Annotated in this window: 52 protein-coding genes; 36 read left to right on the top strand and 16 right to left on the bottom strand. The window is 70.9% G+C overall.

Annotated elements, in window-relative coordinates; translation table 11 throughout:
• Positions 1 to 791 (top strand): peptidoglycan -binding protein (locus GXW71_RS26605; protein WP_211855730.1); only part of this gene is annotated, 791 nt, incomplete at its 5' end.
• A gap of 37 nt (positions 792 to 828) precedes the next feature.
• Here the strand turns inward: GXW71_RS26605 and GXW71_RS26600 are convergent.
• Complete coding sequence (locus GXW71_RS26600) at positions 829 to 1,323, bottom strand: hypothetical protein (protein WP_211855729.1); 495 nt, start codon at positions 1,321 to 1,323, stop codon at positions 829 to 831.
• Positions 1,324 to 1,624: 301 nt separating this feature from the next.
• On the opposite strand from GXW71_RS26600, the gene upp reads away from it, so the two are divergent.
• The 4 genes from upp (at position 1,625) to GXW71_RS26585 (ending at position 3,906) form a co-directional block, all read left to right on the top strand.
• Positions 1,625 to 2,278, top strand: a complete 654-nt coding sequence (gene upp, locus GXW71_RS26595; protein ID WP_246526915.1) for a uracil phosphoribosyltransferase — start codon at positions 1,625 to 1,627, stop codon at positions 2,276 to 2,278.
• Between the two features lie 80 nt (positions 2,279 to 2,358).
• Positions 2,359 to 2,709, top strand: coding sequence for a cupin domain-containing protein (locus GXW71_RS26590; protein ID WP_211855728.1), 351 nt, complete (start codon positions 2,359 to 2,361; stop codon positions 2,707 to 2,709).
• Positions 2,710 to 2,864: 155 nt separating this feature from the next.
• Positions 2,865 to 2,993 (top strand): hypothetical protein, encoded by a 129-nt coding sequence (locus tag GXW71_RS35280; RefSeq protein WP_281417421.1) that lies wholly within the window; start codon positions 2,865 to 2,867, stop codon positions 2,991 to 2,993.
• Positions 2,983 to 3,906 carry an alpha/beta fold hydrolase gene (locus GXW71_RS26585; protein WP_211855727.1) on the top strand — a complete coding sequence of 308 codons (924 nt, stop codon included), beginning with the start codon at positions 2,983 to 2,985 and terminating at the stop codon, positions 3,904 to 3,906. Before GXW71_RS35280 ends, GXW71_RS26585 begins: the two co-directional genes overlap by 11 nt.
• 12 nt (positions 3,907 to 3,918) lie before the next feature.
• Here GXW71_RS26585 and GXW71_RS26580 read toward each other — a convergent pair whose 3' ends face one another.
• Positions 3,919 to 5,124: a methyltransferase domain-containing protein gene (locus tag GXW71_RS26580; protein WP_246526914.1), complete on the bottom strand. Its 1,206-nt coding sequence runs from the start codon at positions 5,122 to 5,124 to the stop codon at positions 3,919 to 3,921.
• Positions 5,125 to 5,134: 10 nt separating this feature from the next.
• Positions 5,135 to 6,805 (bottom strand): formate--tetrahydrofolate ligase, encoded by a 1,671-nt coding sequence (locus GXW71_RS26575; protein WP_211855726.1) that lies wholly within the window; start codon positions 6,803 to 6,805, stop codon positions 5,135 to 5,137.
• A gap of 187 nt (positions 6,806 to 6,992) precedes the next feature.
• On the opposite strand from GXW71_RS26575, the gene GXW71_RS26570 reads away from it, so the two are divergent.
• Positions 6,993 to 7,976, top strand: coding sequence for a Bug family tripartite tricarboxylate transporter substrate binding protein (locus GXW71_RS26570; protein ID WP_246526913.1), 984 nt, complete (start codon positions 6,993 to 6,995; stop codon positions 7,974 to 7,976).
• A 33-nt stretch (positions 7,977 to 8,009) separates the two neighbouring features.
• Here the strand turns inward: GXW71_RS26570 and GXW71_RS26565 are convergent, their stop codons facing one another.
• Both GXW71_RS26565 and GXW71_RS26560 read right to left on the bottom strand, forming a co-directional pair.
• The gene (locus GXW71_RS26565; protein ID WP_211855725.1) at positions 8,010 to 9,125 is read right to left on the bottom strand and encodes a 2-aminoethylphosphonate--pyruvate transaminase; all 1,116 of its coding nucleotides are present in this window, start codon (positions 9,123 to 9,125) and stop codon (positions 8,010 to 8,012) included.
• A gap of 66 nt (positions 9,126 to 9,191) precedes the next feature.
• Positions 9,192 to 9,812, bottom strand: coding sequence for a DUF1194 domain-containing protein (locus GXW71_RS26560; RefSeq protein ID WP_211855724.1), 621 nt, complete (start codon positions 9,810 to 9,812; stop codon positions 9,192 to 9,194).
• Between the two features lie 73 nt (positions 9,813 to 9,885).
• Here GXW71_RS26560 and GXW71_RS26555 point away from each other — a divergent pair, with 73 nt between their 5' ends.
• The 4 genes from GXW71_RS26555 to GXW71_RS26540 all read left to right on the top strand — a co-directional run bounded on the left by GXW71_RS26555 (position 9,886) and on the right by GXW71_RS26540 (position 13,101).
• Positions 9,886 to 11,067, top strand: a complete 1,182-nt coding sequence (locus GXW71_RS26555; RefSeq protein WP_211855723.1) for an amidase — start codon at positions 9,886 to 9,888, stop codon at positions 11,065 to 11,067.
• A 9-nt stretch (positions 11,068 to 11,076) separates the two neighbouring features.
• Positions 11,077 to 11,598, top strand: a complete 522-nt coding sequence (locus tag GXW71_RS26550; RefSeq protein ID WP_211855722.1) for a GNAT family N-acetyltransferase — start codon at positions 11,077 to 11,079, stop codon at positions 11,596 to 11,598.
• On the top strand, positions 11,595 to 11,741 hold the full coding sequence (locus GXW71_RS26545; RefSeq protein ID WP_211855721.1) for a hypothetical protein: 147 nt from the start codon (positions 11,595 to 11,597) through the stop codon (positions 11,739 to 11,741). The genes GXW71_RS26550 and GXW71_RS26545 overlap by 4 nt, the downstream gene beginning before the upstream one ends.
• 109 nt (positions 11,742 to 11,850) lie before the next feature.
• Entirely contained in the window at positions 11,851 to 13,101 is a 1,251-nt protein-coding gene (locus GXW71_RS26540; RefSeq protein ID WP_211855720.1) for a serine hydrolase domain-containing protein, read from the top strand.
• Positions 13,102 to 13,212: 111 nt separating this feature from the next.
• Here GXW71_RS26540 and GXW71_RS26535 read toward each other — a convergent pair whose 3' ends face one another.
• Positions 13,213 to 13,599, bottom strand: coding sequence for a hypothetical protein (locus GXW71_RS26535; RefSeq protein WP_211855719.1), 387 nt, complete (start codon positions 13,597 to 13,599; stop codon positions 13,213 to 13,215).
• 118 nt (positions 13,600 to 13,717) lie between these two features.
• The gene (locus GXW71_RS26530) at positions 13,718 to 14,047 is read right to left on the bottom strand and encodes a hypothetical protein (protein ID WP_246526912.1); all 330 of its coding nucleotides are present in this window, start codon (positions 14,045 to 14,047) and stop codon (positions 13,718 to 13,720) included.
• 32 nt (positions 14,048 to 14,079) lie between these two features.
• Here GXW71_RS26530 and GXW71_RS26525 point away from each other — a divergent pair, with 32 nt between their 5' ends.
• From GXW71_RS26525 to GXW71_RS26505, 5 genes are all read left to right on the top strand, one after another.
• A complete protein-coding gene (locus tag GXW71_RS26525) occupies positions 14,080 to 15,009 on the top strand; it encodes an ArsR/SmtB family transcription factor (RefSeq protein WP_211855718.1) in 930 nt (309 codons plus the stop codon).
• 12 nt (positions 15,010 to 15,021) lie between these two features.
• Positions 15,022 to 18,516 carry a methionine synthase gene (gene metH / locus GXW71_RS26520; RefSeq protein ID WP_211855717.1) on the top strand — a complete coding sequence of 1,165 codons (3,495 nt, stop codon included), beginning with the start codon at positions 15,022 to 15,024 and terminating at the stop codon, positions 18,514 to 18,516.
• 173 nt (positions 18,517 to 18,689) lie between these two features.
• Entirely contained in the window at positions 18,690 to 19,181 is a 492-nt protein-coding gene (locus GXW71_RS26515; RefSeq protein WP_211855716.1) for an anthrone oxygenase family protein, read from the top strand.
• Complete coding sequence (locus GXW71_RS26510; protein ID WP_211855715.1) at positions 19,178 to 20,062, top strand: cation diffusion facilitator family transporter; 885 nt, start codon at positions 19,178 to 19,180, stop codon at positions 20,060 to 20,062. Before GXW71_RS26515 ends, GXW71_RS26510 begins: the two co-directional genes overlap by 4 nt.
• 27 nt (positions 20,063 to 20,089) lie before the next feature.
• On the top strand, positions 20,090 to 20,650 hold the full coding sequence (locus tag GXW71_RS26505; protein WP_211855714.1) for a cob(I)yrinic acid a,c-diamide adenosyltransferase: 561 nt from the start codon (positions 20,090 to 20,092) through the stop codon (positions 20,648 to 20,650).
• A 12-nt stretch (positions 20,651 to 20,662) separates the two neighbouring features.
• Here the strand turns inward: GXW71_RS26505 and GXW71_RS26500 are convergent, their stop codons facing one another.
• Complete coding sequence (locus tag GXW71_RS26500) at positions 20,663 to 21,502, bottom strand: amidohydrolase family protein (protein WP_211855713.1); 840 nt, start codon at positions 21,500 to 21,502, stop codon at positions 20,663 to 20,665.
• 84 nt (positions 21,503 to 21,586) lie between these two features.
• Here GXW71_RS26500 and GXW71_RS26495 point away from each other — a divergent pair, with 84 nt between their 5' ends.
• The gene (locus GXW71_RS26495) at positions 21,587 to 22,546 is read left to right on the top strand and encodes a tripartite tricarboxylate transporter substrate binding protein (RefSeq protein ID WP_211855712.1); all 960 of its coding nucleotides are present in this window, start codon (positions 21,587 to 21,589) and stop codon (positions 22,544 to 22,546) included.
• 204 nt (positions 22,547 to 22,750) lie between these two features.
• Here the strand turns inward: GXW71_RS26495 and GXW71_RS26490 are convergent, their stop codons facing one another.
• Entirely contained in the window at positions 22,751 to 23,182 is a 432-nt protein-coding gene (locus GXW71_RS26490; RefSeq protein ID WP_211855711.1) for a CBS domain-containing protein, read from the bottom strand.
• A 178-nt stretch (positions 23,183 to 23,360) separates the two neighbouring features.
• The gene (locus GXW71_RS26485; RefSeq protein WP_211855710.1) at positions 23,361 to 25,142 is read right to left on the bottom strand and encodes a glucan ABC transporter ATP-binding protein/ permease; all 1,782 of its coding nucleotides are present in this window, start codon (positions 25,140 to 25,142) and stop codon (positions 23,361 to 23,363) included.
• A gap of 139 nt (positions 25,143 to 25,281) precedes the next feature.
• Between GXW71_RS26485 and GXW71_RS26480 the strand changes: the two genes are divergently transcribed.
• From GXW71_RS26480 to GXW71_RS26470, 3 genes are read left to right on the top strand one after another with little or no spacing between them, the layout of a single operon-like run.
• A complete protein-coding gene (locus tag GXW71_RS26480; RefSeq protein ID WP_211855709.1) occupies positions 25,282 to 26,274 on the top strand; it encodes a Bug family tripartite tricarboxylate transporter substrate binding protein in 993 nt (330 codons plus the stop codon).
• Between the two features lie 4 nt (positions 26,275 to 26,278).
• A complete protein-coding gene (locus GXW71_RS26475) occupies positions 26,279 to 27,268 on the top strand; it encodes a Bug family tripartite tricarboxylate transporter substrate binding protein (RefSeq protein WP_211855708.1) in 990 nt (329 codons plus the stop codon).
• 57 nt (positions 27,269 to 27,325) lie between these two features.
• Entirely contained in the window at positions 27,326 to 28,294 is a 969-nt protein-coding gene (locus tag GXW71_RS26470; protein WP_211855707.1) for a Bug family tripartite tricarboxylate transporter substrate binding protein, read from the top strand.
• A gap of 36 nt (positions 28,295 to 28,330) precedes the next feature.
• Here GXW71_RS26470 and ypfJ read toward each other — a convergent pair whose 3' ends face one another.
• Complete coding sequence (ypfJ, locus tag GXW71_RS26465; RefSeq protein WP_211855706.1) at positions 28,331 to 29,188, bottom strand: KPN_02809 family neutral zinc metallopeptidase; 858 nt, start codon at positions 29,186 to 29,188, stop codon at positions 28,331 to 28,333.
• Between the two features lie 11 nt (positions 29,189 to 29,199).
• Entirely contained in the window at positions 29,200 to 29,931 is a 732-nt protein-coding gene (locus tag GXW71_RS26460; protein WP_211855705.1) for an aspartate/glutamate racemase family protein, read from the bottom strand.
• A 116-nt stretch (positions 29,932 to 30,047) separates the two neighbouring features.
• Here GXW71_RS26460 and GXW71_RS26455 point away from each other — a divergent pair, with 116 nt between their 5' ends.
• The 8 genes from GXW71_RS26455 (at position 30,048) to GXW71_RS26420 (ending at position 38,157) form a co-directional block, all read left to right on the top strand.
• Positions 30,048 to 31,190: a M20/M25/M40 family metallo-hydrolase gene (locus GXW71_RS26455; protein ID WP_211855704.1), complete on the top strand. Its 1,143-nt coding sequence runs from the start codon at positions 30,048 to 30,050 to the stop codon at positions 31,188 to 31,190.
• A 10-nt stretch (positions 31,191 to 31,200) separates the two neighbouring features.
• The gene (locus GXW71_RS26450; protein ID WP_367617377.1) at positions 31,201 to 32,088 is read left to right on the top strand and encodes a DMT family transporter; all 888 of its coding nucleotides are present in this window, start codon (positions 31,201 to 31,203) and stop codon (positions 32,086 to 32,088) included.
• The gene (locus tag GXW71_RS26445) at positions 32,085 to 33,482 is read left to right on the top strand and encodes an L-lactate permease (RefSeq protein ID WP_211855703.1); all 1,398 of its coding nucleotides are present in this window, start codon (positions 32,085 to 32,087) and stop codon (positions 33,480 to 33,482) included. The genes GXW71_RS26450 and GXW71_RS26445 overlap by 4 nt, the downstream gene beginning before the upstream one ends.
• A 54-nt stretch (positions 33,483 to 33,536) precedes the next feature.
• Complete coding sequence (locus tag GXW71_RS26440; RefSeq protein ID WP_211855702.1) at positions 33,537 to 34,517, top strand: Bug family tripartite tricarboxylate transporter substrate binding protein; 981 nt, start codon at positions 33,537 to 33,539, stop codon at positions 34,515 to 34,517.
• 25 nt (positions 34,518 to 34,542) lie between these two features.
• Positions 34,543 to 35,517 carry a TRAP transporter substrate-binding protein DctP gene (dctP, locus tag GXW71_RS26435; protein ID WP_211855701.1) on the top strand — a complete coding sequence of 325 codons (975 nt, stop codon included), beginning with the start codon at positions 34,543 to 34,545 and terminating at the stop codon, positions 35,515 to 35,517.
• A 3-nt stretch (positions 35,518 to 35,520) separates the two neighbouring features.
• On the top strand, positions 35,521 to 36,084 hold the full coding sequence (locus tag GXW71_RS26430) for a TRAP transporter small permease (protein ID WP_211855700.1): 564 nt from the start codon (positions 35,521 to 35,523) through the stop codon (positions 36,082 to 36,084).
• Positions 36,081 to 37,358 carry a TRAP transporter large permease gene (locus GXW71_RS26425; RefSeq protein ID WP_211855699.1) on the top strand — a complete coding sequence of 426 codons (1,278 nt, stop codon included), beginning with the start codon at positions 36,081 to 36,083 and terminating at the stop codon, positions 37,356 to 37,358. The genes GXW71_RS26430 and GXW71_RS26425 overlap by 4 nt, the downstream gene beginning before the upstream one ends.
• Before the next feature lie 94 nt (positions 37,359 to 37,452).
• Positions 37,453 to 38,157: a DNA-3-methyladenine glycosylase family protein gene (locus tag GXW71_RS26420; RefSeq protein ID WP_211855698.1), complete on the top strand. Its 705-nt coding sequence runs from the start codon at positions 37,453 to 37,455 to the stop codon at positions 38,155 to 38,157.
• 14 nt (positions 38,158 to 38,171) lie between these two features.
• Here the strand turns inward: GXW71_RS26420 and GXW71_RS26415 are convergent, their stop codons facing one another.
• The 4 genes from GXW71_RS26415 to GXW71_RS26400 form a co-directional block, all read right to left on the bottom strand.
• Positions 38,172 to 38,720 carry a demethoxyubiquinone hydroxylase family protein gene (locus GXW71_RS26415; RefSeq protein WP_211855697.1) on the bottom strand — a complete coding sequence of 183 codons (549 nt, stop codon included), beginning with the start codon at positions 38,718 to 38,720 and terminating at the stop codon, positions 38,172 to 38,174.
• 29 nt (positions 38,721 to 38,749) lie between these two features.
• Positions 38,750 to 39,451 (bottom strand): YopT-type cysteine protease domain-containing protein, encoded by a 702-nt coding sequence (locus tag GXW71_RS26410; RefSeq protein ID WP_211855696.1) that lies wholly within the window; start codon positions 39,449 to 39,451, stop codon positions 38,750 to 38,752.
• Positions 39,452 to 39,540: 89 nt separating this feature from the next.
• Positions 39,541 to 40,485, bottom strand: coding sequence for a 2-hydroxyacid dehydrogenase (locus GXW71_RS26405; RefSeq protein ID WP_211855695.1), 945 nt, complete (start codon positions 40,483 to 40,485; stop codon positions 39,541 to 39,543).
• A gap of 228 nt (positions 40,486 to 40,713) precedes the next feature.
• Positions 40,714 to 41,472 (bottom strand): IclR family transcriptional regulator, encoded by a 759-nt coding sequence (locus tag GXW71_RS26400; RefSeq protein ID WP_211855694.1) that lies wholly within the window; start codon positions 41,470 to 41,472, stop codon positions 40,714 to 40,716.
• Between the two features lie 133 nt (positions 41,473 to 41,605).
• Here GXW71_RS26400 and GXW71_RS26395 point away from each other — a divergent pair, with 133 nt between their 5' ends.
• The 9 genes from GXW71_RS26395 (at position 41,606) to GXW71_RS26355 (ending at position 49,967) form a co-directional block, all read left to right on the top strand.
• Entirely contained in the window at positions 41,606 to 42,589 is a 984-nt protein-coding gene (locus GXW71_RS26395; RefSeq protein ID WP_211855693.1) for a Bug family tripartite tricarboxylate transporter substrate binding protein, read from the top strand.
• A gap of 19 nt (positions 42,590 to 42,608) precedes the next feature.
• Positions 42,609 to 43,568, top strand: coding sequence for a hydroxymethylglutaryl-CoA lyase (locus tag GXW71_RS26390; protein ID WP_211855692.1), 960 nt, complete (start codon positions 42,609 to 42,611; stop codon positions 43,566 to 43,568).
• A gap of 28 nt (positions 43,569 to 43,596) precedes the next feature.
• Positions 43,597 to 44,730 carry a CaiB/BaiF CoA transferase family protein gene (locus GXW71_RS26385; protein ID WP_211855691.1) on the top strand — a complete coding sequence of 378 codons (1,134 nt, stop codon included), beginning with the start codon at positions 43,597 to 43,599 and terminating at the stop codon, positions 44,728 to 44,730.
• 34 nt (positions 44,731 to 44,764) lie between these two features.
• Entirely contained in the window at positions 44,765 to 45,733 is a 969-nt protein-coding gene (locus GXW71_RS26380) for a Bug family tripartite tricarboxylate transporter substrate binding protein (protein ID WP_211855690.1), read from the top strand.
• Positions 45,734 to 45,841: 108 nt separating this feature from the next.
• Positions 45,842 to 46,813 carry a Bug family tripartite tricarboxylate transporter substrate binding protein gene (locus GXW71_RS26375; protein WP_211855689.1) on the top strand — a complete coding sequence of 324 codons (972 nt, stop codon included), beginning with the start codon at positions 45,842 to 45,844 and terminating at the stop codon, positions 46,811 to 46,813.
• A gap of 47 nt (positions 46,814 to 46,860) precedes the next feature.
• A complete protein-coding gene (locus GXW71_RS26370) occupies positions 46,861 to 47,214 on the top strand; it encodes a CidA/LrgA family protein (RefSeq protein ID WP_211855688.1) in 354 nt (117 codons plus the stop codon).
• Complete coding sequence (locus GXW71_RS26365) at positions 47,214 to 47,942, top strand: LrgB family protein (protein ID WP_211855687.1); 729 nt, start codon at positions 47,214 to 47,216, stop codon at positions 47,940 to 47,942. Before GXW71_RS26370 ends, GXW71_RS26365 begins: the two co-directional genes overlap by 1 nt.
• A gap of 27 nt (positions 47,943 to 47,969) precedes the next feature.
• Positions 47,970 to 48,500, top strand: coding sequence for a gamma carbonic anhydrase family protein (locus GXW71_RS26360; protein WP_211855686.1), 531 nt, complete (start codon positions 47,970 to 47,972; stop codon positions 48,498 to 48,500).
• Between the two features lie 93 nt (positions 48,501 to 48,593).
• Positions 48,594 to 49,967 (top strand): esterase-like activity of phytase family protein, encoded by a 1,374-nt coding sequence (locus GXW71_RS26355; RefSeq protein ID WP_211855685.1) that lies wholly within the window; start codon positions 48,594 to 48,596, stop codon positions 49,965 to 49,967.
• Positions 49,968 to 50,086 lie beyond the last annotated feature (119 nt).

Raw genomic sequence — 50,086 nt, 5'->3', positions numbered from 1 at the left:
AACGCACCGCGGCGCAGAGCGCCGAACAGGGCCAGGCCGCGGTCGCCCAGGCGACCGAGGCCGACCAGCGCCGCCGCGCCGCCGAGCAGGCGGCCGAGGAAGCCCGCCGCACCGCCGCGCAGCGCACGGAGGAAGCGCAGCAATATGCGCGGCTTTCGGAAAGCGCCCGCGCCCAGGCGGCGCTGCTGTCACGCGACCTCACCGCGCTCCGCGCCGAGCTCTCCCGCCTCGCCGCCGCGCTGGAAGCGGCGGAAGCCGCCGGGCGCGGCAAGGATGCGCAGATCGCGCTTCTCGGCCAGCGGCTGAACGCGGCGCTGGCGGCGCGCGTCGAGGAGTTGCAGCGCTACCGCTCCGACTTCTTCGGGCGCCTCCGCGACGTGCTCGGCGACCGGCCGGAGATCCGCGTCGTCGGCGACCGCTTCGTGTTCCAGAGCGAGGTGCTCTTCCCCACCGCCTCGGCCGAGCTGACGCCGAGCGGTGAGCGGCAGATCCGCGAGCTCGCGCGCGTGCTGCAGCAGATCACCGCGCAGATCCCGCGCGACCTCGCCTGGGTGCTGCGCATCGATGGCCATGCGGACCGCAACCCGATCCGCAGCGCCCGCTTCGCCAGCAACTGGGAGCTGTCGGCCGCGCGGGCGATTGCGGTCGCGCAGCTCCTGATCGCCGAAGGGCTGCCGCCCAACCGCGTCGCCGCCGCCGCCTTCGGCGACACCCAGCCGCTCGACACCGCCGAGACGCCCGACGCCTTCGCCCGCAACCGCCGCATCGAGCTGCGTCTGACGGACCGCTGACCGCCGCCGGCGATCACGCGCCCCCGGCCCCCCTCGTTTACTCGTGGCCGCGGATATTGACGACGGCCGTCGATCCGATCTGGGCGAAGGACACCTCGGCCCTGCCGGGGTTCCAGGATGCCATGGTGCCGAAGTCATGCCTGTCCAGGCTGGCCGGCGTGCCGAAGCGCGCCGACAGGGCATCCAGGAGCCCGGCTGGTTCGGCTGTCGAGTAGGCGCAGGCCCTGTGTCCGCCGGGGCCGTGCGCCGTCCAGAACGACACCGCGTCGGCGCCGCGATCGGCGCCCCGCTGCCAGCCCACCACCTGCACCGGGCTGCCAACGTGGGACACGAAGCCGGCCCGCCATTCCTCGAGCCGCGCGGCATTCATGCGCGGCCAGCCGAGCCGATCGCCTGTCGCCGCCGCCTCGGTGACCGTCGGCGACCTGCAGATATCCAGCAACTGGTCGATCGTGAGCGCGGGCGGCATGGCTACCGCCAATCCGGCGGCAAGAAACATGTTGATGGCAACGCCAACCAAAAGCTTGCGCATGTACCGGGCTTCCCGCCGCAAAAGGTTCCCCCACCTTCGCCCGAACGCCCGGCCCGGCCCAGACGGTGCGGCCCCTCGCCATGCCAGGCCCCGCATCAAATATCCGTCCGAACGCCCGAAGCCTTCGCCAAACCTCCCCGCGGCCGCAGGCTGCCCCTGGCTTCTGCGGAGCGAGGCGAAGCCGATGCTCCGGGGCCGCGAAGGCGGCCCCGCGCGCGACCCGCAGCCGCCGCCAGAGCCTCCCCCCCAGCGCGGAAGCCAAGCGCGCGGATGCGCGCGCCGGCGCTTGAGGACCTTGAACATGCCCACGATCAAGGTGCAGGAATCAATCATGACCTTCTCCGTCTGCGACCACGCGCTGCTCCGCCACCGCATGGCGGTGCTGCGCGACCGCGCCACGCCGTCCGACACCTTCCGCGAAACCCTCGCCGCGATCGGCGCCATCCTCGCGAGCGAGACGCTCCGGGACCTGCCGGAGACCACCGCCGAGGTTGCGACCCCGCTCGAGGTCATGGCGCATCCCGTGCTCGCCGGCCCGGCGCCGGCGCTGGTCGCGGTGCTGCGCGCCGGGCTCGGCCTGCTCGAAGGCGCGCGCCGCGTGCTGCCGGAAGCGCCGATCGGCCATATCGGCCTGGTCCGCGACGAGACCACGCTGCAGCCGAGCGGCTACATGGCGCGCCTGCCGCCCGATATCGCGGCCCGCGGCGCCCTGCTGCTCGACCCCATGCTCGCGACCGGCGGCTCCGCGATCGCGGCCGCCGCCCAGCTCAAGGCTGCGGGCACGACGCGGATCCGCTTCCTCTGCGTGGTCGCCGCGCCCGAGGGGGTCGCGAACTTCGCCGCGGCGCATCCGGACATCCCCGTGCTCGCCGCCGCGCTCGACCGCCAGCTCGACGCCCGCGGCTTCATCCTGCCCGGGCTCGGCGATGCCGGGGATCGCTGCTTCGGGACCTGATCGCCAGCCACGGCCGGCAACCGCACCCGCCGCCTGGCGTTCGGCCTTTGTCGACAGGGCTTGACCAGGGAGGATCAGCCATGGCGGACAAGACAGTCGTCAAGGTGGATGCCACGCATGCGCCCAAGGGGCCGGAGGGGCAGCACTACCTCGCCGCCGGCCGCAGCCTGTCGATGCGTCTTTGGAAGAACGAGGCGCCCGATGCGGCCAAGCCGCCGGTCCGGCGCGACTATGAGACGGTCGGCTTCGTCATCGCGGGCCGCGCCGAGCTCAGCATCGAAGGTCAGATGATCCGGCTGGAGCCGGGCGAATCCTGGATTGTGCCGAGGGGTGCCGAGCACAGCTACCGCATCCTCGAGGCCTTCACCGCGGTCGAGGCGACGCATCCGCCGGCGGAGGTCCATGGCCGGGACCACCCGCCCGCGGCGTGACCGGGGCGGGCTGACTGCAGCTCGGCCCAGGCGATCGTCGGCCGCCGCGGGCGACGGCCGCGTTCCACACGTCTCCGCGCGCCTGCCGCATGCCGGCAAACCACGCGGTCGCCGCGCGTTCCGAACTGACGCACGACACGGACCGGAGCTTGCCCATGACCGGATCGAAGCAGCCGTTGACCGATGTCCTCGAGCGCCACGTCTTCCAGCCCGTGCTGCGGGCGAAGCCCGAGGGTGTTCCGCCCGCCGCCGACCGGCTCGGCGTCCGCGGCGATGGCGATTAGCGGCCCCTCCGGGACGGTGAAGCTCCGTCACGTCGATACACGGGACCTTCGCATCGCCTATGAGGAGGCCGGCCATCCCGATGGCCGGACCGTGGTGCTGGTGCATGGCTGGCCGGATGACGTGCGTTGCTGGGACGGTGTGGTTCCCGGCCTCGCCGCGGATGGCTGCCGCCTGCTGCTGCCCTTCCTGCGCGGCTGCGGAGAGACGCGGTTCCATGCCGCGGCCACCTTGCGCAGCGGCGCCATCGCGGCACTTGGCCAGGACCTCGCCGATTTCCTCGCGGCGCTTGATCTGCGCGACGCCATCATCGCCGGGCATGACTGGGGTGCGCGCGCCGGCTATGTCGTCGGCGCCCTCTTCCCGGAGCGCCTGAGCGGCCTGGTCGCGATGTCCGCCGGCTATGCCACCGCGCATCCGGTGAAGCACATGTCCTACGATCTGGCGAAGGCCTATTGGTACGAATGGCTGGTCGCCACCGGCCAGGGCCGCGAAGCGATGGAGCAGGATCGCCGCCGGCTCTGCCGCTTCCTCTGGGAAAGCTGGTCGCCGGACTGGTGGTTCAGCGAAGCGGCCTTCGAGACGACCGCGGCATCCTGGGACAACCCGGACTGGGCACCGATCAGCATCCATGCCTACCGCCAGCGCTGGAGGGATGTGCCCGGCGCCCCCGAGCACGCGGCGCTGGAAGCGCGCCTCGCCGAGGACCCGCCGATCACCGTCCCGACGCTGATGCTGCACGGCGCCAAGGACCGGGACAATTTCCCCGCCACATCCGCCGGCAAGGAACGGTTCTTCACGCGCGACTACGAGCGAAGGGTGATCGAGGGCGTCGGCCACTTCCTGCCGCGCGAGGCGCCGGACGTGGTGGTGGACGCAATCCGCTGCATGCTGCGGAGGACCGCGCAGCGTTAGATGGTCCGAGATTCAGCGCCGGACCACGAAGAGCCGCCCTTCGACCGGCCCGCCCTTCTCCTGCCGCAGCACCGCGTCCCGCTCCGCGACCAGCGTCAGGCCGGCAGCGGCGAGCAGGGATCGCACATGCGCCGGCGCATGGCGGTAGCGCATGCCTTCGCCGAGGGCGAAGGGCAGGGCGTCGCCGGTCTCGATCGAGAAGCCGGCATGGCCGCCGGGGCGCAGCGCCATCCCGATCGTCGCGAAGGCAGGGGCGAGATCGCCGAGATAGTTCAGCACATCGGCCGCGACGATCAGGTCGAAGCGCGCCGGCTGGGTCGGCAACCAGGCCAGCAGGTCCGCCTCCGCCAGCGCATCGTAGATGCCGCGCGCCTTCGCCGAGGCCAGCATCCGCGGCGACAGGTCGAGCCCGGTCAGCCGCGCCGCGAAGCGCGTCAGCGGCAGGCCGGAGAGGCCGGTGCCGCAGCCGAGGTCCAGCACCTCCAGCCCGCGCGCCGCCGGCACGCCGGCTTCGTCGAGCAGCGCCGCGAGCTCACCGGGCGTCGCGTAGCCGAGGCGGCCGGTGAGCTCGGCATCGAAGCGCGGGGCGTATTGGTCGAACAGGTCGCGGACATAACCGGCCGGTGCGCGGTCGGGCGCCGGTGCTTCGCCGAGAGCGGCCAGCAGGAAGCGCGCCTGATCGGCAAGACCGGGCTGCGCACCGGAGCGGGCGAGCGCTGCGCGCGCCGCCCTGATGGCGCCGGCCGCATCGCCGGCGTCGCGGCAGGCATGGGCGATCGCGAGCTGCGGCTCCGGCGCATCCGGCGCCAGTTCCGCGGCACGGGCGAGCGGTGCCATGGCGGCGTCGGTGTCGCCCATGGTGGTCAGCGCCTGGCCGAGATTGCGCAAGGTCACGGCATCGTCGGGCCGCGTCACCAGCGCGCGGCGGAAAGCCTGCACCGCGTGCGGCAGCCGCCCCGCCTCAGCGAGCGTCGCGCCGAAATTGGCGTGGAAGATGCCGCTGTCGGGGTTCGCGGCCACCGCGCGCGCGCCGTGCTCCAGCGCCGCCGCCATGTCCCCCATCTGCCGGGCCGCGATGCCCGCCAGGTTGTGGGCATTGCCGTCCTCCGGCGCGCGCCTGAGCACCCGGGCATAGAGCGCCGCCGCATCGGCGATGCGGCCGGCGGTGTGGTGCGCCATGCCCTGGCGCAGCAGCGCGGCGAGTTCCTGGGCGGTCATTGGCGCATCCTCAGAACAACCCCTCGATCCGGCCTTCGGCATCGAGGCCGATGGTCTCGGCGGCCGGGTGCCGCGGCAGGCCGGGCATGGTCATGATGTCCCCGCAGATCGCGACCACGAAGCCAGCGCCGGCGGAAAGCCTGACGTCGCGGACCGAAAGCGTGTGGCCGCTGGGCGCGCCGAGCAGGGTCGGGTCGCTGCTAAAGGAATACTGGGTCTTGGCGATGCAGACCGGCACGCGGCCGAAACCCTGCGCCTCGAACTTCGCGAGCTTCTGCAGGACCGGCGGCGGGATCGCGACGTCGGCCGCGTGGTAGATCTCCCGCGCCACGGTGCCGATCTTGCCGGCGAGCGGCATGGCATCCGGGTAGAGCGGCTGGAAGCGTGCGGCGCCGCGTTCGATCTCCGCCCTGACAGCGCGCGCGAGGTCGAGCGCGCCGGCGGCACCGTCGCCCCAATGGGTGCAGAGAACGGCTTCCGCGCCGAGCACCCGCATCGCCGCCCGCACGGCCGCGATCTCGGCATCGGTGTCGGAGGTGAAGCGGTTCAGCGCGACGACCACCGGCAGGCCGAATTTGCGCATGTTCTCGACATGGCGGGCCAGGTTGACGACACCGCGCTCGACCGCTGCGACATCCTCGGTGCCGAGTGCGGCCTTGGCGACGCCGCCATGCAGCTTCAGCGCGCGGACGGTCGCGACCACGACCGAGACGGCCGGGGCCAGGCCGCCGATCCGCGCCTTGATGTCGCAGAACTTCTCAGCCCCGAGATCAGCGCCAAAACCCGCTTCGGTCACCACGACATCGGCGAGCGAAAGGCCGAGCCTGGTCGCGATCAGGCTGTTGCAGCCATGCGCGATATTCGCGAAGGGCCCGCCATGCACCAGCGCCGGCGAGCCTTCCAGCGTCTGCACCAGGTTGGGCGCCAGCGCATCGCGCAGCAGCGCCGCCATGGCGCCATCCGCCTTCAGGTCATGCGCGGTCACCGGCGTGCCGTCGCGGCGGTTGCCGACGATCATGCGCCCGAGCCGCGCCTGCAGGTCGGCGAGGTCGCGGGCCAGGCAGAACACCGCCATCACCTCTGATGCCACGGTGATGTCGAAGCCATCCTCGCGCGGGAAGCCGTTGGCGACGCCACCCAGGCTCGCGACCGTCGAGCGCAGCGCACGATCGTTCATGTCGATCGCCCGCCGCCAAGAGACGCGCCGCGCATCGAGCTCGTGGCCGTTGCCCCAATACAAGTGGTTATCGACCATCGCGGCCAGCAGGTTGTTGGCGCTGGTGATGGCATGGAAATCGCCGGTGAAATGGAGGTTGATGTCCTCCATCGGCGCCACCTGGGCACGGCCGCCCCCCGTCGCACCGCCCTTCACCCCGAAGCAGGGGCCGAGCGAGGGCTCCCGCAGGCAGATCATCGTCCGGGTGCCGAGCGCGTTCAGCGCATCGCCGAGCCCGATGGTCGTCGTGGTCTTGCCTTCGCCGGCGGCGGTCGGGTTGATGCCGGTGACCAGCACCAGCGCGCCCTGCTTCGCCTCGCTGCGGCCCAGCGCGAAATCCAGCGCCACCTTTGCCTTGTACCGCCCATAAGGCTCCAGCGCCGCCTCCGGGATGCCGGCGCGGCTCGCGATCTCGGCGATCGGCAGCAGCTTCGCGCGTCGGGCGATCTCGAGGTCGGTGGCCATGCGCTGCGTCTCCTGGAGCGTGCAGCCTTCGCGCTTAGACCATGATCGGTCCGAGTGGAACCGATCATGGAGCCATTTCGCTTGGTCGCGTGATTCACCCTCCTGGGCAGCACGGAGGCGGCGCAAGCGGGCTTCGCAAGGCACCAGGCGCCGCCTATCCTCCGCGCAAAGACCGGGAGAGATTTCCATGATGCTGCGCCGCACCCTGCTCGGCGGCCTCGCCGCCGCGCCGATGCTGCCCGCCCCTGCGCTTCGCGCCCAGGAAGCCGCCTGGCCGCAACGGGCCGTGACCATCCTGGTGCCCTTCGTGGCGGGCGGGCCGTCCGACATCACGGCGCGCGTCATCGCGACCCGCCTGCAGCAGGCGCTCGGCCAGCCGGTGGTGGCCGAGAACCGGCCCGGCGCGAACGGCGAGGTCGCGGCCCGGCTCGTGGTGCGCGCCGCACCCGACGGCCACACGCTGTTCGTGGGCTCGATCGGCGTCTTCGCGATCAACCAGGCGCTGCGGCCCAACCTCTCCTACGACGCGACGCGCGACTTCGCGCCGATCACCGTCGCCGTCACCACGCCGAACGTGCTGGTGGTCAACCCGAACCTAGTGCCGGCCAACGACCTCGCTGGCGTGATCGACTGGATGCAGCGGAACCGCGGCCGCGTCTCCTACTCGACCAGCGGCGTCGGATCCTCCGACCAGCTCACCATGGAGCTCTTCAAGCAGGTCACCGGGACCGATGCGACGCATGTGCCCTATGCCGGCGGCGCCGCCGCGGCGACCGACCTGATCGCCGGCAATGTGCAGATCAGCTTCCAGAACCTCGGCACCGTCGCGGGACACATCGCGGGCGGGCGCCTCAAGGCGATCATCGTCACCTCGCGCGAGCGCGCCGCCATCCTGCCCAACGTCCCGACCGGGATCGAAGCCGGGCTGCAGGATTTCGTCGTCACCTCCTGGCAGGCGATGATGGCGCCAGCCGGCATCGCGCCCGCGCTGCAGGCCCGCATCCACGCCGCGACCGCCGAAGCACTGCGCCACCCCGAAAGCCGGCAGCGGCTGGAGCAGATCGGCTTCACCATCGTCGCCAATACGCCGGCCGAATTCGCCGCCTTCCAACGCCAGGAAGTGGACCGCTGGACCCGCGTCATCCGCACCGCCGACATCCGGCCGGAGTAGGAGTGGCCTCGGGGGCTCTGCCCCCGAGGCAACCTACGCCGCTTCGCGCCGGCTGATGCCCATGGCGTCGAGGGTGGCGCCGATCGCTTCCACGGCGAATTTGATGTCGGTCGCGGTCACCGCGCCGATCGCGCCGATGCGCATGGTTGGCGCCTGGGTGTTGTGGAAGTTCGAGATCAGCACGCCGCGCGACTTCAGCGCGTCCACGAAGGCCTGCAGCGCGAAGGCGCGGTCCGCGGGCTGGTGGATGGTGACGATGACCGGGCCCTGGTGCTTGCGTTCCAGATAGGGCGTGAGGCCGAGGGAGAGGGCACCGTCGTAGAGGAGCTTCGCGTTCTCCTGGTAGCGCGCGAGGCGTGCGGCCTGGCCGCCTTCGGCGGCGTGCAGCTCGAGCGCCATCGCGAAGGCGTTCAGCGCCTGCACCGCGGGGGTGAAGCGGAAGCTGCCCCAGCTATTGCGGAGCGCATGCGTGTAGACGTCCGAGAGATCGAAGCACCAGGACCCGGCATTGCCGGCGCTGGCGACCGTGCGGTCGATGCGGGCGACGGCGAAGCCGATGCCGGGCATGCCTTCGAAGCACTTGCCGGAGGTGAAGACCATGACGTCGATCTCGGGCTGCACGCCGAGGTCGAGCGGCAGGGCGCCGAAGGCGGAGACGGCATCGAGGATCATGCGCCGGCCGGCATTGCGGACCGCGGCGCCGATCTCGGCGGGGTCGTTGATGATGCCGCTGCCGGTCTCGCTGTAGACCATCGCGACATGGCCGATCCCGGGATCGGCGGCGAGTGCGGCGGCGACCTCCTCCCCCGTCACCGGGCGGGTGTCGGGGACGGGCAGCGGCACCGGGACGCGGCCGCATTCGCGGACCAGGCGCTCCATGCGGCTGGCATAGGCGCCGTTCATCGGGATCAGGATGCGGGCGCCGGGGGCGGTGTAGGTGCGGACCGCGGCTTCGACCATGAAATGGCCGCAGCCCTGCAGCGGCAGGGTGGCGTGGGTTTCGGCGCCGCCGCCGGCGAGGTCCCGCACGCGGTCGCGGATGCCGGCATAGACCGGGCGGAAGTCGTTGTCCCAGGGGGCGATGTCCTGGCCCATCACGGCACGGAGCTCGGGCCGGGTCTGCACGGGGCCGGGAATCAGCAGCAGCATGGGGCGCGCCTATGCGGTGGTCGGGATCGCCGGGATGCCATGGCCCAGGGCAGAGGTGAAGACCTCTTAGGCGATGGGTGCACCGCTCATTTCACGCAACAACTTCCTCCGAATGGCTTCCGCGAAGGCGGCGTAGTCGGGGCAGGCCATGGCGAAGCTGCCGGGGCCGCCGATCACTTCTGTTGCGTAATGATCCAGCAACTCCGGTTCCTCGTTCACGACCGCGAGGGCGTTGATCGTGAAGCCAGCGGCGACGCCGATGTCGCGCACCGGGCCGGGCGGCCGCCCCTGGTTGTGGGCGCCGTCGCCCGAGACATCCATGACCCCGCGCGCTGCCGGCGCCGGGCAGGTGGCGAGTTGGGCGAGCCCGGCGGCCATCCCCTCCCCCAGCGCCGTGGCGCCGGCGGGCACCAGGCGCGGGCAGCTCTCGATGGCGTCCGCGATCGCGGTGGCCGACGCCGCATCCTCGAGCGCCGTCCAGGGCACGCCCAGCGCATGCGCCCCGCGCCCCGACCAGAGCAGCAGGCAGACCGCGATCGCGCCGCGCGCACCGGCGAGGGCGGCGGCCTGGATCTCCTCGTCGCGGAAGGCGGCCGCGTAGCCGCCCATCATCAGCCCGAACTCGTCGTAATCGACGGAGGAGGAGGCATCGACGGCAAGGGCCAGGGCGAGATCGACGGCGCGCATGCGGGGAGTGTCGCACAGCCGGTTGCCAGGGGCGCGGCCGCGTCGCAACGTCGTGCCAGGCAAGGAGCGAGCAATGCAGGAAGACACCGTCGGCGCCTTCGTCCCCGGCCAGCGCGCGGCGGTGGCGGGCGTCGGGCAAGGGCCACTGGCCGGCCTCTCCTTCGCGATCAAGGACCTTTACGACCTCGCGGGCTGGCCGACGACCTATGGCAGTCCGGACTGGGCGCGGACCCAGCCGGTGCCGGGGTCGACGGCGGTCGCGGTGACCGCATTGCTTCAGGCGGGGGCGGATCTGGTCGGCAAGACCAAGACCGTGGAACTCGCCTATGGCCTGACCGGCGAGAATCTCTGGCACGGCACGCCGATCAATCCGGCGGCGCCGGACCGCTTCCCCGGCGGCTCCTCCTGCGGGTCGGCCGCCGCGGTCTCGGCGCGGCTGGTGGATTTCGCGATGGGTTCGGACACCGGCGGCTCGGTGCGTATCCCCGCCAGCTATTGCGGCGTCTTCGGCATCCGCCCGACCTGGGGGGCCGTGAGCTTGGCGGGTGCCTGCCCGCTCGGCCCCTCCTTCGACGCCGCCGGCTGGTTCGCGACCAAGGCGGCCGTGCTGCGCGGTGTGGGCGAGGTGCTGCTGCCGCCGGGCAGTGAGGCGCCACTCGGGCCGCTGCTGCAGGTCAGCGAGGCCTGGACCAATGCCACGCCCCAGACCGCGGAAGCGCTGAAGCCGGCGCTGCACGCGGCGGAGGCCCTGCTCGGTCCGGCGCTGCCGGTCGGGCTGGCACCCGAGGGGCTGCATGTCTTCTACGAGAGTTTCCGCTGCGCGCAGGCCGAGGAGGCCTGGGCGACGCTCGGCGCCTGGGTCGAGGCGACGCGGCCCGAATTCGGCCCCGGCGTCGGCGAGCGCTTCGCGGCCGCCAAGGGGATGGAGCCGGCCAAGGCGGCGGCCGGCCGCGCCTTCCGCAAGCTGGCGCAGGCGCGGCTGCACGGGCTGCTCGGCGGCGGCGCGGTCGCGATCTACCCGACCTCGCCGGCCGCGGCGCCGTTGCTGACCGCGACCCAGGCGGAGCAGAACGCGGTGCGCGAGCGGACCATGGGGGTCACGGCGATCGCGGGCCTCGCGGGACTTTGTGAAGTGACCATCCCGGCCGGACGTGTCGATGGTGCGCCGGTCGGCATCTCCCTGGTCGCGGCCCCGGGGCGCGATCGCGCCCTGCTGGCGCTGGCCGAAATTCTGGCCGGCGAACTTGGCCTCTGAGGATCGTCCATGATCATCCGCGACGCGACGCAAGCCGACCTGTCGGCGATCACCGCGATCTATGCCCATCATGTCCTGCACGGCGCCGGCACCTTCGAGGAGGAGCCGCCGGACGAGGCCGACATGGCCGCGCGCATCGCGAAGGTGCAGGACGCGGGCTCCGCTTGGCTGGTGGCGGAAGGCGATGACGGCGCTGTTGCCGGCTTTGGCTATTACGCACAGTTCCGCGACCGCTCCGCCTATCGCTTCACGGCGGAGGATTCGATCTATGTGCGGGAGGATGTGCGCGGCCAGGGCGTCGGCAAGGCGCTGGTCGCGGCCCTCGTCCAGCGCGCGGAGGCGCAGGGCTTCCGGCAGATGATCGCGGTGATCGGCGACAGCGAGAACACCGGCTCGATCGGGCTGCACCTGTCGCTCGGCTTCCGGCAGGTCGGCGTGCTGCGCGCCGCCGGGCTGAAATTCGGCCGCTGGCTGGATGTGGTGCAGATGCAGCGGGCGCTGGGGCCGGGCGAGAAGGCGCTGCCGGATTGACCGCCCCGACTGCCGCGACGATGCCGGCCGGCGGCGTGGGCGGCTTCTTCGGGGCGCTCGGCGCCTTCGCCGCCCAGGCGCAGAGCTTCAAGGCGCATTTGAAGACCGCGGGCTTCAACCCGGACGACCTCGGCATCTTCTGAGGCGTCCTGCTGCGCGCGGCGGCGGAGAGAGCGCTTCCCGGCGGCGCGCCCCACGGCATAGTCTCGCCCTCACGCGGCCGCAGGGCCGCGTGAGGGAGAGAAACACGCCATGCACCGTCGCGCCCTTCTGGCCGCGGCGCCGCTGCTCGCGGCGCTCGCACTTCCGCAACCGGCCGCTTACGCACAGGAGCCGCAGCGCCCACCGCTGCCGGTCGCGCAGGCCCGCGAGGCGGGCTTCGATCCCGACCGCCTCGGCCGCATCCGCCCGGCGATCGAGCGCGAGGTGGCGGAGAACCGCCTGCCCGGCGCCGTCGTCATGGTTGCCCGCCGCGGGCGCCTCGCGCATTGGGATGCGATCGGCTTCCGCGACAAGGCCGCGAATGTGCCGATCGCGCTCGATTCCGTCTTCCGCATCTATTCGATGACGAAGCCCTTCACCTCGGTCGCGGCGATGATCCTGGTCGAGGAAGGGCGGCTGCATCTGACCGACCCGGTCGGCCGCCACCTGCCCGGCTTCGACCGGCTGCAGGTGGCGACGCCGACCGCCAACCTCGCGCTCGGCCGCGTCACCTACCAAGCCCTACCGCAGCAGCGCCAGATGACCGTCCAGGACCTGTTGCGCCACACCTCCGGCCTCACCTATCCTGAGACCACCGGCGTGCAGCCGGTGCGGGACGCGCTGGTCCAGCGCGGCTTCCTGACCGTGGGCGGCGCCGAATACGACAGCCGCGCCATGAGCCCGGCGGAATTCGTGCAACGCCTGGCGCAGGTGCCGCTGATGCACCAGCCGGGGACCACCTTTGAATACTCGCTTTCGACCGACGTGCTGGGGCGGGTGGTCGAGGCGGTCTCCGGCCAGCGGTTGGAAGCCTTCCTGGAGGAGCGGCTGTTCCGCCCGCTCGGCATGCGCGACACCGGCTTCGCGCTGCGGGAGGGGCAAGCGCCGCGGCTCGCCGCGCATCTCGGCACCGATTGGGCGCGCGACAATGCGCCGGTCGCCATGCTCGACGTCAGCCGCCCGCCTGGGAATGCTTCAGGCGGCGCCGGCGCGATCTCGACCGCCGCGGACTACCTCCGTTTCCTGCAGATGCTGGCCAATGGCGGCGTGCTGGACGGGCAGCGCATCCTCTCGCCCGCAACGGTGCGGCTGATGACGAGCGACCACCTCGCGGGCCTCAACGTGCCGGCGCCGCCGGGCGCGCTCGGGACGCCGGGCTATGGCTTCGGGCTTGGCTTCGCGGTGCGGCTCGCCGATGGCGTGGCCGGGGTGCCCGGCAATGCCGGGCAATACATGTGGGCCGGCTATGGCGGCACCTATTCTGGGTGGATCCGAAGGCGGAGCTGGTCGGCGTCTTCATGAGCCAGGCGCCGAGCGTGGAGCGGCCGATGCACCGCCGGCTGATCCAGACGCTGGTCTATGCCGCACTCGTGGATTGATGCCCCTCAGACGCGCGGTGCCGGGACTAAACACCTAACGCGTGGCACAGGCGGCGCGCAGTACGCCGCCGCCCGACAGGGCCTCGCCGATGTTGATCGCGCCGTCGAGGACGTCCGCCACGACGAGATCGCGTGCACGATGGCGCGGCAGGACTGTCAGATCGATGCCTTGGGTTCGACGGCGAAGCGCCTCGGTGCCCTGATGGCCGCGAACCCGTTCGCCGGTCCCACGGACCCGTACGCGATGAATGCCGTTATTGTCGCAGCGGAGCGTGAGCGTATCGCCGGCAGGCCAGTCGATGGCCTCGCAGAGCCACACGGTCCCGTTCGAAAAACTGCGCCGCGGCTCCGGCAGGCCGCAATCCGCCCCTGCCGAAGCCGGCAGAAGCAGGACGGCCAACGCTGCGGGCACGCTGCGCATGGGACCTTGATGTCGCGGAAAGGATCGAAATGCAAAGCAATGAGGCGAGAGCGCAGAGGCCACGCCCCTCACTAGCGGAGAATCGTCTCACCACGGGATAATGGTGGTCGGATGCGGATCAGGCGGGGAGCCGGAAACGGCTGCTGACGACGGGATCGTGATCGAGCGCCCAGCGGATCGCGTCGGCGCCGTCCGCTGTCTCCGCCCGCGCGGCGACGCTGGTAAAGCTGCGCTCGCCCTTCACCCGGGCCAGGAACAGCCGGTCGAAGGCCGGGGCCGCCGGGCTGCGCGGCAGGCAACAGGCGCAGCCGATCGCATGGCCGGATGCCGGGACCGCGAAATCCGCGCCTTCGGCGAGCAAGGCCGCCCCCTCCGGCACGGCGTCGCCGGGGGCGATCAGATGGACGGGGATGCGGGCGTCGAGGGTCCAGGCCATGGCACTGGACATAAGGATATGTTTATGTCCATATCAAGTCCACCATGGAAGAGCTTCTCACCCAGCTCCGCGCCGCGGCCGAGCCGACGCGGCTGCGGCTGCTGGCCCTTTGCGCCCGGGGCGCCTGGTGCGTCTCCGATCTGGTGGCGATCCTCGGCCAGTCCCAGCCCCGGCTGTCGCGGCATCTCAAGCTGCTGACCGAGGCCGGGCTGCTGGTCCGCACGCCGGAAGGCGCCAATGCCTGGTTCCAGGTACCGGGCGGCGCCGAGCTGGCGCGGCTGGTCCTGGCCCGGATCCCGGAAGAGGATGCGCTGCTCGCGGCCGATCGCCGTGCCGCGGCGCGCGTCGCCGCCGAGCGCGCCCGGGAGGCGTCCGAGAGCTTCCGCCGCCATGGCGCGGATTGGGACGAGCTGCGGGCGCTCGACATCCCCGCCGCCCCCGTCGAGGCGGCGCTGCTCGCTGCCCTGCCGGAGCGGCCAGGGGCGAAGCTGCTCGATATCGGTTGCGGCACCGGGCGGCTGCTGGAGCTGGTGGCGCCGCGCGTCGCCCAGGCGCTCGGCGTCGATGCCTCCCGCGACATGCTGGCGCTGGCCCGCACCCGCCTTGCCGAGAAGGGACTCGCGCATTGCGCGGTGCGCCAGGCCGACATGTACCGCCTGCCGCTGGCGGACGCGGGTTTCGACGTGGTGACCTTGCAGATGGTGCTGCACTACGCGGAGGATCCTGCCGCCGCGCTGGCCGAGGCCGCGCGGGTGCTGAAGCCCGGCGGGCACCTGCTGCTGCTCGACCTCGCGCCGCATGAGCGCGGCGAGCTGCTGACCCGCTTCGCGCATCGCTGGCCCGGCTTCGACGACGCCGAGCTGAACGGCTGGTTCGGCGCCGCCGGCCTGGTGCCGCTGCAGCCGCGCGGCCTCGGCCCGCTCCGCCTCTGGTGCGCCGAGCAGCGCGCCGATCATCACGCCCATTCCGCCTGAAAGTTGTCCCGCATGTCCCGTCCCCATCTTCTCGACGCGCTCCGCGACCAGGTGCTGCTCTGCGACGGCGGCATGGGCAGCCGCGTGCAGGCGCTTACCCTCGATGTCGAGCGCGACTACTGGGGCAAGGAGAACTGCACCGAGGTGCTGAACCTCTCCCGCCCCGACCTCGTGCGCGAGATCCATCGCGGCTACTACGAGGCCGGCGCCGACATGGTCCTGACCAACAGCTTCGGCGGCAGCCCGGTCACCCTCGGCGAGTTCGAGCTCGAGGACCGCGCCTTCGAGATCAACAAGCTGTCGGTCGAGCTGGCGCGGGAAGCGGCGGAGACATTCGCCGATGGCCGCCACCGCTGGGTGATCGGCGATATCGGCCCGGGCACCAAGCTGCCGAGCCTCGGCAACATCGCCTATGACGCGCTGGAGGCGGCGCTGGTCGAGCAATGCCGCGGCCTGATCGCCGGCGGCGCCGATGCGATCCTCACCGAGACCAATCAGGACACGCTGTTCATCAAGGCCGCGGTGAACGCCGCCAAGATCGCGCGCAAGGCGGCGAATTCCGACATTCCGATCTTCGTGCAGGTGACGGTAGAGACCACCGGCACCTTGCTGGTCGGGCCCGACATCGCGGCCGCGGCGACGGTGGTGCATGCGCTCGACGTGCCGCTGATGGGGCTCAATTGCGCGACCGGCCCGCAGGAGATGGCGGAGCATGTGCGCTGGCTATCGCAGAACTGGCCCGGCCTGCTGTCCTGCCAGCCGAATGCCGGCCTGCCGGAGCTGGTCGACGGCCACACGCATTACCCGCTCGGCGCCGAGGAACTGGCGAGCTGGATGGAGCGCTTCGTCGCCGAGGACGGGCTGAACCTGATCGGCGGCTGCTGCGGCACCTCGACCCCGCATATCCAGGCGCTGGATGCGATGCTGAGGAAGCGCGGCGGCTACCGCCCGGCGCCGGTCGCGCGGAAGCCGATCTGGGTGCCTTCGGTTTCCAGCCTCTATGGCGCGACGGGGCTGCGCCAGGAGAACAGCTACTTCTCGATCGGCGAGCGCTGCAATGCCAACGGCTCCAAGGCGTGGCGGGAACGGCAGGCCGCCGGCGACTGGGATGGCTGCGTCGCGATGGGGCGCGAGCAGGTGGGCGAAGGCTCCAACAGCCTCGACATCTGCACCGCCTTCGTCGGCCGCAACGAGCTGGTCGAGATGAGCGAGGTGATCACCCGCTTCACCAGCAGCGTGAACGCGCCGCTGGTGATCGACAGCACCGAGACGCCGATCATCGAGGCGGCGCTGAAGCTGCATGGCGGCAAGCCGATCATCAACTCGATCAATTTCGAGGAAGGCGAGAAGGCCGCGCAGGACCGCATGATCCTCGCGAAGAAATTCGGCGCCGCGGTCATCGCCCTGACCATCGACGAGGTCGGCATGGCGAAGACCGCCGAGGACAAGCTGCGCATCGCGCGCCGCCTGGTCGATTTCGCCTGCACGAAGCACGGGTTGCCGCAGAGCGACCTGATGATCGATCCGCTGACCTTCACCATCGCCACCGGCAATGAGGACGATCGCAAGCTCGGCCTCTGGACGCTGGAGGGGATCCGCATGATCCGGGAGGAATTCCCGGACATCCAGATCATCCTCGGCCTGTCCAACATCTCCTTCGGCCTGAACCCCGCGGCACGGCATGTGCTGAACAGCGTCTTCCTCGACCTCGCGGTGAAGGCCGGCATGACCGGCGCCATCGTGCATGTCAGCAAGATCAAGCCGCTGCACCAGATCCCGGAGGCGGAGGTGCGCGTCGCCGAGGACCTGATCTTCGACCGCCGCGCCGAAGGCTATGACCCGCTGCAGAAGCTGCTGGAGATCTTCTCCGGCCGCAAGGCGGCGGACAATGTCGCGAAGGTGAAGGCCGCGACCGTCGAGGGACGCCTCAAGGATCGCATCGTCGATGGCGACCGCAAGGGCCTGGGCGAGGAATTGCAGGTGGCGCTGGACCAGGGCGTGGCGCCGCTCACCATCATCAACGACGTGCTGCTCGACGGCATGAAGGTGGTGGGCGAGCTGTTCGGCGCCGGCAAGATGCAGCTCCCCTTCGTGCTGCAGAGCGCCGAGACGATGAAGGCCGCCGTCGCCTATCTGGAACCCTTCATGGAGAAGGTGGAGGGCCAGGAGAAGGGCACCATCGTGCTGGCGACCGTGAAGGGCGACGTGCACGACATCGGCAAGAACCTGGTCGACATCATCCTGACCAACAACGGCTACAAGGTCGTCAATCTCGGCATCAAGGTGCCGCTCGCCGACATGGTGACGGCGGCGAAGGAACATCGCGCGCATGCCATCGGCATGAGCGGGTTGCTGGTGAAATCGACCGTGGTGATGCGCGAAAACCTGGAGGAGATGTCCCGCCAGGGCGTCGACCTCCCGATCATGCTCGGCGGCGCCGCGCTGACGCGCAACTATGTCGAGGACGACTGCGTGAAGGCCTATGCCTCGGGCCGCGTCGCCTATGCGCGGGATGCCTTCGATGGCCTGCATCTGATGGACCGGGTGATGGGCAACGGCTTCGACGACTACCTGGCCGCGCTGCAGGCCAAGCGCGTCGGCAAGTCCAGCAACACCAAGCGCACGCTCGGCACCGCCGATCCGCGCGGCTTCGCCCCCGTGGACGTGAACTACGCGCAGACGCGGCGCCACCGGGTCGCTGCCGAAAGCCAGGTGCCGGCGCCGCCCTTCTGGGGCGCCCGCGTGATCGAGGCGGCGCCGAAGGCGATCATCCCCTTCATCAACGAGCGCAGCCTCTATCAGTTCCAATGGGGCTTCCGGAAGCAGGGCCGGTCGCTGGATGATTTCCTCGGCTGGGCGAAGCAGGAGCTGCGGCCGGTGCTGAAGCGCATGCTGGCGATCGCCGAGGCGGACAACATCCTGCGGCCGCAGGCGATCTACGGCTATTGGAAATGCGCCGGCCAGGGCAACGACCTGATCCTGTTCGAGGAGGATGGCGTCACCGAGGCGACGCGCTTCACCCTGCCCCGCCAGCCCAAGGAAGATGGCGAGTGCATCGCCGATTTCGTGCGCGACATCGCCGACGGGCCGGCGGCGCGGGACGTGATCGGGCTGCAGATCGTGACGGTCGGCCAGAAGGCGTCGGACATCGCGCGCGACTGGTTCGAGGACAACCGCTACCAGGACTACCTCTACCTGCACGGCCTCTCGGTCGAGATGGCGGAGGCGATGGCCGAATACGTCCACAAGCGCATCCGCGCCGAATGGGGCTTCGCCCAGGAGGACGATCGCGACATGGACAAGATGTTGAGCCAAGGCTACCGCGGCGGCCGCTATTCCTTCGGCTATCCCGCCTGCCCGCGGCTCGAGGACCAGGTGCCGCTGCTGCGGCTGCTGGGCGCGGAGCGGATCGGGGTCAGCATCTCGGACGAGTGGCAGCTCCATCCGGAACAGTCGACCAGCGCCATCGTGCTGCACCATCCCCGCGCGAAGTATTTTTCGGTCTGAGGCCTGTCAGGGGAAGGCCGCGGGATCCGGCGGCCTTCCCGGAATTGTGCCCCAGGCTGCATCTTGCAGCGTCCGCTCCGCAATTCTGCCGCGGCGTGTGGGACTTTCCCGCCTGACCTCTGGTCGCTAGAAGGCCCTTCGCGAACAACCACTGCGCCCGGGGGCGGATGGCGATGCTGCCGATGCTGATCGCGGCCTTTGCGCTCGGCCTGCTGGCGGCGGCGTGGAGCGCCGGCTTCTTCTGGTCCTGGTCCTTCACGGTCATGCCCGGCTTCGGCGCGGCGCCGGCTGAGGCCGCGATCGCGGCGATGCGCGCGGTCAATGCCGGCATCCGCACGCCGGGCTTCCTCTTCGTCTTCCTTGGGCCGGCGCCGCTCGCCCTGCTGGCGGGCGTGCTCGCCTTCGCCATGGGGCTGCGCACCGCGGCGCTGCTGGCCCTGCTGGCGGCCGCGATCTATGTCGCGGGCGTCCTGGTGGTGACCTTCGCGGTCAACCTGCCGCTGAATGCCGGCCTCGACGCCGTGCGTCCGGCACCGAGCGAGGCCGATGCGGTCTGGCGCGCCTATGCCGCGCCCTGGACCGCCTGGAATCACCTGCGCACCGCGGCCGCGACCGCCGCCTTCCTGGCGCTTGCCGCCGCGGCCGTGCAGGCGGCGCGCGAATGACGCCGGCAAAGCTCGCTGCCGGCAGCGTCGCCGTCGCGATCCTGGTGCTGCTGCTCAAGGCCGGCGCCTGGTGGCTCACCGGCAGCGTGGCACTCTTCGCCGATGCGCTGGAGAGCGTGGTGAACGTCGCGACCTCGATGGCGGCGCTGCTGGCGGTGCGCTTCAGCCAGATGCCGCCGGACGCGAACCACCCTTATGGCCATGCCAAGGCCGAGTATTTCTCCGCCGTGCTGGCTGGGGTGCTGATCATCGTGGCGGCGCTGCTGATCCTGAACGAGGCCTGGGGCGCGGTGCAGCGTCCCCGCGCGCCGGAGGCAAGCGCCATCGGCATTGGTGTCGCGATCGCGGCGACCGTCGCGAACGCCGCCTGGGCCGTCACGCTGCTGCGCGCCGGGCGCAGGCTGCGCAGCCCGGCCCTGATGGCGGATGGCCGGCACCTGGTCTCCGACGTGGTGACCTCCGCCGGCGTGCTGGTCGGCCTCGGTCTGGTCTTCACGACCGGGATCCTGTGGTTCGACCCGCTGATGGCGGCGCTGACCGCGCTGAACATCCTCTGGTCCGGATGGAGCGTGGTGCGGGAGAGCGTGGGCGGGCTGATGGACGAAGCCGTGCCGCAGGACCAGCTCGCGCGCATCCGCAGCATCGTCGCGACCAAGGCGGATGGCGCGATCGAGGCACATGACCTGCGCACCCGCCAGGCCGGCCGCTTCACCTTCGTCGAGTTCCACCTGGTGGTCGGTGGCGAGACCAGCGTAAACGCCGCGCATGCGATCTGCGACCGCATCGAGGCCGCGCTGAAGGCCGAGATCGGCGATGCCGTCATCACCATCCATGTCGAGCCCGAGGGCAAGGCGAAGCATCACGGCGTGGTCGTGCTGTAATCTGGTTCTGCTGCGGGGAACGGTGCGATGGTGAAGCTCGACGTGATCACGACGCGCGGCGGCGATGGCGGCGAGACCTCGCTCGGCGACGGCACCCGGCTGCGCAAGGACACACTCCGGATCGAAGCGATCGGCGCGGTGGACGAGGCCAATGCGGCGCTCGGCGTGCTGCGCCTGCATCTGGAGCAGGATGCGGCGACAGCGGCGATGGTCGCGCGGCTGCAGAACGACCTTTTCGACCTTGGCGCCGATCTCTGCATGCCGGGGATCGGCGAGGACTGCCTGCGCGTCACGGATGCGCAGTGCCTGCGGCTGGAGGCGGAGGTCGCTGCGATGAACGCGGCGATCCCGCCGCTGCGCAGCTTCGTGCTGCCCGGCGGCACCGCCAGTGCGGCGGCCGCGCATGTCGCGCGCACCGTGGCGCGACGGGCGGAGCGACGGGTGGTGACGCTTGCCGCCGCGGAACCGCTGAACCCGGCGGCGGTGCGCTACCTGAACCGCCTGTCCGACCATCTTTTCGTGCTGTCGCGGCGCCTCAACGACAATGGCGCCGCGGATGTGGTCTGGGTCCCCGGAGCGACCCGGTAGGTTGGCTCTGCCTTAGAAGCCGTAGAGCTGCGCCGGGTTGTCGACCAGGATGGCGCGGCGGGTCGCCGCGTCCGGCGTCCAGGCGCCGAGCAGATCGAGCAGCGGCGCCACCGCCGGCTTCGGCTCCGCCTCGTTCGGATGCGGCCAGTTGGAGCCCCAGACCAGGCGTTCCGGCGCGGTGGCCACCAGGGCGCGGGCGATGGCGGCGACATCGGCATAGTCGGGCGGCCCGCTGCGCGAGACGCCGTAGGGCGAGGAGAGCTTCACCCAGACGCGCCCGGTCGCCAGCAGCCGCCGCAAGGCGCGCACCGGCGGCGCGTCCGGCGGCACCGGGTCGTGGAAGCGGCCGACATGGTCGATCACCACCGGGCAAGGCAGGCCGCGGATCGCGGCCTCCCGCGCTTCCATCTCGCCGCCATCGAACTGGAGCTGCACATGCCAGCCGAGCGGCGCGACATGGGCGGCCAGTGCGTGCAGCCGCTCCCACGGCACCACGCCGCCCTTCATCAGGAAGGCCCTTGCGCCGCGGGCGCCGGCGGCGTGCAGGCGTTCCAGCTCCGCGACCGGGGTCTCCGGCGTCACCGCCACGACGGCGCGTGCCGTATCGGCGCCGAGTGCGGCGACGGCATCGAGGGTGCAGGCATTGTCGGCGCCATAGGCGGTCGGCTGCACCACCACGGTGCGGGTAAGGCCGAGCGCCGTCCGCAGCGTGCGGTAGGCATCGAGGTCATAGGCGAAGGGCACCGGCGTCGGGTTGGTCGGCGCCACGGGGTAGCGCTCCGGCGGCCCGTAGATGTGCATGTGGCAATCGGTTGCGCCGGGCGGCACGGGCAGGCGGGGCGGGATGGTCATCTGGTGTCCTCCGTCCATCCCGTGTGGCGGCTGCCGTCGCCGCCGTCTATATGCGGATACAAGAACACAAGGGAGAGAGCGGCCGTGATTGGACGCAGGAGCATCATCAACGGCGCCGCCGGCCTGGCCGGCGCGAGCCTCGCCGCGGCACCCGCGCGGGCGCAATGGCAGCCGGCGCGGCCGATCCAGATCATCGTCGGCTTCGCGCCGGGCGGCGGCGCGGATCTGGCAGCTCGGGCGATCGCGGAATCCGCGACCCCCAGCTTCCCGACCGCGCTCGTGGTGATGAACCGCCCGGGCGCCGGTGGCGCGATCGCCGCCGAATACGTGGCCGGGCTGCCGCCCGACGGGCTGAACCTGCTGGTGAACGGCGGCAGCGAGAGCATCTCGCTGCCGGTCTTCCGGGACCTGCCCTATGACCCGAAAACCTCCTTCAAGGCGATCATCCGGCTGACCCGGCAGCCGCTGCTGCTGGTCGCCAAACGGGGCGGGCGCTTCGGCGATATCCGGGCGCTGGTGGAGGCGGCGAAGCGCGCGCCGGAATCGGTCTCCCACGCCTCCTCCGGCCTCGGCTCGATCTACCACGCGGTGGTGCTGCTCTTCGCCCGCGCCGCCGGGGTGGAGTTGCTGCACGTGCCCTTCACGGGCGGCGCGCCGGGCCTGCAGGCGCTGCTCTCGGGCACTGTCGACCTGGCGGTGCTGGCACCGGAGGAGATGGCCGGGCTGGTGCAGGGCGGCGAGGTGCGGCCGCTGGCGGTTGCTTCCGCCGAGCGGCTCGGCGGCGCCTATCAGGATGTGCCGACGCTGCGCGAGATGGGCTGGGATGTCGTCGTCGAGAACATGAAGGGCCTCTCCGCGCCCGCCCGCACGCCGGATGCCGTCATCGCTTCTCTGCATGACCGTTTCCGGCAGGGCATGCGCGGGCGGGGCTGGAACACCTTCCTGGAGCGCACCGGCGCGATGGACGGCTACCTCGACGGCCCCGGCTTCCAGGCCGCGATGGACGCCGTACTGGATGCGCTGCGCGCTGCCGTGCGGCGCTGACCCTCCTCCGCCAAGGCTTCGGAGGGCGAGCCCTCCGGAGAGCCTCCCGCGGCCAAGGCCGCCACTGGTTTTCGCGGAGCGAGCGAAGCGATGCTCCGGGGCCGCACATGCGGCCCCGCGCGCGACCGACCGTTCTCGTCAGTGCGCCCTGACAGCGCGAAAGCCAAGCGCGCGGATGCGCGCGCCGGCGTCTGAGGTCAGATATCAGGCCGTCGTGACGAAGGCGCGGAGGCTTTCCGCCTCCTCCTCCACCTGGGAGATGCGGGCCTTCACGAGGTCGCCGATCGAGACCATGCCGACGAGCATGCCATCCTCCACCACCGGCAGGTGACGGATCCGGCGGTCGGTCATCTCGGCCAGCGCGTGGTTGATGGTGTCGTTCGGCCGCACCGTGTGGATGTCCGCGGTCATCAACTGGCGCGCGGTCATCGACAGCGCCACCGGCCCCTCCTTGGCCAGCGCGCGCACGATGTCACGCTCCGACAAGATGCCGAGCAACGCGCCGCCACCGTCACGTACCAGCACGGCGCCGATCCGATGCCGGGCAAGGGTCCCCGCAATCGCCACCGCATCCTCTCCCGGTCCGACCGAGACGACGCGAGAATCTTTGTGGGCCAGAATGGACGCAATGGTCATGCGGGCCTCCCAAGAGCAGATCGCCGCAGGGCGCTATCGCCCGGAGGCGCGAAGCTGCTCGCCAGACAAACTGCCCAGGCGGCTCCCGAGAACGCGCCCGGATTGCAGAAAGGTAACCTGAGCCGAGCCCCGCCGCATTTCAAGCGGCAAGAATGTTGCGTCGATCAATCGCCCAAGGTCATTCGCTCGCGGGCAATGGCACAGGCGGCGGTGTCGGCGTGAGCTGGGTGCTCACCAATTCCGCGAAAATGCCCCCCTGCCGGACCAGATCGGTGAAGGGGCCGCGTTCCGCGACCTGGCCCTGCGCGAAGACCAGGATCTCGTCCGCGTCGCGCACGGTCGACAGGCGATGGGCGATGATGAAGGTCGTCCGGCCGGCCATCAGCGCCGCCAGCGCCTTCTGCACCCGCGCCTCGGTCGCGGCGTCGAGCGCGCTGGTCGCCTCGTCCAGGATCAGCACCGGCGGGTCCTTCAGCAGCGCGCGCGCGATCGCAAGCCGTTGGCGCTGGCCGCCCGAGAGGGTGCTGCCGCGTTCCCCGATCATGGTGTCGTAGCCCTGGGGCTGGCGGAGGATGAAATCATGCGCCTCGGCCAGCCGGCAGGCGCGCTCGATCTCCTCCTGGGTCGCGTCGGGGCGGCCGACCTGCAGGTTCTCCCGGATGGTGCGGTTGAACAGCATGCTCTCCTGGAACACCACGCCGATGTTGCGCCGCAGCGATTGCAAGGTGAGGTCGCGCAGGTCATGCCCATCGAGGGTGATGCGGCCTTCGACCGGGTCCCAGAGGCGCTGCAGCAGCGCCATGGCGGTCGATTTGCCGGCGCCGGTCTGGCCGACCAGGGCGACGGTGCGGCCGGGCGGGGCCTGGAAGCTGATATCGCGCAGGATGCGCGGGCCGCCGGGATAGGCGAAGGCCACGTTCTCGAAGGCGACGGCGCCGGCGCTGCGGCCGATGTCGCGGGCATCCGGCCGCTCCGGCACCGAGCTGACCGTATCCAGCACCTGGAACAGCTCCTCGAGGCTCGGCATCTGGAACACCAGGCGGGAGACGAAGCCGACCGCCCCCTGCAGCTTGCCGATCAGCAGGGTCGCGAAACCCATGAAGGAGACGATCTCGCCGACCGTCGCCTGCCCCTGCATGTGCAGCATGGTGCCGAGCACGAAGATCAGGATGACCGTCACGGTCGAGGCCGCCTGGGTCAGCACCGCGACCACCGCCCACCAATTCAGCACCGGGAATTGGTGATCCAGCACCTGCTTCATGATGTCCCCGAACAGCCGCGCCTCCGACGCCAGGCGCGTGAAGCTCTGCACCACGACGACGTTGGACAGCGCGTCCTGGGCATTGCCTGCGAGGCGGGAATGCAGCCCCTCCACCATCTCCTGCGCGCCCTGGGTGCGGCGGATGACATAGGCCGAGAGGCTGCAGAAGACCGCCACCAGCACGATCAGCAGCAGCGCCAGCCGCCAGTTCATGGCGAGCGTCAGCGGCAGCAGCACCAGGGCCGCGATGAAGGTGGTCAGGTGTTCGCGGAAGAAGGACAGCCAGAGGCCGAACAGGTTGTCCGTGCCGACCAGCATCACCTTCATCAGCCGCCCCGACTGGGTGTCGCCGTGGAAGGAGAGCGGCAGCGCCAGCACGTGCTGGAAGTAGCGGTGCATCACCACCAGCCGGTTGCGGTGCGCCATCCGGTCCGACAGCAGGGAGACGGCGACATTGGCGCCGATCCCGGAGAGCCCGACCGAGACCCAGAGGACCAGCAGCGACAGCGCCTGCGTCCAGACCTCGGCCGGGGTCAGGCGGTTGGCCTGCGAGAGCACATCGACCACCCGGCCGAACAGCACGGGTTCCAGGAACTGGAGCCCGGCCAGCGCCAGCGCGGCGGCGGCCAGCCCGAACGCCACCGCGCGATCCGGCGCCAGCAGGCCGAGCACCCGGCCATAGAGTTTCACGAACCGCATCCTGCCTTGATCCCCGGGCTCTGCGCGCAGCCTGATTGCCAAGCCCGGCGCCGCGGCACAACCCGCCACGCGCTCGGCTTGCTTGCGGCGGGGGACGCGCCACGCCACTCTTGCTCTCAACAAAGGGAGGAATGACGCGATGACAACCACGCGACGCAGGCTGCTCGGTGCCGCCGCGGCCGCCGGGCTGGCCCGTCCGGCCCTGGCGCAGGGCGCCTGGCCGAACCGGACCATCCGGCTGGTCGTGCCCTTCACCCCGGCCGGCACCACCGACATCGCGGCCCGGATCCTGGCCGAGCGCCTGACCCATCGTCTCGGCCAGAACGTGGTGGTGGAGAACCGGCCCGGCGCCGGCGGCAACCTCGGCACCGATGTCGTCGCGAAATCCGATCCCGATGGCTACACGCTGCTGATGTGCACGATCAGCAGCAGCGCCATCAACTATTCCCTCTATGGCGCGCGCATGCCCTACAAGCCCGAGGACCTGGCGAGCATCGGGCTGCTGCTGCGGGTGCCGAACGCCATCTTCGTCGCGAATTCCCTGCCGGTGCAGACGCTGCAGGAGCTGGTGACCTATGCCAAGGCCCGGCCGGGGCAGCTCAACATCGGCTCCTCCGGCATCGGCACCTCGCTGCACATGACCGGGGAGCTGCTGAAGCTCGAGGCCGGGATCGACCTGCTCCATGTGCCCTTCCGCGGCGCCGGGCCGATGATGCAGGAGGTCATCACCGGCCGCATCGAGGTCGCGGTGGACAACCTGCCCTCCGTCATCGGCCATCTCAGGGAAGGGCGGCTGCGGCCGCTGGCGATGACCACCGCGACCCGGAGCCCCGCTTTGCCCGAGGTGCCGACGACCGCCGAGGCCGGCTTTCCGGGCGTCGAGGCGACGGCCTGGTTCGGATTGCAGGCGCCGGCGCGCCTCCCGCGCCCGATCGTCGATCGCCTGTCCACCGAGATGAACGCCGTGATCAAGGAGCCGGAGACGGCGCGGCGGCTCGCCGAGCTCGGCGGCATGACGCCGGACCTGACGCCGGATGGCGGCACCTCGCCCGAGGGCTTCGCCCGCTTCGTGGAGGGCGAGATCCGGAAATGGGGCGAGGTGGTGCGCCGCGCCAATGTCCGCGTGGAGTAGCGGCATGCGTGCGACCCGCCGCCTGATCCTCGCCGCCGGCCTGGCGGCACCGGCCATCGCGCGCGCCCAGGGCGCGGCATTCCCGACGCGCCCGATCCGCCTCGTCATCCCCTTCACCCCGGCCGGCACCACCGACCTGGTCGGCCGGGTGACGGCCGAGAAGCTCGGGCAGCGGCTCGGCGCCCAGGTGGTGGTGGAGAACCGGCCGGGCGCCGGCGGCAATGTCGCCGGCGACTTCGTGGCGCGGAGCGAGGCCGATGGCCACACGCTGATGCTGACCACGATCGGCACCGGCGCGATCAATTTCGGCCTCTACGGCGCCCGCATGCCCTACCGGCCGCAGGACCTCGTCGGCGTGGCGCTGATGATCCAGGTGCCGAACGTGCTGATGGTGGCGAACGACACCCCGGCCCGGACGCTCAGGGAGCTGATCGCGCTGGCGGCGGCGCGGCGAGGCGGGCTGAACTACGGCACCGCCGGCATCGGCACCAGCCCGCATATCTGCATCGAGCTGCTCAACATGATGACGGGCATGCAGATGCAGCACGTCCCCTATCGCGGCTCCGGCCCGATGCTGACGGAGCTGGTCGCGAACCGCGTCGATGTCGGGATGGACAATATCCCCTCCGCCCTGCCCTTCATCCGGGAGGGCCGGATCCGGGGCATCGGCGTCACCTCCAAGACCCGTTCGGCGGCGCTGCCGGACCTGCCAACCTTGGACGAGGCCGGCGCCAGCGGCTTCGAGGCGACGGCCTGGTTCGGCGTCGTCGCCCCCGCCGCCACGCCACGCCCGGTCGTGAACCGGCTGGGCGAGCTGCTGAACCAGGTGGCGCTGGAGGCCGATTTCCGCCGCCGCATGGCGGAGCTCGGCGCCGATCCGCCCGGCCTGACGCCGGATGGCGGCACCACGCCCGAGGCCTTCGATGCGTTCCTTCGCGCCGAACAGACCAAGTGGCTGGACGTGGTGCGCCGCTCCGGCGCCCGGATCGAATGAGCATTGCGGCATCCGGGATGGCGGGCTAGGCCGCCCGCAAAACAACCGGAGCCGCCAATGATCATCGCCCGCCGCGCCCTGCTGGGCGCGCTGCCGCTTCTCGCCGCGCCCGCCATCCTCAGCGCGCAGCCTGCCTGGCCGAGCCGCCCCGTGCGCCTCGTCGTGCCCTTCCAGGGCGGCGGCGCGACCGACGTCACCGCGCGTGTGTTGGCGGAGCGGCTGTCCCAGACCCTGGGACAGCCGATGATCGTCGACAACCGCGCCGGCGCCGGCGGCAATATCGGCGCGGAGCTGGTGGCGAAGTCCGATGACGGCCACACGCTGCTGATGACGACGATCGGCACCGCCAGCATCAACCAGTTCCTCTACAGCCGCATGCCCTATCGGCCGGAGGAGCTGCAGGCGGTCGCGATGGTGAACCTGGTCGCCAACGGCATCCTGGTGAACGCCTCGGTCCCCGCGAATTCCCTCCAGGAATTGGTGGCACTGGCCAAGCGCGACCCGGGCGGGCTGAGCTACGGCACGCCGGGCAACGGCACCTCCGGCCATCTCTGCGCCGAGCTGCTGAAGGTCCGCGCCGGGATCGACCTGCTGCATATCCCCTTCCGCGGCACCGGCGGCGTGATCCCGGAACTGCTGGCCGGGCGCCTGCAGGTCGCGATCGACAACCTGCCCGCCTATCTGCCCTATGTCCGCGAGGGGAAGGTGAAGCTCCTCGCCGTCACCTCCCGCGACCGTTGGTTCTCGGTGCCGGAGGCACCGACCGCGACGGAAGCCGGCGTCCAGGACTTCGAGGCAGTGGCCTGGTTCGGCGTGCAGGCGCCTTCCCGCATGCCGCGCCCGCAGGTGGAGCGCCTCTCCGCGCTGATCCTGGAAGCCTGCGCGGAGCCCGCGGTGCAGACCCGGCTCCGCGATGTCGGCAGCGAGCCGCGCCCGCTCGGCCCCGAGGCCTTCCAGCGCTTCATCGAGGCAGAGAACGCCAAGTGGCGCGAGGTGGTGCGGGTCTCCGGCGCGCGGCTCGATTGAGCGGCCTCGGGCCGGCCGAAGGCCGGCCCGTCACGATCACAGGCGATCGCCGGAGAAGGTGTCGCAGCCGGCGATGTCCCCGCCCTCGATGCCGCGCCGGAACCATCGCACGCGCTGTTCGGAGGAGCCGTGGGTGAAGCTCTCCGGCACCACGGTACCGCGCGCGCGGCGCTGCAGCCGGTCGTCGCCGACCGCGGCGGCCGCGCCCAGCGCTTCCTCCAGATCGCCGCTTTCCAGGATCTGACGCGCGTCCTGGGCGCGCCGCGCCCAGACGCCGGCCAGGCAATCGGCCTGCAGCTCGACGCGAACCTGCAGGGCGTTGCTCGCCGCCTCGCCGGCGCCCCGGCGGAGCTGCTCCACCCGGCTGAGCACCCCGATCAGGTTCTGCACATGGTGCCCGACCTCATGCGCGATGACATAGGCGGCGGCGAAATCGCCGGGCGCGCCGAGGCGGCGCTGCATGTCGGCCAGGAAGTCGAGGTCGATGTAGAGCCGCTGGTCGCCCGGGCAGTAGAAGGGCCCGACCGTCGCCTCGGCGAAGCCGCAGCCGGTCTGGGTGGCGCCGGAGAACAGCACCAGCACCGGGTCCCGGTACTGACGGCCGGCACGGGAGAATAGGTCGCGCCATACATCCTCGGTCTCCGCCAGCACGCGCGAGGCGAAGCGGCGCCCGGCATCATTGGCCGGCGGCGCGCCTTGCTGCGTCGTCTGCTGCTGCGGTGCCCCGCCGCCCTGCAGGAGCAGCGAGGGATCGACGCCGAGGAACAACGCGATCAGCAGGATCGCGACGCCGCCGAGTCCGCCCACCGCGATCCGCCCGCCGCCGCCCCCGAAACCGCCGCGGCCGCGGCGGTCATCCACATTCTCGCTCTCGCGTCCGTCGTCGAGGCGCATGGTTTCCTCCCTCAGCCGCCGAGCAGCGCGGCCAGCCTGGCATCGAGCCCCTTGGTCGCGCGTCCGGACGGTGCCGCGAAGCTGCCGGTGCGCGGCTTGGGCAGGGCCGCGCGCACCAGCATCTCCGCCATCCGGGTCGCGCAGGCAACGCCATCCAGCAGCGGCAGCGGCGCGCGGCCCTTCAATCTTTCGTCGAAGCCCGCGAGCGCGGCACCGCCCAGGATCACCGAATCCGCCCCCTGCGCCGCCAGCGCGTCGATCGCCGGCAACAGCTTCGCGGCGACGCCCTCGGGATCCCGCACCGCCTCCGGCGCCGCGACGTCGATGGAGCCGAGGCCCGCCAACCTCCCGGCCAGGCCGTGGCGGGTGACCAGCTCACGATAGGTCTCGACATTGCCGAAGGTCACCAGGCCGAAGCGGCCACCGATCATGCAGGCGGTGAAGCAGGCGGCTTCGGTCATCGAGACCACCGGGCAGGGCATCATCTGCCGCGCCGCCTCCAGCGCCGTGTCGTGCGACACCGCCAGCACCACGGCATCGACCTGGCCCGCATGCTGCGCCAGCACCTCCAGCAGCGCATGGCCGGCGATGATGTTCTCGGCCCGGCTGCTGATCACCGCCGGGCCGAAGCGCGGCGTCGCGGCGATGACCTCGGTTCCCGATGCTGCGGCGCGGCGAGCGGAGGCGGCGCAGGCCTCGGTGATCGCCTCCGTGGTGTTGGCATTGGCGACGAGGATGCGCATGGCGTGCTCCGGGTTGGCTGGCGGCATCCTGCCCCTGCGGGGCGACACTTCCCAGCCCCTCTTGCGGCGTGACCCGCCTCCGCTCAGGCTGCCGCCGAACGCCCAGGAGCCCGTCCATGACGCATGCCGCCGCCATCGCCCTGCCCTTCGACACTGACGAGATCCTGGAGGGCCTGACCCGTTGGGTCGCCTGCGAGAGCCCGACCTTCGATGCCGAGGCCGTGAACCGGATGATGGCCTTGGCGGCGCGTGACCTGGCGCTGCTCGGCGCGCGCGTCGAGCGCATCCCAGGCCGCATGGGCCTCGGCGATTGCGTCCGCGCCCGCTTCCCGCACCCGATGGGCGACAGTGCGCCTGGCATCCTGGTGATGGCGCATCTGGATACCGTCCACCCCATCGGCACATTGGCAAAACTGCCGATCCGACGGGAAGGCGGGATCTGCTACGGCCCCGGCATCTGCGACATGAAGGGCGGCACCTACATCGCCATCGAGGCGATCCGGCAGATGCTGCGCGCCGGCATGCCGACGCCGCTGCCGATCACCGTGCTGCTGACTTCCGACGAGGAGATCGGCAGCCCCTCCACCCGCGACCTGATCGAGGCGGAGGCGGCGCGCCACCGCTATGTGCTGGTGCCGGAGCCGGCGCGCCCGGATGGCGGCGTCGTCACCGGCCGCTACGCGATCGCGCGCTTCAACCTGAAGACCACGGGCCGCCCGAGCCATGCCGGGGCGCGCCTCTCCGAAGGGCGCAGCGCGATCCGCGAGATGTGCCGCCAGATCATCGAGATCGAGAACATGACGACGGAGGACTGCACCTTCTCGGTCGGCGTCATCCATGGCGGGCAGTGGGTCAATTGCGTCACCACCACCTGCGAGGCCGAGGCGCTGTCCATGGCCAAGCGGCAGGAGGATCTGGATGCCGGCGTCGCGAAGATGCTGGCGCTCCGTTCCTCGGCTAATGACGTGCAGCTCGAGGTCACGCGCGGCGTGACGCGGCCGGTCTGGGAGCCGGATGCGAAGGTGATGAAGCTCTACGATCAGGCGCGATACATCGCAAACGCCATCGGCTTCGATATCGCGCATCAGAGTTCGGGCGGCGGCTCGGACGGGAATTTTACGGGTGCCATGGGCATCCCGACCTTGGACGGGCTCGGCGTCGCGGGGGCGAAGATGCACACGCTGGAAGAGCATATCGAGATCGCCTCCCTGGTGCCGCGCGCCAAGCTGCTCGCAGGGTTGCTCGCGACGCTGGCGTGACATCGCTTTCGTGACGTCTTTCGCTACGGGCTTTTCCGCGCTGCCGGGCAATCTGCGCGGCGCGGTGCTGATGTCCGTCGGCGCGATGCTCTTCGCGACCGAAGCGCTCTTCGTGCGCTGGATGAACGAGCGCGGCGTGCCGACCACGACGCAGCTCCTCGCGCGATCGACGGGCCAGCTCCTCTGGGTGCTGCCGGCGGTGATCGCCGGCGGCATCGCCGTGTTCCGCACCCGGCGGCCGCTGTTGCACCTGGCGCGCGGGCTCTCCAGCGTCAGCACCTGGGGACTCTATTTCCTGTCCTTCACGCTGCTCGACCTCGCGACCGCGACGGTGCTGTCCTTCACCAACGTCATGTTCTCGACCCTCGCCGCGGGGCCGCTGCTCGGGGAGAGGGTCGGCCGCGCGCGCTGGGTGGGCACCATCGCCGGCCTGATCGGCGTCGCGATCATGCTGCGGCCGGGCGCCGAACTCTCCATCCTCGGGGCCGCGGTGGCACTGGCGGCGGCGCTCTGCTGGTGCGGGATCACGTTGACCTCACGCGCGCTCACTCGCACCGACGCGACGCCCACCATCATCGCCTGGGTCGACATCGTGACGACATTGGGCGCGCTTCCCTTCGCGATCGCCTTCTGGCGGCCGATCGGCGCGGGGGACGTGCTGATCCTGCTGGCCTTCGCGGGCTTCACGCCGGGCATCCTGTGGCTGATGACGGAAGCCTTCCGCGCCGGCGAAGCCTCCGCCGTCGCGCCCTTCCAGTATCTGCGGCTGCCGGTGGTCGCGGGCTTCGGCTGGCTGCTGTTCGGCGAAGCGCCGGATGCCGCGGCCTGGGCGGGCGCGGCGGTGATCCTGGCCGGTGCGGTCGCGATCTCCATCGCCGAGGCGCGGCGGCCGCGATGATCCTGCTGCTGCAGGCAGCACCGCTGGCGCTGCTGGTCGGGCTGCTGCTCTCCGGCCGCGCCGGGCCGGTCGGCGCGGTGACCGCGGCGCTGGCGGCAGCGATCCCGGCGGCGCTCGCCTCGCTGCCGGCGGGCAGCGACGGCGCCGGCTTCCTGGCGGCGGAGGCGCTGCGCGGGCTCTATCTCGCGCTGCAGCCGATCGGGGTGATGACGGGCGGGCTGCTGTTCCATGCCGCGGTCACCCGCCCGGCCGCCGGCGGCACGGCGCCGGAGCCGCGCCGCGTCTTCGCCGCGACCCTGCTGATGGGCGCCTTCATGGAAAGCGTCACCGGCTTCGCGGTCGGCGCCGTCTTCGCCCTCGCCGCGCTGCGCGCCATGGGGATCGGCGGTGCGGTCGCGGGTGCCATGGCGCTGCTCTCGCTCTGCCTGGTGCCGTGGGGCGGACTCGGGCCCGGGACCTTGCTCGGCGCGGCGCTGGTCGGGCTGCCGGTGCAGGATCTGGCGCGGCTCGCTGCGCTGCCCAATGCCGCCTGGCTGCTGGCGCTGGGGCCGGTGCTGTGGCGGCTTTGCGCGCAGGCCGGCATCGCGGTGCCGCCGCGGGAGAAGCTGGCCCAGGCGCTGATCCTGCTGGCCGTCGCCGCGCTGCTGGTCGGCGGCCACTGGATCCTGCCCTTCGAGGTGCTGGGCATCCTGGCGACCGGCATCCCGCTGCTGGCGGTCCTGTGGCGGCTCGATCCGCCGCGCGACGCCATGGCGCGTGGACGGGCGATGACCGCCATGGCGCCCTATCTGCTGCTGACCGCGGCGCTGCTGGCGGCGCGCGCGGTGCCGCATCCGCCAGGCTTCCGCCCTTACCCCGACCTGCCGGCCTTCCCGGTGACCCATGTGGCCGTGGTGCTCTGGTGCGTGGCGCTGGCGCTGCTGGCGATCCGGAGCGACGCCGCGGCACGCCTCAGGGAAGCGGCGCGGCGGGCACCGCGGCCGGCGCTGGCGCTGCTGCTCTATGTGCTGCTGGCGCGCTGGCTGGCCGGCAGCGGTGCGACTGCGGCGCTGGCGGATGCGGCGGCCGGCGCGCTCGGGCCTCTCGCGCCCTTCGCGATCGTGCCGCTCGGGCTCGCAGCGGGGATGGTGACCGGCAGCAATGTCGGGTCGAACGCGGCGCTGATGCCGGTGCAGGCGGCGCTCGGCGCGGCGGCAGGCCTGCCGCCGCTGCTGGCGCCGGCCTTGCACAATTTCTCAGGCGCAGCGGGGGCGGGCATGAGCTTCGCAGTGTGCGCCCTGGTCTGCGGGCTGCTCGCCGACGGCACCCGTCCGCCCCAGCTCTGGCGCCTGCTGCTGCCCTCGCTCGCCGCCGTGATCCTGATCGGCACCGGGGCGATGCTGCTGTTGCGGTGAGTTGCCGGCCCTGGGCCGCCGCGCTACTCCCGGGGGAACGACGAGGAAACCGACATGCCCCTGCCCATCAAGGCCACCCGCCGTACCGCCCTGGCCGGCATCGGCACCCTGCTGGCGGTGCCCGGGCTGCGCGCCCAGGGCTGGCAGCCGACGCGCCCGGTGCGCATGATCGTCACCTATCCGCCGGGCGGCGTGAACGACATCGTCGGCCGCATCGTGGCCGAACCGCTGTCGCGCGAGCTCGGGCAGGCGGTGGTGATCGAGAACCGCGCCGGCGCCGGCGGCAATATCGGCACCCTGGCCGCAGCCCAGGCGGAGGCCGATGGCCACACGATCCTGTTCGGCACCACCGCGCTGTTCGGCGTGAACCCGATCCTCTACGCGAACAGCGGCGTCGATGCAGTGCGCGACTTCACCAGCCTCGGCACCATCGGCGAGGTGGCGAACATCCTCTCGGTCATCCCGGACCGCGTCCAGGCGACCAACCTGCGCGCCTTCATCGAGGAGGCGAAGCGCCGGCCGCTGACCTATGGCTCGGTCGGCAACGGCTCCTCCTCGCATCTCTCGGCCGTGGTGTTCCTGAAGATGGCGGGGATCGACGCGACCCATGTGCCCTATCGCGGCTCCTCGCCGCTGGTCGCGGCGCTGCTGGCAAAGGAGGTGGATTTCGGCTTCGACACCACCGCGACCTCGACCGTGCATATCCGGTCCGGCAGCTTCCGCCCGCTTGCGGTGACGACGTCACGCCGCGCCAGCGCCCTGCCGGAGGTGCCGACGATGCAGGAGGCGGGGCTGGCGGATTACGAACTCGGCATCTGGTTCAACCTGGCGGTACCGAAGCGCACCCCGGCGCCGATCGTCGCGCGCCTGGCCGAGGCGCTGGAGCGCGCCCGCACCCCGCAGACCGCAGAACGCCTGCGGACCGCCTTCGTCGAGCCGCTGGCGGTGCCGCGTGCCGAGAACGATGCCTGGGTCGCGGCCAGCGCGGCGCGCTGGCAGGCCATCGCGCGCGAGGCGCGGATCGCCGCCGACTGAACGAATAACAACGAGGACACGCGACATGCAGATCATCCCCCGCCTCGCGCTCGGCGCCTTGCTGGCCGCGGCGCTCACCGCGCCCGCCCTGGCGCAGACCGAGATCACCGTGCAGCACCCGCTGCCGCTGCAGAGCCATTACGGCGCTGGCGCCACCGCGCTGAAGGAGGCCCTGGAGCGCGCCACCGGCGGGCGCTACCGGGTCACCATCCAGCGCAACGACAATGAGCGCGAGATGATCGAGAGCGTGCAGATCGGAACCCTCGACTGCACCATCACCTCGACCGGCCCGGTCGGCAATTTCGTCCCCGCGGTGCGCGTCGTCGACGTGCCCTTCCTGTTCCGCGACTACGCCCATGCGCGTGGCGTGCTGGATTCCGAGATCGGGCAGCAGCTTCTGGGTCAGTTCACGCCGCGCGGCCTCACCGGCGTGGTCTGGCTGGAGAACGGCTTCCGGCACCTGACCAATTCGCGCCATGCGGTGAACAGCCCGGACGACATCCGCGGCCTCAAGGTCCGCACCATGGAGAACCCGGTGCATATGCGGGCCTTCCGGGCGCTCGGCGCGCTACCGACGCCGATGGCCTTCTCCGAGCTGGTGCCGGCGCTGCAGCAGGGCACGGTCGATGGGCAGGAGAACCCGATCCCGGTCATCGTCGCCAACAACCTGAACCAGGTGCAGCGCTTCCTGACCCTGACCGGGCATGTCTATTCACCGGCGCTGCTGATCTGCAACCCGGCGATGCTGCAGCGCCTTGCGGCCGCCGACCGCACTGCCTTCCAGGCCGCCGCCGTGGCCGCCCAGCGCGCCAACCGGGACCGGGTGACCGCGGATGAGAACACCGGCGTGGAGGAGCTCCGCCGGCGCGGCATGACGGTGACGACCGAGGTGGACCGCGGCCGCTTCCAGACGGCGCTCGCCGCCGCCTTCGCGCAATATGAGCGCGAATTGGATGGCGCACTGCTCCGCCGCATCCGCGATTGGCGGGCGGCGCAGTAATCGATGACACCACTGCTCTGGATTGCGGCCGGCGCCGTCGTGGCGACGCTGGCGCTTGCCTTCGGTGGCGCGCGGCTCGCCCGCCCGCTGCTGGCGCTCGACCGCATCGGCACCGCGGCTGCGACCGTCATCGCCTGCGCGGCGCTGGCCGTCGCCGTCTTCGCCGGGCTGTGGCAGGTGGTCGCGCGCTTCGCGACCGAGACACCCTCCGTCTGGTCGGAAGCGCTGGTCCGCACGGCACTGATCTGGATGGCGATGCTGGGCCTCGCCGTCGCGGTCCGCACCGGTGCGCTGGTCTCGATCGACATCGCGCACCGCCTCGCCTCCGGCGCGCTGCGGCGCGGGCTGGAAGCGGCGGCGCTGGCGATGAGTCTCACGCTCATGGCGGTGCTGTTCTGGTTCGGCTGGATCATGGCCGAACGGGTCCAGTTCCAGGAAATGGCGGGGCTCGAGGTCTCGATCGCCTGGGGCTATGCCGCGATCCCCGTCGGCGCGGTCTTCGCCGCGCTCGGTGCCCTCGCGCAATTCCTGGACCGCCGTTCCGAGGAACTGGAGGCCGCCGTATGACGAGTGTCATGGTCACCGTCATGCTGGTGCTCTTCGCCGCCAGCGTGCCGGTCGCGATCGCGATCGGCGTCGCCTCCATCATCGGCATCGAATGGTTCACCCGCTTCCCGCTGATCATCGCCGCGCAGCAGATCTATGTGGCGCTCGACAAGTTCCCGCTCGCCGCCATCCCCTTCTTCATCCTGGCCGGCAACCTGATGGATGTCGGCGGCATCTCCCGCCGGCTGGTGGAATTCGCGAAATCGATCGTGGGCGGCGTGCAGGGCGGCCTGCCCGCGACCTGCATCGTGACCTGCATGATCTTCGCCGCGATCAGCGGCTCCTCGGTCGCGACCACCTTCGCGATCGGCACCATCATGATCCCGGCACTGGTGCGGCACGGCTACCCCGTGGGCTTCGCCGCCGCGCTGCAGGCGACGGCGGCCGAGCTCGGCGTCATCATCCCGCCCTCCATCCCGATGATCCTCTACGGCGTCACCACGCAGACCTCGATCCCGGAACTGTTCATCGCGGGCTTCGGGCCGGGCTTCCTGATCGGCGGCGCGTTGATCGCGACGGTGCTGGTCTGGTGCCGGATCCGCGGCTGGGGCAAGCGGGATGGCGAAGGACGCCTGCCTCTCCTCGCGGCGACACGGCAGGCGGGCTTCGCGCTGCTGATGCCGGTGGTGGTGCTGGGCGGCATCTATGGCGGCGTCACGACGCCGACGGAAGCGAGTGTGATCGCGGTCGCCTATGCGATCCTGGTCGGCATGGTCTTCCACCGGGAGATCAGGCCGCAGGACCTTTATCCGATCTTCCGCAAGTCGGTGATCAGCAGCGCGGTGATCATGTTCATCATCGCCTGCGCCGCGCTGTTCTCCTACCTGCTGAACCGCCAGGGCGTGCCGGACGCGGCGGCGGAATGGCTGGCGACGACCTTCGACGGGCCGGCGATGTACCTGCTCGCGGTCAACCTCTTCCTCTTCGTCGTCGGCATGTTCGTCGAGACCAGCGCCAGCATCATCGTGCTCGGCCCGATCCTGGCCGAAGCAGCGCAGCGGCTCGGCATCGACGGCGTGCATTTCGGCACGATCATGGTGGTGAACCTCGCACTCGGCATGATCACGCCGCCCTTCGGCGTGAACCTCTTCGCCGCGGCCCAGGTTGCCGGCATCGGCATCGACCGCATGATGCGGCCGCTGCTGGTCTTCATCGCGGTGGTCTTCGCCTGCCTCATGATCATCACCTATGTCCCGGCCTTCACGCTCGCCCTGCCGAACCTGGTGTTCCGATGAGGTGATTTGGGCGAGAGCGAAGCGACAGGGGTTCTCGCGGCGTCGGACCGTCGCCTAAGGTCGCCGGCCCCGCCCCTTCTGATTCGGTGTCCCCATGGCCGTCACGGCGCTCGCGCCTCATACCCCCCGCGCGCTGCCGCTGGTCGCCAATGCCGCGGCGCTCACGCATCTCCGGCGCGATCCGGTGTTGAAGCGGGTGATCCGGCAGATCGGGCCCTGCACCATGCGCCCGGTACGGCGCGAGCCCTATGAGGCGCTGGTGCGATCGATCGCCCATCAGCAGGTGCATGGGCGCGCGGCGGAAGCGATCCTGGGCCGCTTCATCGCGCTATTCCCCGAGGAACCCTTCCCGTCCGCGACTTCGGTGCTGGCGGCCGATCCGGCGGCGCTCCGCGCATGCGGCTTCTCGGGTTCCAAGATCGCGGCGATCCGCGACATCGCGGAGAAGACGGCGGGCGGGCTGGTGCCGTCCCGTCGCGCTTCCGCGCGCATCCCCGACGACACGCTGATCGAGCGGCTGACCGCGATCCGCGGCGTCGGGCGCTGGACGGTGGAGATGCTGCTGATGTTCACGCTGGGGCGGCCGGACATCCTGCCGGTCGATGATTTCGGCGTGCGCGACGGCTGGCGGGTCGCGGCCGGGCTCGACGCCCAACCGAAGCCCAAGGAGCTGGCCGCGATCGGCGAGGCCTGGTCGCCCTGGCGCTCGGTCGCGGCCTGGTATCTCTGGCGCGCGGCGGATGCGGTGAAGAAGGTAAAGCTGCCGGCGGATACCGCCGTCGCGCTGCCGGGCGGCTGAACGGCCAGCGCCGGTCAGATCCGGCGGGCCAGCGCCATCGCTGCCGCCGTGCCGGCGCCGACCAGCCCTGCCCAGCGGCGGGCCATGAAGCCAGCCCGATCAGCCTCGGTCACCTTGCCGCAGATGGCGGTCTCCTCCCGGCAATGCTCCAGAGTGGCGCCGAGCACGGAATGCGCATCGGCGCCGTGCAGCCGCCCGATCTGCGTGCGGTAGCACCGCTCCACCGCGCCGGCCGCGGCACCGCGCGCGGCCTGGGCCGCGCCGGCGCTGGCCAATGCCGGCAGGGCGCCGGCGAGCCAGGCGACGCCGCCGCAGAAGAGCAGCAGCCGGCTGCGCACGCCTGGCGGCAGCATGCTCTCCAGCATGTCCATGTGACTATCCGCGGCGCGGCACTGCCGCCGCGCGCCGTCGATCACTACGGCGTTCCGCGCCACCGCCAGGATGCCGCGGCACAGCGCGGCGCTGCCCGCTTCCCCGGCATGGGCGGCGCGGAGCTCGGCCACCAGCCAGGCCGGCGGCGCATAGTCGGGCGTGGAGACACGCTCTTCCATCGCGCCGGACATGGCCCGTCCGGCGCGGGAGGCAAGGGCAGTCAGCGGTCGAGCTTGTTGGTCAGGATCTTCATGACGGAGGCGAAGCTGGCGCCCGTATAGGGCGGTGGGTTGATGTGCACCACCTCGAGGCGTCGCGACAGGAAGCCGTTTTGCCGGTAGCCGCTGTGGATCATGAACCAGTCGATGAAACCGTCGAAGGCATTCGCATCGGGCAGCCGGAAATGCCCGAAATTGGGATCAAAGAAGCGCCAGCCATGGGCGCCCTGGTTCGCCATTGCGACGGCATGGGCGCCGCCCGTCCCGGCCATGCGGATGAAGTGGCAGCCTTCGGCCATCAGCCCCGCCCGCTTCAGGATCGGCCCGCTCATCGCTGCCTTGACCGCGGTGACGGCCCCCAGATTCAGTTGCAGGCCGTACTGACCGAACACCGCCTTGTATTTCTCGGGGAAGGACGGATTGCCCTGCTTGGCCTGGCCATGGACGTTGTGGTCACGCGTCGCCTGCCAGTCGATGGAGGCGATCTTCGTGGCCTTCTCGAAGGGATAGTCATGGGCCGCGTAGCGAAGGGCGATCCAGCGCGTGCTGATGCCGACGCAGTATCCACCCAGCACATGGCCCCAGGGGCCCGGCGCCACCTCCCCATTCTCATCCTCGGCCAGCGGCGCCGAGTCTGCTTGATTCATCGCATAGACCAGGTAGCCGAGCCTGTCGGCGGCCTGCTGCAGCACATTCATCGGCATGGTTGATCGTATCCCGGAGCTGAAACGCGGCCCGCGGCATAGCGAATCGATTTCGAAATGAAAAGACGGAAAATGTCACGCTACCGTCATCAATAGCCGCGGCCGTGGTCATAGAGGTTCGGCAGCGCGTCGCCCCGGCGGAAGGCGGCGATGCAGGTCGCGACATGGGCAGCGCGTTCCCGCCGGCTCGGCAGGCTCGCGACATGCGGCGTCACGGTCAGCCTGGGATGCTGCCAGGCCGGGCTATCGGCCGGCAGCGGCTCCTGCTCGAAGACGTCGATGACGGCGCCGCCGAGCTGGCCGGAATCGAGCGCCGCCAGCACGTCGTCGACCACCGCCTGGCTGCCGCGCCCGGCATGGATCAGGCCGGTGCCGGGCTTCACGCGCGCCAGCAGCGGCGCCGCGATCAGGCCGCGCGTCGCCTCGGTCGCCGGCAGCAGCACCACCAGGATATCGGCCTTGGCGAGGAAGGCGTCCCGCGCTGCATCCCCCGCAAAGCTCTCGACCCCCGGCAGCACCTTCGGCGTGCGTGACCAGCCGATCACCGGGAAGCCGATTCCCCCCAGCATCTCGGCGGCGCGCGTGCCCATGACGCCGAGGCCCATGATGCCGACCACCTTCTCCCGTGCGGTGAAGTCCGGCTCGAAATAGTCCCAGCGCGCTTCGGCCTGCGCGATCGCCAGCCGCCTGGTACCGCGCAGCAGGCTGAGCGCCGCCCAGCAGGCATATTCGCCCATGCGCTGCGCCGCGCCTTCGACCCCCATGCGCACCAGCGGCAGATGCCGCGGCAGGTCGGGATCGGCGATGATGGCATCGACGCCGGCGCCGGAGCCGAAGATGACCTTGAGGTTCGGCAATTGCGCGAGCCGCCCCGGCTCCGGGTCCCAGACCAGCGCGAAATCGACGGCGGCGGGATCGAGGGTGGGATCATCCCACCAGCGGAGCTCGAGATCGGGGGCGCAGGCGGCGAAGGCGGCCTGCCATTCGGGCAGCGCCGCAGCGCCGCCGGATTTCACCACGAGAACCTGGCGCATCGCGCACTCCCCCAAATCGCCGCCGCGCGGCTGCCTGCCCTCCCCGCCGCGATTGAAGCCCGCGGCGCCGCCGGCGTCACTCTCCTAACTTGCTGCCTCGATCGCTGACGCGATCAAGGCCCCCCGACGCCCGGCGGGCGGCATCCGCCGCCCTTGGCGTCGTGCGAATAGCACGCCTCCGGCGTGACGCCGGACGACCGGCGGGCCGCATTCGCGGCCTCGGACCGGTCAAGCGACCGGTCCGTTGTATTGGCCACCCAGCCGGCGCGACAGCGCCCGCGCCTCCTCCAGGATCACCGCGGCATGGCGTGCGCAGGCTTCCTCACCGAAGCGGCTGCGCGGCCCGGTGAGGTTGAGCGCGCCAAGGCAGCGGCCATCACGACCGAAGACCGGTGCGGCGATGGCGGCGACCTCCGGATCGCGTTCGCCCATGGACATCGCCGCCTGCCCGGCGCGGATCGCGTCGAAGCGCGCGCCCTCCGCCCCCGCATAGGCCATCAGCACATGGGCGCTGGCACCACGGTCGAGCGGCAAGGCCGCGCCTTCCTCCAGATGCGGACGGATCAGGCGCGGGGCGTTGTTGCGATAGAGGCAGATGCGGTGATCGCCTTCCCGCACATAGAAGGCCGCGGTCTCGCCGCTGCGCTCCACCAGGCGCGCCAGCGTCGGGCGGACATGCGCGGCGAGGTCGAAGGTGTTGCGATAGAGCGTGCCGAGGCGGAGCGGCTTCGGCCCCAGGCGGAACCGCCCATCCGCGTCGCGGTGCATATAGCCGAAGCGGTCGAGGGAGGCCGCCAGCCGCAGCACGGTGCTGGGATAGAAGCCGCTGCGCGCCGCCAGTTCCGCCAATGTCAGGCGGGGCGTGTCGTCTGAGAAGGCCTCCAGCAGCGACAGCGCGCGCTCCACCGCCTCGACCCCCGGACCCGTCGGCGCAGGTGCGGCATCGCGGGCAGGGCGGCCGCGGCGGCGGGGTGGAGCGTCGGACATCGTCTCTCCCTTCTTGGTGTTGACGCCAAGGCCTTGGGCGCATAGAATTCTGTATAGTAGAATTAAATTCTACTCAATAGAAATATTGCCGCGCTCCCCGGGGTTCGCGGCAGCGTCGTGAGGAAGCGCCGTCATGCATCAGCCCATCCGTCGTCGCGCCGCCTTCGCCGCCGGCCTCGCGCTCACCGCGCCGCGCCTGGCGCGTGCGCAGGGCGCCGACTGGCCGACGCGGCCGATCCGCATGATCCTGCCTTATGCCGCGGGCGGGCCCACCGACGTCATCGCCCGGGTGCTGGCCGACGCCCTGTCCCAGCGCCTGCCGCAGCGCGTGGTGGTCGAGAACCGGACCGGCGCCGGCGGCAATATCGGCGCCTCCGCCGCGGCGAAATCGGCACCGGACGGCGCCACCTTCCTGTTCACCAACACCGGCCATGCGGTGAACCGCAGCCTCTACACCCGGCTCGACTACGACCCGGCGACCGACCTGGTGCCGGTCAGCATCATCGCCGAGAGCCCGATGGTGCTGCTGGTGCCGAACGACCTGCCGGCGCGCGACGTTGCCGGGCTGGTGGCGCTGGCGCGAGCGCAGCCGAATGCGCTGACCTATGCCAGCGCCGGCTCCGGCGGCGCCCTGCAGCTCGTCAGCCTGCTGTTTCTCCAGGCGGCCGGGCTGCAGATGCAGGAAGTGCCCTATCGCGGCAGCGCGCCCGCCATGCAGGACCTGATCGCGGGCCGGCTGCACATGCTCTACGACGCCGGCATCACCGCCTTCCCGCTGGCGACGACCGGCCAGGCCCGCGCGCTCGCCGTTTCCTCCGCACGGCGCAGCGCGGTGATGCCGGACGTGCCGACCATCGGCGAGGTCGGCTTCCCCGCCGCCGCCTTCAGCGTCTGGCAGGGCGTGCTGGCGCCGCGCGGCACGCCGCAGCCGATCATCGATGGCATGCAGCAGGCGATCGCCGCAGCATTGGCCGAGCCCGCGCTGCGCCAACGGCTGACGGAGCTCGGCGCCGAAACCATCCTCGGCAATAGCCCCGCGGATGCGCAACGCTATGTCGCGGCGGAGATGGAGCGCTGGCAGGGCGTGCTGCGCGCTGCCGGCATCCAGCCGCAATGAGCGCAGTAAGGACAGCAGCATGAGCGACTATCCGGCATCGATTGACATCATGGAGGAAGGCCCGCGCGAGGGCTTCCAGATCGAGCCCGGCCCGATCCCGACTGCCGACAAGATCGCGCTGATCGACGCGCTGTCCGCAACCGGCGTGCAGCGCATCCAGGTCGCATCCTTCGTCAATCCGAAGCTGGTGCCCGGCTGGGCGGATGCCGAGGCGGTGGTCGCCGGCTTCACACCGCGCGCCGGCGTCACCTATGGCGCGCTCTGGTTCAATCCGCGCGGACTCGAGCGCACCCTCGCCTTCAAGGATCGGCTGAGCGTCGCCGGATCGATCACCGTCAGCGCCTCCGAGGCCTTCTCGAAGCAGAACCTCAACCGCGATCGGCCGGCGCAGCTCGATGCCATGCGCAGCCATGTGACGGAGCATCTGGCGCGCGGCGTCGCGGTCAACCGCGTCAGCGTCCAGGCCGCCTTCGGCTGCAACTTCTCTGGCACCGTCACCACGGAACAGACGGTCGCGGCGGTCGTCGACGCGATGGCGCTGGCCGCCGAGACGGGTTGCGCCATCACCCGCATCTCGATCGCCGATTCCATGGGCTGGGCCAATCCCGCCCAGGTGGAGCGCGTGGTCGGCGCCGTGCGCAGCCGCTGGCCGGAGCCCGCCATCACGCTGCACCTGCACGACACGCGGGGCCTCGGCATCGCCTGCGCGCTCGCCGGGCTGCGCATGGGCGTGCGCAATTTCGATGCCGCGGTCGGCGGCCTCGGCGGCTGCCCCTTCGCCCGGCATCCCGGCGCGCCGGGCAATATCGCGACCGAGGAGCTGGTCTTCCTCTGCGAGGAAATGGGCATCGCGACCGGCATCGACCTGGAGGCGCTGCTGGAAGCCTCCGCACTCGCGGAGCGCATCGTCGGGCATCGCCTGCCCTCCGCCATGCTGCGCGGCGGCGGCCTCGCCGCGCATCGCGTGAAGGCCGCGTAAGCACATGAACAACGACGGGAGCACCACCATGGATCCCCTTCCCCTCCACGGCGTCCGCGTCGTCGAATTCTCCCACATGGTCATGGGGCCCACCTGCGGCCTCATCCTTGCCGACCTCGGCGCCGAGGTGATCAAGGTGGAGCCGCCGGTGAAGGGCGACCATACGCGCAATCTGCTCTCCTCCGGCCTCGGCTTCTTCGCGAGCTTCAACCGCAACAAGAAGAGCGTGACGCTCGGCACCGATGATGCCGGCGACCTCGACACGCTGATGAAGCTGATCGACACCGCCGATGTCGTCATCGAGAATTTCCGCCCCGGCGGGCTGGAGGCGAAGGGCCTCGGCTACGGCACCCTGTCGCTGCGCAACCCGCGGCTGATCTACCTCTCGCTCAAGGGCTTCCTCTCCGGCCCCTATGAGAAGCGCACCGCGCTCGATGAGGTGGTGCAGATGATGAGCGGCCTCGCCTACATGACGGGACCGCCAGGCAGGCCGCTCCGCGCCGGCGCCTCGGTCAATGACATGATGGGCGGCATGTTCGGGGCCATCGCGGTGATGGGCGCACTGCGCCAGCGGGAGGCGACCGGTCACGGCCAGCACCTGCAATCCGGCCTGTTCGAGAATGCCGCTTTCCTGATGTCGCCGCAGATGATGCAACAGGCGATCTCCGGCAAGCCGCTGGAGCCGATGCCGGCCGGGCGCCGCGCCTGGGGTGTCTATGACATCTTCGAAAGCGGCGACGGGGTGCAGATCTTCATCGGCGTCGTCACCGACCGGCAGTGGGAGATCTTCACCCGCGCCCTGAACGAACCGGCGCTGGCCAGCCCCGACTACGCCAACAACAACCTGCGCGCTGCACATCGGGAGACGCTGATCCCGCTGGTCGCGTCACTTCTGAAGCAGCACGATATCGCGTCGTTGGAAGCGATGTGCGAGGAGGCGGGATTGCCCTTCTCCCGTATCAACAAGCCCGCGGATCTGTTCGAGGATCCGCACCTTAAGGCCAGTGGCGGGCTGCTGCCGATCACCCTGAACGATGGCCGCACCATGGAGATCCCGGGCCTGCCGATCCAGTTCGGGGAGGATCGCCTGCCGGTGCGCCTGGATCCGCCAAAGATCGGCGAGCACAACGAGGAGATTCTGGGCCCGCTGAAGCGCGGCTAACCAGGCAGAAGAAGACCATCGGAAAGAGACCGCCATGAACCGCCGTACACTCCTCGCCGCCGGCGCAGCGCTGGCCATGCCGCGCCTCGCGCGCGCCCAGGCCGGCTATCCCGACCGGCCGATCCGCCTGGTCGTCCCGTTTCCGCCCGGCGGCGGGACGGACATGATCTCGCGCGAGGTCGGCACCCGTGTCGCTGCCGCGACCGGCTGGACGATCGTGGCGGACAACCGCCCCGGCGCCGGCGGCAATATCGGCCTCGACACCGTGGCCAAGGCAGCGCCGGACGGCCACACCATCGGCATGGGCCAGACCGCCAACCTTGCCATCAACCCGGCCCTCTACCGCAGCATGCCCTATGACGTGCTGCGCGACTTCACGCCGATCGGTCTGGTGGCACAGCAGCCGAACATCATTGTGGTCGCCAAGCAGTCGCCGGTGCGCACGCTCGCGGACCTCTTCGCCGCAGCGCGGGCGCGGCCCGGCCAGCTCACCGCAGGGCATCCCGGCAACGGCACCGTCGGCCATCTCTCCGGCGAGGTTCTGAACCGCCTGGCCGGCGTCGAGATCATCCAGGTCCCCTACCGCGGCGCCGGCACCGTCGTGACCGACCTGCTGGCCGGCCGCCTCGACGTCTATTCGGCCAATCCGCTCTCGGTGAAGGGCGTGCTGGAATCGGGCGATGTCCGCGCCATCGCCGTCACGTCAGCGGCGCGCGCCCGCGCCTTCCCCGACGTGCCGACGGTCGCCGAGCAGGGTTTCCCGGATTTCGAGGCGATGAACTGGACCGGTCTCGTCGCACCGGCCCGCCTGCCGGAGCCGATCCTGGCCCGCTGGAACGAGGAGATGCGCAAGGTCCTCGCCGGCCCCGAGATCGCCGCCCGCCTCGCCGCCGAAGGCAGCGAGCCGGTCGGGTCGACGCCGGCCGAATTCCGCACCAAGCTCGAGGCGGAGCTCGCGAAATGGGGCCGCGTCGTGCGCGAAGGCGGCTTCCAGCTCGATTGATGCGGCGTGGGGTGGGTGCGCCGCCGGCGTGCCCGCCCTTCCGCTGACCGTACAAGCAACGTCACAACGGGGATGAACCCCGGCACGACGAACGGGAGAAACGTCAGGATGCATCGTCGCAGCCTCATCGCCGCCGCGGGCGCGGCGCTTGCCGTGCCGCGGCGCGTCCGCGCCCAGGGTGCTTATCCGGACCGGCCGATCCGCCTGATCGTGCCCTTCCCGCCGGCCGGCGGGACCGACGTGATCTCGCGCGAGATCGGCACCCGCATCGCGAACGCCACCGGCTGGAACATCGTCGCCGACAACCGGCCCGGCGCCGGCCGCAATATCGGCCTCGACGCGGTCGCGAAATCACCGCCTGACGGCTACACCATCGGCATGGGGCAGACGGCGAACCTCGCCATCAACCCAACGCTCTACCCCTCCATCCCATTCGACCCGCTGCGCGACTTCAGCCTGGTCAGCCTGATCGCGCAGCAGCCCTGCGTGCTGGTGGTGCGCCGCGCTTCGCCGATCCGGAGCCTCGCCGACTACATCGCCGCCGGCCGCGCCCAGAACGGCGCGCAGGCAGTCGGGCATTCCGGCAGCGGCACCGTCGGGCACCTGGCCGGCGAGATGTTCGCACGCCGCTGCGGCGTGCCCATCACCTCCATCCCCTACCGCGGCGCCGCGCCCGTGGTGACCGACCTGCTCGGCGGCCGCATCGAAGCCTTCTGGGCCAATCCGCTGGCGGTGAAGGGCGTGCTGGAATCGAACGATGTCCGCGCGCTCGCCGTCACCTCCCCGCAGCGCAGCCGCACCTTCCCCGAGGTGCCGACCGTCGCCGAGCTCGGCTACGATGGTTTCGAGGCGATGAACTGGACCGGCCTGGTCGGTCCTGCCCGCATCCCCGACCCGATCGTCGCGCGGCTGAACGAGGAGGTGCGCAAGGCGCTGACGCGGGAGGAGACCATCGCCCGCCTGGCCGCCGAGGGCAGTGAGCCGCTCGGCTCCACCCCCGCCGAGTTCCGTGCCTATCTCGAAACCGAGCACGCGAAATGGGGGCGGATCGTGCGCGAGGGGCGGATCACCCTGGACTGAGGGCGGGTCCGGAGGAAAGGATCGCCGATCCTCTCGGGAGCCCTCGCATGATCGGCGCGCTCGCCACCCTCCTCGTCTGCCAATTGCTGGGGGAGGTCGCGGCGCGCGGCCTCGGCCTGCCGGTACCGGGCCCGGTGCTCGGCATGGCGCTGCTCTTCGCGCTGCTGCTGCTGCGCGGCGAAGGCGCGGATGCCGCGGGCACGCCGCTCGGCACCACCGTCGATGCGCTGCTCGGCAATCTCGGGCTGCTCTTCGTGCCGGCAGCGGTCGGCGTCGTCGTCTACCTGCCGGTACTGGCGCGGGAATGGGCGCCGATCTCCTGCGCGATCCTGGGCGGCACGCTGGCCGCCATCGCGGTGACCGGCCTGCTCGCCCAGGCATTGCTGCGGCGGCTCGGCTGATGTCGCCCAATCTCGCGGAGATCTGGGTCTATCTGTCGCAGGAGCCGCTGGCGGCGCTGACCGCGACCTTGCTCGCCTGGCTCGCGGGACAGCGGCTCTCCGCGCTGTTCGGGCGGCATGCCCTGGCCAATCCGGTGCTCTTCGCGGTGATCATCCTGGCGACGCTGCTGATCACGACCGGGATCGACTACCGCGCCTATTTCGAGGGCGCGCAGTTCGTGCATTTCCTGCTCGGCCCGGCAACGGTGGCCCTCGCCGTGCCGCTGCATCGGCAATGGCACGCGGTGCGCCGCTCGGCGCCGTTGGCGCTCTTCGCGATCGCCTGCGGCGGCCTCTTCGCGGCGGCGACCGGCGCCGCCATCGCCTGGGCGCTCGGCGCCGCGCCGGAGGTGGTGGCCTCCCTGGCGCCACGCTCGGTCACCATGCCGGTCGCCATGGGCATCTCGGAACGGCTGGGCGGCCTGCCTTCGCTCACCGCGGCGACCGTGCTGGCTTCCGGCATCACCGGCGCGGCGCTGGGGCCGATGGTGATGAACCTCGTTCGTGTCAGGGACTGGCGCGCCCGGGGCATCGCGATCGGCACAACGGCGCATGGGCTCGGCACCGCGCGGGCGCTGATGGTGAATGCGACGGCGGGCGCCTTTTCCGGCCTCGCCATGGGGTTCAACGCCCTGGCGACGGCGCTGCTGCTGCCCCTGCTCTGGCGCCTTTTCGCCGGTGGTGGCTGAATGGGGGCTAAGTAAGGAGAGAACGCCATGCCCCTCTACGCGCTCGATGACCTGATCCCCCAAACCCCCGGCGAAGGCCGCTTCTGGGTGGCACCGGACGCGCATGTCATCGGCCAGGTGATCCTGGGCGAGGATGTCGGCATCTGGTTCGGCGCCGTGCTGCGCGGCGACAACGAACCGATCACCATCGGCGCCCGCACCAACATCCAGGAAGGCGCCATGCTGCACGCCGACCCGAAATTCCCAACCACGGTCGGCAGCGACGTCACCGTCGGGCACCACGCCATCCTGCATGGCTGCACGGTCGGTGACGGGTCGCTGATCGGCATGGGGGCCACCGTGCTGAACGGCGCCAAGATCGGAAAGCACTGCCTGGTCGGCGCCAATGCGCTGGTCACCGAGGGCAAGGAATTCCCGGACTATTCCCTGATCGTCGGCTCTCCGGCCAAGGCGATCCGCACCCTCGACCCCGCCGCCGCCGAGAAGCTGATCGGATCCGCCACCAGCTACGTCCGGAACTGGAAGCGTTTTAGCAAGGGTATGCGCGTCATAGGGTGATCCCCGACGCCGATCCTTCATCCCAGCGTCACGCACCCGCAACAGCCCGCCCCTAGGCAGCCCTCTCCCATCAACTCAGAGAGAGGGCGCCTCATGCGCAAACTGCTCCTCGCGGCCACCGCCGCGATCGCCTTGACCGCCGGCGCGCGCGCCGACCAGCGCTTCGAGGCGACGCTTGCCGGGCATGCCATCCTGCCCGCCTTCACCATGGCGCTGCCGCCGGCCGACGCGCCGCGCGACCTCTTGGTCTCCGGCCGCTTCGCGGGCCCCGGCAACCTGCGCAACGACCGCATCGGCAGCATCCCCGGCACCACCGGGACCGGCGCCGGCACCCGCCCCACCGGCCTCTCCTTCCCCTTCATCGGCCAACCGGTGCAGGGCTTCTCCGGCATCAAGCCGGTCACCGGCGAACCCGGCAATTACTGGGTGCTGACCGACAATGGCTTCGGCAACCGCCGCAACAGCGGTGACGCCATGCTGATGTTCCACAAGATCCGCCCGGATTTCCGCGCCGGCACCATCGAAGTGCTGGAGACCATCTTCCTCCGCGATCCCGATCGCCGCGTGCCCTTCCGCATCGCGCAGGAAGGCAGCCAGACCCGCTACCTCACCGGCGCCGATTTCGACCCGGAGAGCATCCAGCCGGTCGCCGACGGCTTCTGGCTCGGTGACGAATTCGGTCCCTTCCTGATCCATGTCACCCGCGACGGCCGCGTGACCCGCGTGGTCGAGACCCGGCTCGACGGCCAGGTGCTGATGTCGCCCGACCATCCTGCGCTGCAGGTCCCGGCGACACCGACCGCGGGCGTCCCCTTCCGTGCCCGCCGCTCCGGCGGCTACGAAGGCATGGCGCTGACGCCGGACGGCCGCACCCTCTGGGCGCTGCTGGAGCAGCCGATCTTCGCGCCGAATTCCGACCAGCCCGAGGGCCGCTTCCTCCGCGTCATCGAATTCTCGATCGAATCAGGCGAGTGGACCGGGCGCAATGTCCGCTACCGGCTGGAAGCCGGCGCCACCGCGATCGGCGATTTCAACTTCATCGATGAGCGCCGCGCCCTGGTGATCGAGCGTGACAATGGCGAAGGCGATCCCTCCCTCGCCTGCCCGGCCAATGCGCCCGCCGCCAGTTGCTTCGCGACGCCGGCCGGCTTCAAACGCATCTACCTGGTCGATTTCGGCGCGGTCGATGCGGAAGGCTTCGTCCGCAAGATCGGCCATATCGACCTGATGGCGATCCGCGATCCCGAAAGCATCGCGCGCCGCACCGGCGACCGCGCCGCCTCCGTGCCGCGCGACCGCTTCACCTTCCCCTTCTTCACGATCGAAGACGTGGCGATGATGGATGCCGACCACATCATCGTCGGCAACGACAACAACCTGCCCTTCAGCGCCGGGCGGCACCTGTCGCGCGCCGACGACAACGAAGTGATCCTGCTGCGCGTGCCGGAATTCCTGCGGGCGCGTTGATCGGGACTGTTGACCGGGAGGGGGTCCGGACCGGGGACATAACTGACAGCTTGGACTGGGGAGATGGCTGACAGTGTTCAGTCATGGGCGGGGAGGACCTGCCTGTGCCTTGGGGATCG

The organism is Plastoroseomonas hellenica, assembly GCF_018129085.1.
In the GTDB taxonomy this organism is placed as follows: Bacteria; Pseudomonadota; Alphaproteobacteria; order Acetobacterales; family Acetobacteraceae; genus Plastoroseomonas; species Plastoroseomonas hellenica.
Note: the sequence above shows the minus strand (reverse complement) of the source record. Positions and strands in the feature narration are given on the sequence as shown.

Excerpts from the sequence above, each read along its gene's own strand:
- GXW71_RS26600 (WP_211855729.1), bottom strand. The coding sequence starts at position 1,323 with ATGCGCAAGCTTTTGGTTGGCGTTGCCATCAACATGTTTCTTGCCGCC.
- upp (WP_246526915.1), top strand. The coding sequence starts at position 1,625 with ATGCCCACGATCAAGGTGCAGGAATCAATCATGACCTTCTCCGTCTGC.
- GXW71_RS26590 (WP_211855728.1), top strand. The coding sequence starts at position 2,359 with ATGGCGGACAAGACAGTCGTCAAGGTGGATGCCACGCATGCGCCCAAG.
- GXW71_RS35280 (WP_281417421.1), top strand. The coding sequence starts at position 2,865 with ATGACCGGATCGAAGCAGCCGTTGACCGATGTCCTCGAGCGCCACGTC.
- GXW71_RS26585 (WP_211855727.1), top strand. The coding sequence starts at position 2,983 with ATGGCGATTAGCGGCCCCTCCGGGACGGTGAAGCTCCGTCACGTCGAT.
- GXW71_RS26580 (WP_246526914.1), bottom strand. The coding sequence starts at position 5,124 with ATGACCGCCCAGGAACTCGCCGCGCTGCTGCGCCAGGGCATGGCGCAC.
- GXW71_RS26575 (WP_211855726.1), bottom strand. The coding sequence starts at position 6,805 with ATGGCCACCGACCTCGAGATCGCCCGACGCGCGAAGCTGCTGCCGATC.
- GXW71_RS26570 (WP_246526913.1), top strand. The coding sequence starts at position 6,993 with ATGATGCTGCGCCGCACCCTGCTCGGCGGCCTCGCCGCCGCGCCGATG.
- GXW71_RS26565 (WP_211855725.1), bottom strand. The coding sequence starts at position 9,125 with ATGCTGCTGCTGATTCCCGGCCCCGTGCAGACCCGGCCCGAGCTCCGT.
- GXW71_RS26560 (WP_211855724.1), bottom strand. The coding sequence starts at position 9,812 with ATGCGCGCCGTCGATCTCGCCCTGGCCCTTGCCGTCGATGCCTCCTCC.
- GXW71_RS26555 (WP_211855723.1), top strand. The coding sequence starts at position 9,886 with ATGCAGGAAGACACCGTCGGCGCCTTCGTCCCCGGCCAGCGCGCGGCG.
- GXW71_RS26550 (WP_211855722.1), top strand. The coding sequence starts at position 11,077 with ATGATCATCCGCGACGCGACGCAAGCCGACCTGTCGGCGATCACCGCG.
- GXW71_RS26540 (WP_211855720.1), top strand. The coding sequence starts at position 11,851 with ATGCACCGTCGCGCCCTTCTGGCCGCGGCGCCGCTGCTCGCGGCGCTC.
- GXW71_RS26535 (WP_211855719.1), bottom strand. The coding sequence starts at position 13,599 with ATGCGCAGCGTGCCCGCAGCGTTGGCCGTCCTGCTTCTGCCGGCTTCG.
- GXW71_RS26530 (WP_246526912.1), bottom strand. The coding sequence starts at position 14,047 with ATGTCCAGTGCCATGGCCTGGACCCTCGACGCCCGCATCCCCGTCCAT.
- GXW71_RS26525 (WP_211855718.1), top strand. The coding sequence starts at position 14,080 with ATGGAAGAGCTTCTCACCCAGCTCCGCGCCGCGGCCGAGCCGACGCGG.
- metH (WP_211855717.1), top strand. The coding sequence starts at position 15,022 with ATGTCCCGTCCCCATCTTCTCGACGCGCTCCGCGACCAGGTGCTGCTC.
- GXW71_RS26515 (WP_211855716.1), top strand. The coding sequence starts at position 18,690 with ATGCTGCCGATGCTGATCGCGGCCTTTGCGCTCGGCCTGCTGGCGGCG.
- GXW71_RS26510 (WP_211855715.1), top strand. The coding sequence starts at position 19,178 with ATGACGCCGGCAAAGCTCGCTGCCGGCAGCGTCGCCGTCGCGATCCTG.
- GXW71_RS26505 (WP_211855714.1), top strand. The coding sequence starts at position 20,090 with ATGGTGAAGCTCGACGTGATCACGACGCGCGGCGGCGATGGCGGCGAG.
- GXW71_RS26500 (WP_211855713.1), bottom strand. The coding sequence starts at position 21,502 with ATGACCATCCCGCCCCGCCTGCCCGTGCCGCCCGGCGCAACCGATTGC.
- GXW71_RS26490 (WP_211855711.1), bottom strand. The coding sequence starts at position 23,182 with ATGACCATTGCGTCCATTCTGGCCCACAAAGATTCTCGCGTCGTCTCG.
- GXW71_RS26485 (WP_211855710.1), bottom strand. The coding sequence starts at position 25,142 with ATGCGGTTCGTGAAACTCTATGGCCGGGTGCTCGGCCTGCTGGCGCCG.
- GXW71_RS26480 (WP_211855709.1), top strand. The coding sequence starts at position 25,282 with ATGACAACCACGCGACGCAGGCTGCTCGGTGCCGCCGCGGCCGCCGGG.
- GXW71_RS26475 (WP_211855708.1), top strand. The coding sequence starts at position 26,279 with ATGCGTGCGACCCGCCGCCTGATCCTCGCCGCCGGCCTGGCGGCACCG.
- GXW71_RS26470 (WP_211855707.1), top strand. The coding sequence starts at position 27,326 with ATGATCATCGCCCGCCGCGCCCTGCTGGGCGCGCTGCCGCTTCTCGCC.
- ypfJ (WP_211855706.1), bottom strand. The coding sequence starts at position 29,188 with ATGCGCCTCGACGACGGACGCGAGAGCGAGAATGTGGATGACCGCCGC.
- GXW71_RS26460 (WP_211855705.1), bottom strand. The coding sequence starts at position 29,931 with ATGCGCATCCTCGTCGCCAATGCCAACACCACGGAGGCGATCACCGAG.
- GXW71_RS26455 (WP_211855704.1), top strand. The coding sequence starts at position 30,048 with ATGACGCATGCCGCCGCCATCGCCCTGCCCTTCGACACTGACGAGATC.
- GXW71_RS26445 (WP_211855703.1), top strand. The coding sequence starts at position 32,085 with ATGATCCTGCTGCTGCAGGCAGCACCGCTGGCGCTGCTGGTCGGGCTG.
- GXW71_RS26440 (WP_211855702.1), top strand. The coding sequence starts at position 33,537 with ATGCCCCTGCCCATCAAGGCCACCCGCCGTACCGCCCTGGCCGGCATC.
- dctP (WP_211855701.1), top strand. The coding sequence starts at position 34,543 with ATGCAGATCATCCCCCGCCTCGCGCTCGGCGCCTTGCTGGCCGCGGCG.
- GXW71_RS26430 (WP_211855700.1), top strand. The coding sequence starts at position 35,521 with ATGACACCACTGCTCTGGATTGCGGCCGGCGCCGTCGTGGCGACGCTG.
- GXW71_RS26425 (WP_211855699.1), top strand. The coding sequence starts at position 36,081 with ATGACGAGTGTCATGGTCACCGTCATGCTGGTGCTCTTCGCCGCCAGC.
- GXW71_RS26420 (WP_211855698.1), top strand. The coding sequence starts at position 37,453 with ATGGCCGTCACGGCGCTCGCGCCTCATACCCCCCGCGCGCTGCCGCTG.
- GXW71_RS26415 (WP_211855697.1), bottom strand. The coding sequence starts at position 38,720 with ATGTCCGGCGCGATGGAAGAGCGTGTCTCCACGCCCGACTATGCGCCG.
- GXW71_RS26410 (WP_211855696.1), bottom strand. The coding sequence starts at position 39,451 with ATGCCGATGAATGTGCTGCAGCAGGCCGCCGACAGGCTCGGCTACCTG.
- GXW71_RS26405 (WP_211855695.1), bottom strand. The coding sequence starts at position 40,485 with ATGCGCCAGGTTCTCGTGGTGAAATCCGGCGGCGCTGCGGCGCTGCCC.
- GXW71_RS26400 (WP_211855694.1), bottom strand. The coding sequence starts at position 41,472 with ATGTCCGACGCTCCACCCCGCCGCCGCGGCCGCCCTGCCCGCGATGCC.
- GXW71_RS26395 (WP_211855693.1), top strand. The coding sequence starts at position 41,606 with ATGCATCAGCCCATCCGTCGTCGCGCCGCCTTCGCCGCCGGCCTCGCG.
- GXW71_RS26390 (WP_211855692.1), top strand. The coding sequence starts at position 42,609 with ATGAGCGACTATCCGGCATCGATTGACATCATGGAGGAAGGCCCGCGC.
- GXW71_RS26385 (WP_211855691.1), top strand. The coding sequence starts at position 43,597 with ATGGATCCCCTTCCCCTCCACGGCGTCCGCGTCGTCGAATTCTCCCAC.
- GXW71_RS26380 (WP_211855690.1), top strand. The coding sequence starts at position 44,765 with ATGAACCGCCGTACACTCCTCGCCGCCGGCGCAGCGCTGGCCATGCCG.
- GXW71_RS26375 (WP_211855689.1), top strand. The coding sequence starts at position 45,842 with ATGCATCGTCGCAGCCTCATCGCCGCCGCGGGCGCGGCGCTTGCCGTG.
- GXW71_RS26370 (WP_211855688.1), top strand. The coding sequence starts at position 46,861 with ATGATCGGCGCGCTCGCCACCCTCCTCGTCTGCCAATTGCTGGGGGAG.
- GXW71_RS26365 (WP_211855687.1), top strand. The coding sequence starts at position 47,214 with ATGTCGCCCAATCTCGCGGAGATCTGGGTCTATCTGTCGCAGGAGCCG.
- GXW71_RS26360 (WP_211855686.1), top strand. The coding sequence starts at position 47,970 with ATGCCCCTCTACGCGCTCGATGACCTGATCCCCCAAACCCCCGGCGAA.
- GXW71_RS26355 (WP_211855685.1), top strand. The coding sequence starts at position 48,594 with ATGCGCAAACTGCTCCTCGCGGCCACCGCCGCGATCGCCTTGACCGCC.